This is a genomic window from Rubrivivax gelatinosus, from assembly GCF_004340905.1.
GTDB lineage: Bacteria > Pseudomonadota > Gammaproteobacteria > Burkholderiales > Burkholderiaceae_C > Rubrivivax > Rubrivivax gelatinosus.
Map to the genome: position 1 here is coordinate 280,412 of NZ_SLXD01000004.1, position 55,590 is coordinate 336,001.

Here is a 55,590-nt window from a genome sequence, read left to right on the forward strand (position 1 = left end):
CATGGGCAAGGAGGGCTGACGCGATGAGCAGCCTCTACACCCAGGCGGCGGCGAACGCCGCGTCCAGCGGCTCGTCGAACTCGATCTCGTCCAACGGCACGTCCTCGGACATGTTCACCTCGCTGCTGGTGGCGCAGATCCAGTACCAGAACCCGCTGGAGCCCACCGACGCGAGCGAGTTCGTCACCCAGCTGACGCAGCTCAGCCAGATGGAGTCGCTGCAGACGCTGAGCACCCAGGCCAGCGCCACCGCCGGGCTGATCACCGGGCTGCAGGCGCTGGGCTTCGGCGGCCTGGTCGGCAGCCAGGTCGGCGTCAGCACCGACAGCCTCACGCTGGACGGCCAGAGCACGGTGTCCGGCCGCTTCACGCTGGACGCCACCAGCACCGGCACGAAGCTGGTGCTGACCAACGACGCCGGCAAGCAGTACACGGTCGACCTCGGCAAGCGTGCCGCCGGCGAAGTCGAGTTCACGCTCGACCCGGCCGCCGCCGGCCTGCCGGCGGGCCACTACACGGTCGCCGTGACCGCCAGCACCGGCGAGAAGCCGACGCTGGAGGTCGACGGCACGCTGAACTCGGTGCGCCTGTCTGCCAGCGGCTCGCTGCTGCTGGACGTCGAGGGTGTCGGCGAGGTCGACCCCGATGCCGTCACCACCTTCACCGGCCGCAACGCCGCCACCGCCATCTGAAACCCGGGAGAACACCATGAGCTTCACGATCGCCCTGTCCGGCATCTCTGCCGTCACCTCCGGCCTCGACGTCATCAGCAACAACATCGCCAACGCCGGCACCGTGGGCTACAAGTCCTCGCGCGCCAACTACAGCTCGATCTACGCCGGCAGCCAGGCCGTCGGCGCGACGATGAGCTCGACGACGCAGAGCATCTGGAACGGCGGCAGCGCCACCGCCACCGGCGGCGCGATGGACGTCGCCCTGTCGGGCCGCGGCTTCTTCACCTCCAAGGACGCCAGCGGCGAGCTGGTCTTCAGCCGCGTGGGCATGTTCAGCGTCGACAAGCAGGGCTACGTGCTCGACAGCGTCGGCCGCCGCGCGCAGGGTTTCGCCGCCACCGACGACGGCACGCTGGGCGCGATGGGCGACCTGAAGGTGCCCAACGGCCAGATCGCCGCCGCCGCGACGAGCAAGCTGTCCTACGTCGGCAACATGTCGGCCGACTGGACGACGCCGACCGTCACGCCTTTCGACGCCAGCGACTCGCTGAGCTTCAACGGCTCCAACGTGACCATCGTGCACGACTCGCTGGGCACCGAGCACACGCTGACCCAGTACTTCGTGCAGGGCAGCGGCTCGAGCGTCGAGGTGCACTACGCGCTCGACGGCACGACGCTGGGCACGACGCAGACCCTGTCCTTCGACTCCAAGGGCCAGCTCACCGCGCCGACCGGCACCGTGGCGCTGAACCTGGGCACGCCCACCGGCGCCGACGCGCTGAGCGTGGCCGTCGACTACGCCGGCACCACGCGTTTCGCCGGCGACGCGACGACGACCTACAACAACGCCGACGGCTACGCCTCGGGCACGCTGGTGGGCACCTCGATCGACGCCAGCGGCGCCGTCCTCGCCAAGTACAGCAACGGCCAGTCCCAGATGGTCGGCACGCTGGCCATCGCGACCCTGCCCAACGAGCAGGCGCTGACGGCCATCAGCGACACCAGCTGGACCGCCAACGACGGCACCGGCGCGCCGCTGTTCTTCGCCGCCGGCGTCGGCATGGCCGGCACGCTGACCACCGGCATGGTCGAGCAGTCCAACGTCGACATGACCGGCGAGCTGGTCTCGCTGATGTCCTCGCAGCGCAACTACCAGGCCAACAGCAAGGTCCTCTCGGCCGAGAACGAGATGATGCAGTCGCTGATGCAGGCGCTGTGACGGCGGCGGGCACGACGACATGGATGCGCTGATCTACACGCTGATGAGCGGCGCCGAACGTGCGCTGCGCTCGCAGCAGATCCACGCCAACAACCTGGCCAACGCCGCCACCGACGGCTTTCGCGCCGACCTCGAGGCCGCCGAGGCGCAGACCGTGCAGGGCTACGGCTACGACGCGCGCCTGGTGACCGAGCTCGGCGACACCGTCGTGTCCTCGCGTTCGGGCCCGCTGCGCGAGACCGGCCGCGACCTGGACGTGGCGGTGCAGGGCGGCTACCTCGCGGTGCGCGCCGGCGACGGCGAGGCCTACACGCGCGCCGGCGCGCTGCAGCTCGGCGCCGACCGCACGCTGCAGTTGAACGGCCGCGCCGTGCTCGGCGACGGCGGCCCGATCGTGCTGCCCGAGTACGAGCGCCTGGCCATCGGCGTCGACGGCAGCGTCATGGTGCAGGCCGCCGGCGAGACGGAGATGCAGGTCGTCGACCGGCTCAAGCTCGTCGCGCCCGACCCGGCGGCGGTGAAGAAGAACGCCGACGGCCTGATCGTCGCCCGCGACGGCCGCCCGCTCGAGGCCTCCGATGCCGCCAGCGTGCGCGCCGGCCACCTCGAGGGCAGCAACGTCTCGGCCGTCGAGGAGATGGTCGCGACGCTGTCGCTGAACCGCGACTTCGAGATCCAGATGAAGTTCTACAAGGCCGCCGACGACATGGTCCAGGCCGGCAACCGCCTCGTGCGCGAATGACCCACGAAAGGATGACCCGATGAACCCCGCGATGTGGATCAGCAAGACCGGCGTGCAGGCGCAGGACGCCAAGCTGCAGGCGATCGCCAACAACCTCGCCAACGTCAACACCGTCGGCTTCAAGCGCGACCGCGTGCTGTTCGAGGACCTGTTCTACCAGGTCGAGCAGACCCCGGGCGCGCAGCGCAGCGACGGCACGACCTCGCCCACCGGCACGCTGCTGGGCAACGGCACGCGCATCCTCGGCACGCAGAAGGTGTTCACGACCGGCAACCTGCAGACCACCAGCCAGGCGCTGGACCTGGCCATCGTCGGCAACGGCTTCCTGCAGGTCGAGATGCCCGACGGCAGCACCGGCTACACGCGCTCCGGCCAGCTGCAGCTCAACGCCGACGGCCGCCTCGTCACCGCCCAGGGCCTGGCCATCGTGCCCGAGATCACGGTGCCGGCCGGCGCCACCGAGATCACGATCAGCGAGAGCGGCCTGGTCTCGGCCACCGTCTCGGGCTCGACGACGCCGCAGGAGCTGGGCCAGCTGCAGACCGCCGGCTTCGTCAACCCGGCCGGGCTGCGCGCCACCGGCGAGAACCTGTTCACCGAGACCGCCGCCAGCGGCACGCCGACCGTCGGCAACCCCGGCAGCGACGGCCTGGGCAAGCTGCGCCAGGGCTCGCTGGAGGCCTCCAACGTCCAGGTGGTCGAGGAGATGGTCGAGCTGATCGCCGCGCAGCGCAGCTACGAGATGAACACCAAGGTGCTGTCGGCGGCCGACAACATGCTGCAGACCCTGGCGCAGGCGGCACGATGAGGGCCGCCGCCGCCGTCGTGTTCGCCGCCGCGCTGGCCGGCTGCGCCGCGATCTCGCCGCCGCAGGCGCCGCTGGTGCCGGCCGGCGACCCGATGCCCGCGCCGGTGCGCGCGCGCGGCCAGGCCGGCGGCCTGTTCGTCGCCGACGCCGCCTGGACGCTGCACAGCGACACGCGTGCCTTCCGTGTCGGCGACGTGCTGACTGTCGCGCTGGACGAGACGACGCAGGCGAGCAAGAAGTCCGACACCCAGTTCGCCAAGGACAGCAGCGTGTCGCTGTCGCCGCTGGTCATCGGCGGCAAGGCGCAGAAGACCGGCGTCGATCTCGACGCCCAGCGTTCGTTCCAGGGCGGCGCCACCAGCACCCAGCAGAACGCGCTGTCGGGCTCGATCACCGTCGTCGTGCACGAGGTGCTGCCCAACGGCCTGCTGCGCGTGTCGGGCGAGAAGTCGCTGTACCTGAACCAGGGCGAGGAGTTCGTGCGCCTGGCCGGCTACGTGCGCGCCGGCGACATCGACGCCGACAACCGCGTGTCCTCGCAGCGCGTGGCCAACGCGCGCATCGTCTATTCGGGCCGCGGCACGCTGGCCGACGCCGGCAGCGCCGGCTGGCTGACGCGTTTCTTCAACAGCCCCTGGATGCCTTTCTGACCATGAAACAACGCCTTCTCGCCGCCGTGCTGCTGGCCGCCGCCACCGTCGCCGGCGCCGCGCCGCGTGCGCCCCAGGCCGCGCCGGCGCCGGTCACCCGCCCGCTGCAGGGCCTGGTGCATGTCGAGGGCGTGCGCGAGAACCAGCTCGTCGGCTACGGCCTCGTCGTCGGCCTCAACGGCTCGGGCGACAGCACCCAGGTCAAGGCCGCCGGGCAGTCGGTGAGCAACGTGCTCAAGCAGTTCGGCGTCAAGCTGCCCGAACGCACCGAGAGCAAGTCCAAGAACGTCGCCACGGTGATGGTCAGCGCGGTCTTCCCGCCGGGCTACCGCAAGGGCCAGCCGATCGACGTCACCGTGTCCTCGCTGGGCGACGCCAAGAGCCTGCGCGGCGGCACGCTGCTGCTGACGCCGCTGCGCGGCGCCGACGGCGAGGTCTACGCACTGGCCCAGGGCAACCTGGTCGTCGGCGGCGTCAGTGCCGCCGGCGCCAGCGGCTCCAGCGTCACCATCAACACGCCGACCTCGGGCCGTGTGCCCAACGGCGCCACCGTCGAGCGCGAGATCGAGACCGACTTCGACGCCCGTCCCGAGGTCCGGCTGAGCCTGAAGCGGCCCAACTTCGAGACCGCGACGCACATCGTCGAGGCCATCCGCCAGCGCTGGGGCCCGATCGCCACCACGCGCGACGGCACCAGCGTCGAGGTCGCGGCGCCGGCCGACCCGACCGAACGCGTGGCCTTCGTCGCCGCGCTCGGCCGCCTGCCGGTCGAGGTGGGTGGCGACGCGCCCAAGGTCGTCTTCAACTCGCGCACCGGCACCGTCGTCATCGCCGAGGGCGTGCGCGTGCGGCCGGCGGCGGTGTCGCACGGCGCGCTGCGCGTGGTCATCTCCGAGATGCCGCAGGTCAGCCAGCCCGAGCCCTTCTCCCGCCGCGGCGACACCGCCGTCGTGCCGCGCAGCGACGTGCAGGTCGAACAGCAGGGCGCCGGGCGCATGTTCCGCTGGCCGCCGTCGACCAGCCTGCAGACCATCGTCGACGTCATCAACGCCACCGGCGCCACGCCCGACGACGTGATGGCCATCCTGCAGGCGCTGGACGAGGCCGGCGCCATCGACGGCGAGCTCGTCGTCATCTGAAGGGGACGCGTTTGACACCGATCGCCGCACCGAACACCGTCGCCGCGTCGCGCGACGCCAGCTCCAGCGAGCCCGCGCCCGCGCCGGCCCTGGACGAGGCCACGCGTGCACGCGCCGAGAAGGCCGCCGTGCAGTTCGAGGGCTACATGATCGCGGAGATGCTCAAGCAGGCGCGCAGCGGCCTGCGCGAGCTCTCCGACGACGAGGGCCGCAGCCGCACGCACGACGAGATGCAGGACGTCGCCGACCGCGCGGTGGCCGACGCGCTGGCCGCCAGCCGCGCCTTCGGCATCGCCGACGCGGTGCTGCGCCAGGTGCTGCCGCCCGCAGCGCCCGCGGCGCTTAAGCCGGCGGCCGCCGCCGTCGCCCAGGGTGCAGGAGAGGGCGCGCCGTCGCGCGGCCCGCAACGAGACATCCGATGAGCATCATCAGCATCGCGCTCACCGGCGCCCAGGCGGCGCAGGTCGCGCTGTCCACCGTCAGCCAGAACGTCGCCAACGCCGCGACCGACGGCTACACGCGCCAGAGCACGCTGCTCGCCTCGCTGGGCTCGTCGCGCAGCGGCGTGTCCGCCGGGGAGGGCGTCAAGGTCAGCTCGCTGCAGCGCTTCAGCGACGGCTACAAGAACCTGCAGCTGTGGCAGGCGGCGTCCGAACTGGGCCGGCGCGAGTCGGCCCAGCCCTATCTGACGCAGCTCGAACGCATCGTCGGCGACGACGACAGCGGCATCGGCGCCGGCCTGGACGAGCTGTTCGCCGCCTTCAACGCCGCCAGCGTCGAGCCGACCTCGACGCCGCTGCGCCAGCAGGTCATCAGCGCCGCCGACGCGCTGTCGCAGCGCTTCGTCAGCCTGCAGCAGTCGCTGGCCAACCAGCGCTCGGCGATCATGCAGCAGCGCGACGCCCTGGCCACCGAGGCCACGACGCTGGCCACCGCGGTGGCCGACCTGAACCGCCAGATCACCGCCGCCCAGGCCACCGGCGGCAGTGCCTCGACGCTGCTCGACGAGCGCGACCGCAAGATCGACGCGCTGGCCTCGATCGCCTCGATCCAGGTCGTCGAGCAGAACGACGGTTCGCTCAACGTCACGCTGCGCAACGGCATGCCGCTGGTCGTCGGCACGCGCGCCGCGACGCTGACCATGAACCCCGGCACGACGCCGACGCTGCAGGTCGACTTCGCCAGCCAGTCCTACAGCGTCGCCAGCGGCGTGCTCGGCGGCGAGCTCGGCGGCCTGGGCAGCTACCTGGAGGAGGTGCTCGAGCCGATGAGCGCCAGCGTCGCCGAACTCGCCTCCAGCGTCGCGACCTCGGTCAACGGCCTGCTGGCCGGCGGCTACGACCTCGACGGCAACGCCGGCGCGCCGCTGTTCGTCTTCGACAGCGCGACCAACCGGCTGTCGGTCAACGGCGCGCTGAGCGCGCGCCAGCTCGCCTTCTCGTCGGACGCGGCCAAGCCCGGCAACAGCGACGTGCTGCAGCAGCTGATCGCGCTGCCCACGCAGAGCGTCACGCTGCCGCTGCTGGGTTCGGTGCAGCTCAGCGACGCCTGGTCGCAGCTGGTCGGCGACCTGGGCAGCCGCAGCGCGCAGAACCAGGCGGCGCTGAAGACCGCCGAGACCGTGCGCGACCAGGCCGAGCAGAACTGGAAGTCCACCGCCGGCGTCAACCAGGACGAGGAGGCCGCCAGCCTCATCCAGTTCCAGCAGATGTACCAGGCCAACATGAAGGTCATCGCGGTGGCCAACGAGCTGTTCGACAGCACCCTGCAGATGTTCGGCTGAGCACACGAGGAACGACGATGCGCATCTCCAGCACCCAGTACCACGGCACGATGACGCGTGCGCTGCAGCACGCCAACTCGCAGGTCGGCGACCTGCTGTCGCGCATCGCCAGCGGCAATCGCCTGGCCGTGCCCTCCGACGACCCGGTGGCCGCGGTGCGGCTGTCGCGCCTGTCGCGCGAGCAGGCGGCGATCGAGCAGTACAGCGACAACATCGGCGCGCTGCGCTCGCGGCTGCAGCAGAACGAGGCCCTGCTCGACTCGATGAGCGAGGACCTGCTGAACGCGCGCGACCTGCTGGTCTGGGCGGCCGACGGCACCAACACGCCCGACGACGTCGAGTCGATGGCCAGCTCGCTGGCCTCGCTGCGCGACAGCCTGCTCTACAGCGCCAACAGCCGCGACCAGGAAGGGCGCTATCTGTTCTCGGGCACGCTGAGCAGCACCGCGCCGGTGGCCTACGACGCCAGCCAGCCCGCCGGCAGCCGCTACAGCTGGGCCGGCAATGACGAGACGCAGTGGGTCGTCGTCGGCAACGGCGTGCGCCAGCCGGCCAACGTCTCGCTGACGACGATGGCCACCCTGCTCAACCAGCTGGACCTGGCGGCGGAGACGGCCGCCGGCGCGCCCACGGTCAGCGACCCGGCGGTGCGTGCGGTGTTCGCCGACGCGCTGGACGCCGTCGACGTCGAGCTGGCCGACGTCGGCCAGCTGATCGCGCGCCAGGGCGGCGTGCAGAACCTGCTGACGACGCTGGAAGGCAACCACGACAGCGTCAGCCTGGCCAACGACGAGGCCGCGCTGACCTACGGCGCGCTGGACTACAGCGACGCCGCGGTGCGCCTGGAGTCGTACAAGACCGCGCTGGAGGCGACGCAGAAGTCCTATGCCAAGGTGGCGGGGCTGTCGCTGTTCGACGTGATCTGACGGCCGGGACAGCGCGCCCGTGCAGGTCGGCAACCCCATTCCCGGCGTCCAGGCCACGCGCGGCGCCCGCCGCGACGAGGCTTCGGGCAGCGCGGCGGCGCCCGGCGCGGCCGCGTCCGCCGCCGAGCAGGCCAGGCGCACCGAGGCATCGTCGGCCAGCGAGCGCCAGGCGGCCCCGCTGCGCGCCGCCCGCCAGCGCGAACAGGGCCTGTCCAACACCACCGTGGCGGGCGCCCAGCGCACGCTGAACTACCTCGACGAGCTGCAGCAGCGCCTGAAGTCGCTGCAGGAGCGGCTCGCGCGTCGTGTCGCCGACGGCCAGTCCCAGGCCGGCGCGGCCGGCGGCGACGACGAGGGCCTGCTGGAATCGCTGCGCGCCTCGCTCGAGACCTGGCAGGCGCGGCGCGAGGCGACCTCGGGTTATCTCGACGACACGCTGCGTTTCGACGCCGATGGCCAGTCGCGCGTGCGTTTTCGCATGCGCGGCATGAGCAGCGCCTCGCTCGACGGCGGGCGTACCGAGACGCTGTCGTTCCAGGCCCGTGGCTCGCGCCGCACGATGAGCGTCGTGCTGCCCGAAGGCGGTGGCGCCGAGGCGGCCGTGCGCCAGCTCGACCGCACGCTGGCGCCGGCCGGCGTGCGTGCTTCGCTGGACGCGGCCGGCGAGCCGGTCTTCAGCGTCGCCGAGAACCGCTGGGCCGGCCTGCAGAGTTCGCTGAGCGTGGCCGGCGGCGGCATCCGCTTCCCCGCGGGCCAGGCGCAGCCGGTGCGGCTGCAGCGCCAGGAGGCGCTGGACCCGGCGCAATGGGGTGTCGGCGAGGCCGACCAGGCACGGCGCACGCTGCGCGAGGTGAGCCAGGCGCTCGAACGCGTGCAGCGTGTGGCCGAGTCGCTGCGCCGGCTGCTGGCCAGCGAAGCCTCGGCCGGTGCTCAGGACGCCGACTGGGCGGCAGGCTTCGTGGGTGACCTCAGCCTCACGCTCAACAGCGCGAGCTACGAGACCTATGTCGCCATCGCCCCGGCGCTGGGCGGCATCAGCCGCAGCCGGGTCGTCGAACTGTTGAGTCTGGGTTGATCGGCGAGGTTTTTAATACTCTGTGGTTATAAGCAGAGTCTGATTGATTCGTTGTGCGTCTGCGCGGCTTGGGCGAGCATCACGCTCCCGAAGAAGCCGGACACCGGCTCCACGAGCTGAGGACGACACGACGATGAGCGAACAGAACCCGCGCGCCCACTGGCGCTTCGAGACCCTGTCGGTGCACGGCGGCTACAGCCCCGACCCGACGACCAAGGCGGTCGCGGTGCCGATCTACCAGACGGTGGCCTACGCCTTCGACAGCGCGCAGCACGGTGCCGACCTGTTCGACCTGAAGGTGCCGGGCAACATCTACACCCGCATCATGAATCCGACGACCGACGTGCTCGAGCAGCGCGTCGCGGCGCTCGAAGGCGGCATCGCCGCGCTCGCGCTGGCGTCGGGGCAGGCGGCGGTCACCTACGCGATCCAGACCATCACCGAGGCCGGCGACAACATCGTCGCCTCGAGCGCGCTCTACGGCGGCACCTACAACCTGCTGGCGCACACGCTGCCGCAGTTCGGCGTCACGACCCGTTTTGCCGACGCCAGCGACCCGGCCAGCTTCGAACCGCTGATCGACGCCAGGACCAAGGCGATCTTCGTCGAGTCGATCGGCAACCCGGCCGGCAACGTCACCGACGTCGCCGCGATCGCCGCGATCGCGCACCGCCACGGCGTGCCGCTGATCGTCGACAACACGGTGCCCAGCCCCTATCTGTTCCGCCCGATCGAACACGGCGCGGACATCGTCGTGCAGTCGCTCACCAAGTACCTGGGCGGCCACGGCACCAGCCTGGGCGGCGCGATCATCGACTCGGGCAAGTTCCCCTGGGCCGAGCACAAGGAACGGTTCCCGCGCCTGAACACGCCCGACGTCAGCTACCACGGCGTCGTCTACACCGAGGCGCTGGGCGCGGCGGCCTACATCGGCCGCGCGCGCGTCGTGCCGCTGCGCAACACCGGCGCCGCGATCTCGCCGTTCAACGCCTTCCAGATCCTCACCGGCATCGAGACGCTGGCGCTGCGCATGGAGCGCATCAGCGACAACGCGCTGGCGGTGGCCCGGCACCTGAAGCAGCACCCCAAGGTGGCCTGGGTCAACTACGCCGGCCTCGAAGGCCACCCCAGCCACGCGCTGATCCGCAAGCACTACGGCGGCCGCGCTTCTGGCCTGCTGACCTTCGGCCTGAAGGGCGAGCCCGGCCAGGGGCGCGAGAACGGCGCCCGTTTCCTCGATGCGCTGCAGCTGTTCACGCGCCTCGTCAACATCGGCGACGTGCGCTCGCTGGCCACGCACCCGGCGTCGACGACGCACCGCCAGCTCGCGCCCGAGGAACTGGCCAAGGCCGGCGTCACCGAGGACACGGTGCGGCTGTCGGTCGGCATCGAACACATCGCCGACCTGCTGGCCGATCTGGACCAGGCGCTGGCCGCGGTCTGAGCGACGGGTGCCCGGGTCTTCACTCCCTCTCCCGCTTGCGGGAGAGGGTAGGGGTGAGGGCTTGCCGCGAACCACCACCTTCACCCCAGCCCTCTCCCGCACGTGGGAGAGGGGGCCAACGAGACAAACCGGGTTCCCGGGTCTTCACTCTCTCTCCCGCTCGCGGGAGAGAGAGCCAACGAGGCAAACATGACCCAGCGTCGCCAGATCCTCCAGTGGGCCGCCGCCGCCGCGCTGCCCGCGTTCGGCAGCACCCAGGCCCAGAACAGCGCCTTCCCGGCCAAGCCGGTGCGTTTTCTCGTCGGCAATACCGCCGGCAGCGGTGCCGACGTCGCCATCCGCATCGTCGCGCGCCAGCTGCAGGACGACTGGCGCCAGCCGGTGACGGTCGAGAACCGCACCGGCGCCGGCGGCCTGGTCGCCGCCGAAGCCACGGCGCGCTCGGACGCCGACGGCCACACGCTGTCGCTGTCGCAGGAAGGCGCGATCACGATCGCCCCGGCGCTGCAGGGCAAGCTCTCTTTCGACCCGCTGAAGGAGCTGGCGCCGGTGGTGCACCTGGCCGACAGCGACTACGTGCTCGTCGTCAACGCCGCCACCGGCTGGCGCACGATAGCCGAGATGGTCGCCGCAGCGAAGAAACGCCCCGGCGCCTACAGCTACGCCTCGGCCGGCGTCGGCTCGCTGCACCACCTGGCCTTCGAGCTGCTGAAGATCGAACGCGACTTCTTCTTCGTGCACATCCCCTACCGCGGCGGCTCGCAGGCGGTGGCCGATGTCGCCTCGGGCCAGGCGCAGGCGATGTGGGTCTCGGTGACCGCGGCGCTGCCGCACATCCAGTCGGGCCGGCTGCACGCGCTGGCGATCGGCGGCGCGCAGCGCAGCCCGCTGCTGCCGGCGGTGCCCACCGCCCAGGAGTCGATCCCGGGCTTCCGCGTCACGAGCTGGTTCGCGCTGTTCGCGCCGGTGCGCACGCCGGCGCCGGTGGTCGAGCGCATCGCCCGCGACGCCAGCGCCACGCTGCGCCAGCCGGCGGTGCTGGAAGCGCTGCGCAAGCAGGGCATCACGCCGGTCGGCGGCACGCCGGCCCAGCTGGCGCAACTGGTGCGGCGCGACTACGAGCGTTACGCCCGGCTGTCCGACCGCGTGAAGCTGGCCAGCGACTGAAGCCGGCCCGCTGCGGCCGGCGCGCTCGGCCACCAGACGGTGGCCGTGAGCGCGAGCACCGCGAGCGCGGCACGGCGGATGTCGGCGTCGATCACCGGCGCCAGCTCGCCGCCGGCCGCACGCGCGCAGCCGATTGCCGGCCTCACGAGGCGGGTGCAGGGCGGATGGCGGGGCTGGAGGGCGGCAAACGGCATGGTGTCACCTGTGGGGCGTATGCCGCCACGATAGGGCGCAGGGCCGGGTGCCGCCACGAATCAAAGCTCGCTTGCATATGCGGCCGCCGCAGGCTGCCGGCCGGAGCCGGCAGCCGATGTCAGCCCTGCCGCCCGGCCACCGGCCGCGCCGCGGCCAGGCGATGCAGCACCGTGACCAGCAGGTCGATCTCCTCGCAGGTGTTGTAGAAGGCCAGCGAGGGCCGCACCGTGGTTTCCAGCCCGAAGCGGCGCAGGATCGGCTGGGCGCAGTGGTGGCCGGTGCGCACCGCGATGCCTTCACGGTTGAGTGCCTGGCCGACCTCGTCGGTCGAGTAGCCCGCAAGCACGAAGGACAGCACGCTGGCCTTGTCGCGCGCGGTGCCGATCGGCCGCAGCCCCGGCACCTCGGCCAGACGGCCGGTGGCGTACTCGAGCAGCCCGTGTTCGTACTGCGCGATGTTCTCGATGCCGATGCGCTCGACGTACTCCAGCGCCGCGCCCAGGCCCACCGCGTCGGCGATGTTGCCGGTGCCGGCTTCGAAACGCGCCGGCGGCGGCTGGTAGACGACACGCTGGAAGCTGACGTCGGCGATCATGTTGCCGCCGCCCTGCCACGGCGCCAGATCCTCCAGCACTTCGCGCCGGCCATGGAGCACGCCGATGCCGGTGGGCCCGAAGACCTTGTGGCCGGAGAAGACGAAGAAGTCGGCGCCGAGCGCCTGCACGTCGACCTTCAGGTGCGAGACCGACTGCGCGCCGTCGACCAGCGTGCGGATGCCCGCGCGGCGCGCGATGGCCACGATCTCGGCCACGGGCACGACGGTGCCCAGTGCGTTGGAGACCTGGGTGACGGCGACGATCCTCGTGCGCTCGTTGAGCAGGCGCTGGTACTCGTCGAGCCGGACCTGGCCGCTGTCGTCGACCGGGATCACGCGCAGCGTGGCGCCGCGTTCGTCGGCCAGGCGCTTCCAGGGCACGATGTTGGCGTGGTGCTCCAGGTGCGAGACGACGATCTCGTCGCCAGCGCCCACGTGGCGGCAGCCCCAGGCCGCGGCGACCAGGTTGATGGCCTCGGTGGCGCCGCGCACGAAGACGATCTCCCCGGTCGACGCGGCGCCGATGAAGCGGCGCACCGTCTCGCGCGCGTGTTCGTAGGCGTCGGTGGCGCGTGCCGCCAGCGTGTGCGCGGCGCGGTGGATGTTCGAGTTCTCATGGGTGTAGAAGTGCGCGAGGCGGTCGATGACGGCCTGCGGCTTCTGCGTCGTCGCGGCGTTGTCCAGCCAGACCAGCGGCCGGCCGCTGACACGTTCGGCCAGCAGCGGGAAGTCGCGCCGCACGGCATGCACGTCCAGCGGCGGGGCGGCCTCGGCGAAGGGCGGGCGACGCTCGGCGGCGGCCTCGGGAACGAAGTAGAAGCGCGGTGTCGCCGCCGCCGCCGCCACCACCGCCGCGGGCGGCGGCGGGGCGGCGTGCGGCACGCCCAGCGCCTGCGCTTCGGCGAACAGGAAGGGCGAGGCCTGCGGCACGGCCAGCAGATGGCTGCCGAGGCGGCCGTCGCAGGCCGGCGCGGTGGCGAACAAGGTCTCCGGCACGCCGTTGCCGGCCGGCGCATGCGGCACGCGGGCCGGCCACGAAGCGCCGAGATTGGCCGCGCTCTGCGGCGACGTCGGCAGCAGGTGGGCGCCGGGCGGCGGGCCGCCGGGAATGGCCGCCGGCGTCGACGGGCCGAAGCTGCCGGGCGGCAGCGTCAGCCCGGCCGGGTGCAGCTTCTCGGGCAACGGCACGCCGCCGGTGGCCGGCCGGTGGCTGAAGAACTCGTTGGCCAGGCGCGCCAGCTGCGCCGGGTCGGGCAGGCCGGGCGGCAGCGCGGCGGCCGGGATTTCGGGGGTCGTCATCGGCGCCGGCTCAGCGGTAGTTCACCGGGTAGTCGTGGTACCTGCCGACCTCGACGTCATCCAGCACCGCCAGCGCGTCCTCGGTCTGCACTGCCAGCGAGCAGTACAGCGAGACCAGGTAGGACGCGATCGCGTTGCGGCTGATGCCCATGAAGCGCACCGACAGACCCGGGCTCTGTTCACCCGGCAGCCCCGGCTGGTACAGGCCGACGACGCCCTGGCGCTTGTCGCCGACACGCAGCAGCAGCACCTTGGTCTTGCCGTCGGCCACCGGCAGCTTGTCGCTGGGCACCAGCGGGATGCCGCGCCAGGTGAGGAACTGGCTGCCGAACAGGCTGACGGTCGGCGGCGGCACGCCGCGGCGCGTGCATTCGCGCCCGAAGGCGGCGATCGCCAGCGGGTGCGTCAGGAAGAAGGCGGGCTCCTTCCAGACCTTGGCCAGCAGCTCGTCGAAGTCGTCGGGCGTCGGTGCGCCGGCGAGCGGGACCACCACCTGGTCGGGGTGCACGCTGGCGAGCAGGCCGTAGTCGGGATTGTTGATGAGCTCGCTTTCCTGCTTCTCCTTGATCGTCTCGATCGTCAGGCGCAGCTGTTCCTTGATCTGGTCGTGCGGGCTGCTGTAGAGGTCGGAGACCCGGGTGTGCACGTCCAGCACGGTGCTGACGGCGTTCAGGAAGTACTCGCGCGGCTGGGTCTCGTAGTCGACGAAGGTGGTCGGCAGCTCGGACTCGTCGCGCCGGGCGCACAGCACCTGCACGTCCTGCGGGTTGCGCACCTGGTTCAGGCGGTAGATGCCGGCTTCGACCGGCACCCACTGCAGCAGCTGGGTCAGCCAGCGCGGGCTGATGGTCGCCAGGGTCGGCGCGGTCTTGGTGGCGTTGGCAAGCTGGCGGGCGGCGCTGTCGCCGAGAGCCAGTTGCACGGGCGCGGTATCGGCCATGGAAAACGTGTCCTTGTCGGGTTGGATCGCCGCCGCAGTCTCGGCAAGCGCGCCGCGGGGCGGCAACCGGCCATAGGCGGCGATCGCCTCGCGCCACGAGCCAGCGCAAGGCGCAGCCCGGCAGAATCGCCACATGAACCGACGCTCGTTGCACGCCTGGGCCGCGCTCGCGCTGGCCGTCGCCGGCTGCCCGGCTGCCGCACTCGACGCCGGCGACGCCGACGCCTTCGGCGCGATCGAACGTTCGGTCGCCGGGCGGCTGGGCGTCTGGGCCTACGACCTGGAGACCGGCCGCAGCCTGGGCCACCGCCAGGACGAACGTTTCCCGATGTGCAGCAGCTTCAAGTGGCTGCTGGCCGCGGCAGTGCTGGCCCGTGTGGACCGCGGCCAGGAGCGGCTGGAGCGCCGCATCGTCTTCGGCCGCGAGGCCTTGCTGGAGTACGCCCCGGCCACCTCGCACCGCGCCGGCGGTGCCGGCATGACGCTGGCCGAGCTCTGCGAGGCCGCGGTGACGCTGAGCGACAACACCGCGGCCAACCTGCTGCTCGACACGCTGGGCGGCCCGGCCGGGCTGACGGCCTGGGTGCGCACGCTGGGCGACCGCAGGACACGCCTGGACCGCCGCGAACCCGATCTCAACGAAGCCCGCCCCGGCGACGAGCGCGACACGACGACGCCGGCGGCGATGGTGCTGGCGCTGCGCCAGACGCTGTTCGGCGGCGGCCTGTCGCGCCGCGGCGCCGACCTGCTGCTGCAGTGGATGACGGCCTCGACCACCGGCCTGAAGCGTCTGCGCGCCGGCTTCCCGGCCGACTGGCGCGTCGCCGACAAGACCGGCACCGGCGGCGAGGGCACGACCAACGACGTCGCCGTCGTCTGGGCTCCGGGCCGGGCGCCGCTGCTGCTGGCGGCCTATCTGACCGAGAGCCCGGCGGCGATCGAGGCGCGCGAGGCGGCGCTGGCGCGCGTGGCGGCGAGGGTGAAGCTGGGGCTGCTGGGCTGAGGGCCCGGCCCCTCGCGCCGCAGCTGCCTAGGGCCGGTTGAGGATCTGCGCGCCCGGCCCCTTGGCGCCGAGCGCGTCGCCGGGGTTGCGCAGCGGGCAATCCTCCAGCGACAGGCAGCCGCAGCCGATGCACTGGTCCAGTTCGTCGCGCAGCCGGGTCAGCTTCTGGATGCGCTGGTCCAGATCGACGCGCCATTCCGAGGCCAGCGTCTTCCACTGGCCTGCCGTCAGCTTGCTGCCCGGCGGGTAGCGGCGCAGCGCCTCGCGGATCTCCTCCAGCGGGATGCCGGTGCGCTGCGCCACCTTGATGATCGCGATGTAGCGCAGCAGCACCGGCGCGTAGCGGCGCTGGTTGCCTTCGGTGCGCACGCTGCTGATCAGCCCCTTGGACTCGTAGAAGTGGATCGTCGAGACCGCCACGCCGCTGCGCCTGGCGATGACGCCGACCGACAACAGCGCGGTCGAACCTTCCGCAATCTCCTGCGTCATGCCTCTTGACCTCAAGTTAAGTTGAGGTTTTAGAGTCTATCGCGTCCGGTCCGGTTTCAAAACAGCAGTCTCGGTTTGGGTCCCGGCAAGGCAAATCCTCATGTCTTCGGGAGCCAGCATGGACGCCCCGTCCACCCCCGTCGCGCCGCGTGCGCGTCCCTCTTGGCGGTCGCTCGCCATCGCCGCCGTCCTCGTCGCCGCCGTCGCCGCCGCGCTCTGGGCCTGGCGCGGCAGCCGTGCCTCCGGCGGCGGCTACCAGCCGCCGGCGGCGATCGACGTCGTCGCGCTGCCGCTGCGCCCGGAGCCCGCCGCGGACCAGCTGCAGGCGCTGGGCGAGCTGCGCGCCGTGCGCCAGGTGAGCCTGGCCAGCGAAGCCGCCGGCCGCGTCGTCGCCATCGGCTTCGTCGCCGGCCAGTCGGTGCGTGCCGGCGCGGCGCTGCTCGACCTCGACGACAGCAGCGAGCAGGCCGACCTGCTCGCCGCCCAGGCCGCCGCGCAGTTCGCGCGCCAGCAGTGGCAGCGTGCCGCCGAACTGGCGTCGACCGGCGCCGTGGCGCGCGAGCTGCTGGAGCAGCGCCGCGCCGAGTTCGACCAGGCCGCCGCGCAGGTGCAGCAGCTGCAGGCGCGCATCCGCAAGCTGCACCTGCGCGCACCTTTCGCCGGCGTGCTCGGCCTGCGCCAGGTGGACCCGGGCCAGTACCTCCAGGCCGGCGAGCGCATCGTCACGCTGACCGACCTGGACGCGCTGTACGTCAACTTCGACCTGCCGCAGCAGGCGCTGCCGCGGCTGCGCATCGGCCAGCGTGTCCAGGTGCGCGGCGACGCGCCCGGCGCCGCACCGGTGCTGGCGCGCATCAGCGCGATCGAGCCGCAGGTCGGGCGCGACACGCGCAACGCCAGCGTCCAGGCCGAGCTCGCCAATCCGGGGCGGGCTTTGCGGCCGGGCATGTCGGTCGCGGTCGTGGTCGAGCTGCCGCCCCAGCCCGACGCGCTGCTGGTCCCGGCGACGGCGGTGCTGACATCGGCGACGGGCGACGCCGCGGTCGTCGTGCGCGCGCTCGACGCCCAGGCCCTGGGCACGGCGGAGATCGTGCCGATCCGGCTCGGGCGGCGCGTCGGCGAGCGTGTGCTGGTCGAGCACGGCCTGCGCGCCGGCGACCTCGTCGTCAGCGAAGGCCAGCTGCGCATCCGGCCCGGCGCGCGTGTGCACGTCGTGCCGGCGGCTGGGGCGTCCGCGCCCGCCGGGAGCGCACGATGAGCTTCACCGACCTCTTCATCCGCCGGCCCATCCTGTCGCTGACGCTGAGCCTGCTGATCCTGCTGTGCGGCACGGCCGCGCTGTTCGCGCTGCCGATGCGCCAGTACCCGAAGATGGAGAGCGCCACCATCGTCGTCGAGACGCGCTACCCCGGCGCGACGCAGGAGGTGATGCAGGGCTTCGTGACGACGCCGATCGCCCAGGCCATCGCCACCGCCAACGGCATCGAGTACCTCAGCTCCACCTCGACCACCGGCAGCAGCCAGATCAAGGCCAAGCTGGTGCTGAACGCGAACGCCGACCGCGCGATGACCGAGATCCTGGCCAAGGTGCAGCAGGTGAAGTACCGGCTGCCCGAGGGCGCGTTCGACCCGGTCATCGAGAAGATCACCGACGGCGTCTCCGCGGTCCAGTACCTGGCTTTCGTCGGCGACCAGCAGAGCATCGCCCAGATCACCGACTTCGTCGCCCGCGTCGCGCAGCCGCTGATCAACGCCGTGCCCGGCGTCGCCTCGACCGAGCTGCACGGCGGCCGGACCTACGCGATGCGGCTGTGGGTCGACCCGCTCAGGCTCGCCGCGCGCGGCCTGAGCGCCAGCGAGCTCGTTGCCGCGCTGCGCGCCAACAACGTGCAGGCCGCGCCCGGCGCGCTGCGCGGCGAGCAGACGCTGATGCCGATCACCGCCGCCACCGACCTGCGCAGCGTGCAGGCCTTCCGCGAGATGGTGCTCAAGCGCGGCGAGCACGGCGTCGTGCACCTGGCCGACGTCGCCACGGTCGAGCTCGGCGGCGACAACGAAGACAGCAGCTTCCTGAACGACGGCCGGCAGGCGGTCTCGCTGTCGGTGTCGCCGACGCCCGACGGCAACCCGCTGACCATCGTCGCCGGCGTCAACGCGCTGCTGCCCGAGCTGCAGCGCGCGGCACCGCCGGGGCTGGAGGTCGTCAACTCCTTCGACACCGCGCGTTTCGTGCACGCCTCCATCGACGAGGTCGTGCGCACGCTGGTCGAGGCCATCGTCATCGTCGTGCTCGCGATCTTCCTGTTCCTGGGCTCGCTGCGCGCCGTCGTCATCCCGATCGTCACGATCCCGCTGTCGCTGGTGGGCACGGCGGCGCTGATGCTGGTCTGCGGCTTCTCGCTGAACCTGCTGACGCTGCTGGCGATGGTGCTGGCCATCGGGCTCGTGGTCGACGACGCCATCGTCGTCGTCGAGAACATCCACCGCCATATCGAGGAAGGGCTGTCGCCGGCGCGCGCGGCGCTGGTCGGCGCGCGCGAGATCGTCACGCCGGTGATCGCGATGACGATCACGCTGGCCGCCGTCTACGCACCGATCGGCCTGATGGGCGGGCTCACCGGCGCGCTGTTCCGCGAGTTCGCGTTCACGCTCGCCGGCTCGGTGCTCGTCTCCGGCCACGTCGCGCTGACGCTGTCGCCGATGATGAGCAGCTACCTGCTGGGCGCGCGCGTGGCCGACGGGCGCCTGGCGCGGCGCGTCGAGCAGACGATGCAGGGCCTGGCGCGGCGCTACGGCCGCCTGCTCGAGCACACGCTGCGGGCGCGCGCCGCGGTGCTGCTGGTCTGCGTCGCGGTGCTGGTGGGCATCGCCGTGCTCTTTGCCGGCGTCAAGCGCGAGCTGGCGCCGCGCGAGGACCAGGGCTACGTTTTCGTCCAGACCAAGGCGCCGCAGTACGCCAACCTCGCCTACACCGAACGTTTCGCGCGCCAGGTCCAGGGTTTCTTCGGCGCGCTGCCCGACTACGCCGGCAGCTTCCTCGTCAACGGTGCCGGCAGCCAGAACATCGGCTTCGGCGGCGTCGTGCTGACGCCCTGGGACGCGCGCCGGCAGAGCGCCGACCAGGTGCAGAACACGCTCAACGCGCATGCCCCGGGCATCACCGGCGTCTCGCTGACGGCTTTCCAGCCGGCGCCGCTGCCGGCCGGCAGCGGCGGGCTGCCGGTGCAGATGGTGCTGCGCTCGCCCGACGACTTCGGCGCGCTCTACCGCACGATGGAGGAGATCAAGGACGCGGCCCGCGCCAGCGGCCTGTTCGCCTTCGTCGAGAGCGACCTCGCGTTCGACAGCCCGCAGCTGCGGCTGTCGGTCGACGCCGCCAAGGCCGGCGAGATGGGGGTGTCGATGAGCGCCATCGCCGACACGCTGGCGACGCTGGTCGGCGAGAGCACGGTCAACCGCTTCAACTGGTTCGACCGCTCCTACGACGTCATCGCCCAGGTGCCGCGCGCGCAGCGCAGCGCGCCCGACGACCTGGGCGGCTACTACCTGCGCGCGCAGTCGGGGGCGCTGGTGCCGCTGGCCACGCTGGTCCAGGCGCACGCCGCGCCGGCACCGAACCGGCTGCCGCAGTTCAACCAGATGAACGCCGCGACGCTGTCGGGCGTGCTGCTGCCGGGCGTGACGATGGGTCAGGCCGTCGAGTACCTGCAGCAGCTGCCGCTGCCCGCCGGCGCGCGTGTCGACTGGCTCTCCGACAGCCGCCAGTACGTCAACGAAGGCCATCGCCTGACGGTCTCGTTCGCCGCCGCGCTGGTGGTGATCTTCCTCGTGCTGGCGGCGCAGTTCGAGAGCCTGCGCGACCCGCTGGTGATCCTGGTGACGGTGCCGCTGGCGGTCTGCGGCGCGCTGGCGCCGCTGTGGCTGGGTTACGCCACCTTGAACATCTACACCCAGATCGGGCTTGTGACGCTGATCGGGCTGATCTCCAAACACGGCATCCTGATGGTCTCGTTCGCCAACGACATCCAGCGCCGCGAGGGTCTGCCGCCGGCGCAGGCCATCCAGCGTGCGGCCGAGATCCGCATGCGGCCGGTGCTGATGACGACGGCGGCGATGGTCGTCGGCCTGGTGCCGCTGCTGTTCGCCAGCGGCGCCGGTGCCGGCAGCCGCTTCGCCATCGGCATCGTCGTCGTCTGCGGCATGACGATCGGCACGCTGTTCACGCTGTTCGTGCTGCCCACCGTCTACAGCCTGCTGGCGCGTGACCACCACGCCGAGGCCGGCGGTGCGCGCTCGCGCGAACTGGCGCAGGAGGCCGGTCATGCGTGAGGCCCGCCTGCTGCCGGCCGTGCTGGCACCTGTGCTGCTGGCCGCCTGTGCCGCCGGCCCGCAGCACCTGGCGCCGCCGTGGCCGGCCGGCGCCACCGGCACTTTCGCTGCGGCAGGGGCGACGGCCAGCGCCGAGCCGCTGCCCGATCGCTGGTGGCGGCTGTACCAGGACCCGGTGCTCGACGCGCTGGTGCAGCAAGCCTTCGCCGCCAACACCGACCTGCGCGTGGCCGCTGCCCGTCTGGAGCGCGAGCGTGCGGTGCTCGCCGAGGCGCAGACCGCGCGCCTGCCGGCGACGCGGCTGGAGGCCGCACGCACCGACGGCGACAGCAGCTCGTCCACCGGCAGCGGCTCCGCCCTGGCGCAGCGCCAATGGACGACGACGGCCGTCGTGGCGCTCAGCTGGGAGCTCGATCTGGGCGGCCGCGTGCGCCGTCTGGTCGAAGCCGCGAACGCCGATGCCCAGGCTCTGGCGGCGGCGCGCGACGGCGTGCGGGTCGCCGTCGCCGCCGACGTCACGCGCCAGTACGTGCTCGCCTGCACGCTGGCCGAGTCGCTGGTGGCGGCGCAGGCCGCCGTCGACGTCGCCCGCCAGGCCCTGGAGCTGAGCGCCCGGCGCGAACGTGCCGGCGCCGCGTCGCGGCTGGAACTCGAACGTGCCGGCGCGCTCCTCGCCAACGCCGAGGCCGCACTGCCGCCGCTGCAGGCGCGCCGGCACAACACGCTGGCCGCGCTGGCGGTGCTGCTGGGCGCAGCGCCGACCGAGGTACCGCCGGCCGCGGCGGCCTGCGAGCGTGCGCCCGCGCTGGCGGCGCCGATCCCGGCCGCCGACGGTGCCGCCTTGCTGCGGCGGCGGCCTGACGTGCACGAGGCCGAACGCCGGCTGGCGGCGGACACGGCCCGCATCGGCGTCGCCACGGCCGAGCTCTATCCGCGCATCGAGTTCGGCGCCGCCGGCAGCCATCTGCAGACGGCGGGTTCGAACGGCGACGGCTGGAGCGTCGGCGTCGGCCCGCTGCTGTCCTGGAGCTTTCCGCAGCTGGGCGCGGCGCGCGCGCGCGTCAGGCAGTCCGAGGCGCAGGCCCGGGCCTCGCTGGCCGCCTTCGACGGCAGCGTGCTGAACGCGCTGCGCGAAACCGAGCAGGCGCTGGCCAGCCTGGCCGCCGAGCAGCAGCACCAGGACCGGCTGGCCGAAGCCGAGCGGCGCTCGGCCGCGGCCTACGAGCTGGCGCGCAGCCGCTACCGCGCCGGCAGCGTCTCGCAGCTGGAGCTGCTCGACGCCAGCCGCGAGCGCATCGCCGCGCAAAGCCTGCGGCTGGACTCGCTGCTCGCGCTGGCCTCTGCCCGCGTGGACGTCTTCCGCGCGCTCGGCGGCGGCTGGGACGTCGGCCCTTGAGCTGAGTCCTGTCGAGTCGACTGGCCGCTGCTGCCCGCCGTCGTGGTGGGCGCACGCGGCGCCACGCCCGCATCCATCCCATCCCATCCATCCCATCGGAGCCTGAACCCACCGTGCCGACATCCATCTCCCGCCTCTTCGCGACCCTGCGCCACACGCTGCTGCGGCCTTCCGTTCGTTATTCGCTGCTGACGCTGGTCGGCGCCGGCTTCGTCGCCGGCCTCGCTTTCGTCGGTGCCACGCATGTCGCCTTCGAGCTCACGAGTTCGCCGGACTTCTGCGCCAGCGCCTGCCACGAGATGAAGCAGGTCGCCGACGAGTACCGGCAGACGCCGCACCACGACAGCCGCTCGGGCGTGCGCGCGCAATGCGCCGACTGCCACATCCCCAAACCGCTGGGCGCCAAGCTGGTGAAGAAGGTCGAGTCGGCCGGCGAGCTGTGGGCCAAGCTGAACGGCAGCATCGACACGCCGGAGAAGTTCGCCGCCCGGCGGCTCGAACTCGCGCAGCGCGAATGGGCGCGCCTGAAGGCCAACGACTCACGCGAATGCCGCAGCTGCCACCACGCCGACGGCATGGCGGCCGACAAGCAGACGCCGCGTGCCCAGGCGATGCACGCGCTGATCGGCGCCGAGGGCCGCACTTGCATCGATTGCCACAAAGGCATCGCCCACCGGCTGCCCGACGACATGCCCGAGGGCACCTGAGTCCGTGTGCCGGGCGCCGTCGCCCTGTCTCCCCATTTCTTCAACCGGCTTGTTTCATGAAAGGAATCCCATGCCGCCCTTGATCCGTTTCGCGTTCGCCCTGCCGTGGGCCGTCGGCGCCGCCGCCGCCCTGGCCGCGCCCGACTGGAGCCGCATCCCGGCACGCGAGATCACGGTCTTCCACCCCGGTGCCACCTCCGTCGAGTGGCTGGCCAGCGGCCACCCCGGTGCCAGCGTGCTCAAGTCCGGCCAGCCCTGCATCGTCTGCCACGAAACGAAGACGGGGCTGGACTACAACGCCAAACGCCTCGCGCCGCGCGAGCCGGACGTGCAGGCGATGCCGCGCACCGTCAGCTTCCCGGTCAGCGTGCAGGCCGCGCTCGACAAGCGAACGCTCAGCGTGCGCCTGGCGTTCAAGCCGCCGGCCGACGCGCCGCGGGGCCGCGACGCGGCCCACGAGCTGAAGGCGGCGCTCATGCTGCTCGACGACCAGGTGCCGCAGGCGGCGCAGGCGGGCTGCTGGGCCACCTGCCACCAGGACCTGCGCGGCATGCCCGGCGGTGACCCGAAGAAGGGCAAGTACGTCGCCGCCGGCCGCTTCGAGCTGCTGCAATGGACCAGCGGCAAACCCGCCGCGCAGCCGGCCGGCGTCAAGGTGGCGAGCACGCAGGAGGGCGGCAGGACCGTCGTCACCTTCTCGCGCCAGCTGGGTGGCGCCGCCGTCGCCGGGCGCAGCGTGCCGTTCGGCATCGCGATCCACGCCAACCATGCCGCCGGGCGCCTGCATTACGTCTCGCTCGGCTACCGGCTGGCCCTGGGCGACGGGGTTGCCGGCGAGGTGCAGGCGCTGGGCCGATGAACCGCTGCCGGGGGGCGCCGGAGCCGGCCATCGCCGTCCTCGCGCGGCTGTAGCTGCGCACCGGTGGCGGCGCCGGTTTCCACCTGCTGTCTGGTGGCGCGGCCGGGCTGCGAGTCGTCGTCGCCGAACGGGACCCCGGCCGCGCCCAGGCGCTGAGCCGCCGCTCAGCGGCCGGCGGCGGGCATCAGCTCCGCCTCGTCCCCGGTCGGGTGCGGCGTGCCGTTGCGGTCCATGCGCACGACGCTGCGCCGCAGCGAGCGCACGCCGTCGCGGCCGATCTCCATGCGCAGCACCCAGCCGGTGTTGTTCTCGGGCTTGTCGAAGCCGTCGAAGACGAAGTTGCCCAGGCTGTAGACGATGGGCTTGCCGCGGTGGAACTCGACGTCCTGGACGACGTGCGGATGGGTGCCGACGACGGCGTCGGCGCCAGCGTCGATCATCAGCCGCGCCAGCGCGCGCTGGCGGTCGTTGGCCGTGGGCCGGCCTTCCTCGCCCCAGTGCATGAACGGGATCACCAGGTCGGCCATCGCCCGCGCGCGGCGGATGTCGAGCACGACCTGCTCGTCCTCGCTCCAGGCGACGCCGGGGTGGTCGTGGCCGGCTTCGAAATAACGCGGAAAGTACTCGTCGTAACCCAGCAGCGCGATGCGCAGCCCGCGGCGCTCGACGATCAGCGGCCGGTGCGCCTCGGCCAGATCGTGGCCGCCGCCGAAGTACGGCAGGCCGTTCGTGCGCAGCGCGCCCAGCATCTCGGCAAAAGCCTCGCGGCCGAAGTCGCCCGAGTGGTTGTTGGCCAGCGAGACGACGTCGACGCGGCGGCGCAGCAGCGCCAGCACACGCGGGTCGGCGCGGAAGGTCCAGGGTTTGTCGTCGGCCTTGCCGCCGCGGGCGACGACGCATTCCAGGTTGGCGATGCGCAGGTCGGCGCCGGCCAGCAGCCGCGCCGTCGGCGCGAACGGGTCGCCGCCGCGGCGCAGCAATCGCCCAGGGCCGTCGGCCAGCATCACGTCGCCGACGAAGACCAGGCTGACGCTGGGTTCCGATTGCGCACGCGCGGCCCCGGCCGCGGCCCAGGCGCCGGCCAGCAGCGCGGCGGTGGCGTCGCGGCGCTTCATCGGGCGGCCTCCGTGCCCAGCGCGCAGCCGTAGACCAGTTCGCGCCCCAGGCGCGAGGAGTAGACGTGGTTCCAGCCGGTCAGGCCGGGGATCGTGCTCGTCGCGGGGAAGGGCGGCCGCAAGACCACCTCGTGCACCAGCACCGGCGCGTTCTCCACCGCCATGTCGTAGGTGTAGAGCGAGACCGAGTCGACGCGCTCGGGCGTGCCCAGCACCACGGCCTTGAAGCGGAAACGCGTGCCGACGTCCTGCGCCGCCACCGTGTACGGGTCGGCGACCGGGCGGGCCTCGATCCGCATCGTCGTGCTGACATAGCGCAGTTCGCAGCGCAGCAGCGGCGCTTTGGCGGCCGACGGTGTCTGCGCCGCGGCACCTGCGAGGCCGGTGGCCGCCGCGATGCCGCACACCAGGCGTGCGATGGGGACGGCGTGGGCCGCGGGCGAGGGCGGGAACATCTGCATGCCGGCGACTGTAAGGCGCGGCGCCGCCGCGGCGAAGCGCCCGCCGGCCCGGCCTGACCCTGCCGAAACGAGGGTTCTCCCGCTCCCGGGCAGCCTGTTCCGGCCACCGGCGCCACACTGGCCGCCTCGCCGCCGCCACCTGCCCATGTTCGGATTGACCGCCCTTGAACTGGCCCGCATCCAGTTCGGTTTCACCGTCTCCTTCCACATCGTCTTCCCGGCCATCACGATCGGCCTGGCCAGCTACCTGGCCGTGCTGGAAGGGCTGTGGCTGTGGAAGAAGGACGTGGTCTACCGCGACCTGTACCACTTCTGGTCGAAGATCTTCGCCGTCAACTTCGCGATGGGCGTCGTCTCGGGGCTGGTGATGGCCTACCAGTTCGGCACCAACTGGAGCTACTTCTCGTCCTTCGCCGGCTCGGTCACCGGGCCGCTGCTGGCCTACGAGGTGCTCACCGCCTTCTTCCTCGAAGCCGGTTTCCTCGGCGTCATGCTGTTCGGCTGGAACCGTGTCGGCCCCGGGCTGCACTTCGTGTCGACGATCATGGTCGCGCTGGGCACGCTGATCTCGGCGACCTGGATCCTGGCCTCCAACAGCTGGATGCAGACGCCGCAGGGCCACGAGATCATCGACGGCGTGGTGGTGCCGGTGGACTGGCTGGCGGTGATCTTCAACCCCTCGTTCCCGTACCGGCTGGCGCACATGACGGTGGCCGCGTTCCTGGCCACGGCGCTGTTCGTCGGCGCGTCGGCCGCCTGGCACCTGCGCCGCGGCCACGACAACGCCCGCGTGCGCACGATGTTCTCGATGGCGATGGGCATGCTGATGTTCGTCGCGCCGCTGCAGATCGCTGTCGGCGACCTGCACGGCCTGAACACGCTGGAGCACCAGCCGGCCAAGGTCGCGGCGATGGAAGGCCACTGGCGCAACGGCCCGCCTGGCGAAGGCGTGCCGCTGGTGCTGTTCGGCTGGCCCGACATGCAGGCCGAGGAGACGCTGTACCGCGTCGAGATCCCGCGCCTGGGCAGCCTGATCCTGACCCACAGCCTGGATGGCCAGTACCCCGGCCTGGCCGAGTTCGCGCCCGAGGACCGGCCCAACGCGACGATCGTCTTCTGGTCCTTCCGCGTGATGGTGGGGCTGGGCCTGCTGATGCTGCTGCTCGGCGCCTGGGCCGCCTGGCGGCGCTGGCGCGGCCGGCTCTACGAAGGCGGCGCCTTCCTGCGTTTCGCGACCTGGATGGGGCCGGCCGGCGTGATCGCCATCCTCGCCGGCTGGTTCACCACCGAGATCGGCCGCCAGCCCTGGATCGTCTACGGCGTGATGCGCACCGCCGACGCGGTGTCGCACCACTCGGCGCAGGTGATGGGCACGACGCTGGCGGTGTTCGTCGTCATGTACTTCGCCGTCTTCGGCATCGGCCTGCGCTACATGCTCAAGCTGGTCGCCAAGGGGCCGCAGCCCGGCGAGGACGAGAACCCGCCGCAGGACCCGGGCCAGGCGCCGCGCCCGGCGCGGCCCTTGTCCGCCGGCCCCGACCACGTCGACCCCGTCTGAGGAGCGCGCCATGGACATCGACCTGCCGCTGCTGTGGTTCGGGGTCATCGGCTTCGGGCTGATGATGTACGTCGTGATGGACGGGTTCGACCTGGGCATCGGCATCCTCTTCCCGTTCGTGCGGGACCGCGAGGAACGCGACGTGATGGTCAACAGCGTCGCCCCGGTCTGGGACGGCAACGAGACCTGGCTGGTGCTCGGCGGCGCCGGGCTGATGGCCGCGTTCCCGCTGGCCTACGGCGTGGTGCTGAGCGCGCTGTACCTGCCGCTGATGGCGATGCTGGCCGGGCTGATCTGGCGCGGCGTGGCTTTCGAGTTCCGCTTCAAGGCCGACGACGCGCACAAGCCCTTCTGGGACCACGCCTTCGCCTGGGGCTCCTACGTCGCGACCTTCTCGCAGGGCGTGGCGCTGGGCGCCTTCATCGGCGGTTTCGAGGTGAAGGACGGCGGCTACGCCGGCGGCGTCTTCGACTGGCTGACGCCGTTCAGCCTGTTCACCGGCGCGGCGCTGCTGGCGGCCTACGCGCTGCTGGCCGTCGGCTGGCTGGTGATGAAGACCGAGGGCGCGCTGCTGCAGCGCATGCGCGATCTGGGCCGGCCGGTGACCTGGGCGGTGCTGGCCGCGCTGGCGGTGGTCAGCCTGTGGACGCCGCTGGCGCACCCGGCGATCGCCGAACGCTGGTTCTCGCTGCCCGACCTGCTGTTCTTCCTGCCGGTGCCGGTGCTGGTGCTGCTGGTCACCTGGCAGTTGCTGCGTGCGCTGCGCCGCAGCCATTCGGCGCTGCCCTTCCTGCTGTCGCTGGCGATGCTGTTCCTGGGCTACAGCGGCCTGCTGATCAGCCTGTGGCCGAACATCATCCCGCCCGGCATCTCGATCTGGCAGGCGGCGGCGCCGCCGCAGAGCCTGGGCTTCGCGCTCGTCGGCGCGCTGGCGATCATCCCCTTCATCCTCGGCTACACCGCCTGGTCCTACTACGTGTTCCGCGGCAAGGTGAAGCTCGGCGAGGGCTACCACTGATGGCCGCACCGGCAGGCCCGCGCCACCTCTGGCTGCGCCGGCTGGGCTGGCTGCTGCTGATCTGGGCCGCCAGCGTCGCCGCGCTGGGCGCGGTGGCGCTGGGCCTGCGCTGGGTGATGGGGCTGGCGGGCATGACGGCTTGAGGAGCCTCGCGCCGGCAGGCAACGCCTGCGTGTTATGTTTCCCGGAGAACAAGCAGCGTCCGGGGAGGACACGATGATTCGCCGCGCCATGCTCGCCGCCTGCGTTGCCACGATCGCCGGTTGTGCCAGCGCACCCACGCCCAAGAGCGCCGTTCCCGAACCCGTCGACCCGGCGACCGCTGTCACCCTGCACCTTTACCGGGCCGACACCGGTTACATCGGGGCGGCCGTCGATCAGTACGTGTATGTCGACGGCTTCCGTGTCGGGCGGCTGAACCGCCTGGAGTCCTTCGAGTTGAAGGTCGCCCCGGGAGAGCGCGAGGTCGTGATCCAGCCGCACACGCTGGGCATTCCCGACGGCAAGCAGGTCAAGCTCACCCTAAGGCCTCAGGCGAGGCAGGATGTGTACCTGCGTTATGCGCTCGGCGTTGCCGGCGTCTTCGCCATCGGCAAGACCGCCGCCGTGAGCTTCGACGTGGCGCTTCAGGAGGTTTCCGAGGCCGACTGGGCCGCTCGCCGCTGAGCACCGGCGCCTGCACGGCGCGATCGTCGTTCCTGTCAGCCGCCGCGGTCGTCGGCCGGCCTTTGCGCCATTCCCTGGGTCTTCAGCATCCGGTCGACCGCGGCCTGCAGGCGGGCCGCAAGGTCGAAGTCGCGCCGTTCCAGCGCGCCGTCGATGCCGCCGCGCGCCTTGGCGACGAAGTCGATGCGCTCGCCGTCGCTGGCCATGTCCACCGGCTCGCCGGTGGCCACCGAGATCTTCATCGTCATGCCGAGGAAGGGCGTGCTCTCGTCGAGGGACATCTTGCCGCCGCGGATCTGCTGGTTCATCCAGTCGAACAGATCCTGCCGCGTCATGCTCGTGAAGTCGGGGCGGTCCTCGTCGGCCGTTTGCGCGGCGGCCGGCGTCGTGGCCTGGGCGCCTGCCGCCGCGGCCAGCATCGAGGCGAACGAGGACGCCCCGCCGGCATTCGCCGCCGTGCTGCCGGTCGGCTGGGGGTGGGGCGGCGGCACGTTGTGGGCTGCGGGGATCTTCATCGGAGCGCTCTCTGACCGGATGCACGCGAGTATGGACGCACCGGCGGGGTGTCCGGCGCGTGGGTCACGTGCCGCCGGCCCTCAGGCGGCCATGATCGTCACCGCCCGCGTGTTCAGGTAGGCCTCGACCGCCTCGGGCCCGCCTTCGGAGCCGTAGCCCGAGTCCTTGACGCCGCCGAAGGGCATTTCCGGCGTCGGCGTGGCCGGCTGGTTGACCCACAGCATGCCGGCCTCGATGCGCTGCGCCAGGCGGTGCGCGTTGCGGATCGAGCGTGTGTAGGCGTAGGCCGCCAGGCCGTAGGGCAGGCGGTTGGCTTCGGCGATCGCTTCGTCCAGCGTGTCGTAACCGCGCACCGCGGCCACCGGCCCGAAGGGCTCGTCGTTGAACACCGAGGCGTCCAGCGGCACGTCGGCCAGCACCGTCGGGGCGAAGAAGAAGCCTTCGCTGCCGACGCGCGTGCCGCCGGTGGCCACGCGTGCGCCGCGGGCGCGGGCGTCCTCCACGACCTGGGTCATCGCCTGCACGCGCCGGGCGTTGGCCAGCGGGCCCAGCGTGGTGGCGGCGTCCAGGCCGTTGCCCAGCTTCAGGCCCTGGGCGTGTGCGACCAGCGCGTCGACAAAACGCGACTTGATGCTGTGGTGCACCAGGAAACGCGTCGGCGAGATGCAGACCTGGCCGGCATTGCGGAACTTGGCGGCACCGGCGGCCTTGACGGCCAGTTCGAGGTCGGCGTCTTCGGCGACGATCACCGGCGCGTGGCCGCCCAGCTCCATCGTCGCGCGCTTCATGTGCTGCCCGGCGAGCGCGGCGAGCTGCTTGCCGACCGGCGTCGAGCCGGTGAAGGTGATCTTGCGGATCACCGGATGCGCGATCAGGTAGCTCGAGATCTCGGCCGGGTCGCCGTACACCAGGCCGACCACGCCCGGCGGGACGCCGGCGTCGACGAAGGCCTTGATCAGTGCCGCCGGCGAGGCCGGCGTCTCCTCGGCCGCCTTGACGAGGAAGGAGCAGCCGGCGGCCAGCGCCGCGCCGAGCTTGCGCACGACCTGGTTGATCGGGAAGTTCCAGGGCGTGAAGGCGGCGACCGGACCGACCGGGTCCTTGAGCACCAGCGACTGCGCGTCCAGGTTGCGCGACGGCACGATGCGGCCGTAGACGCGGCGTCCTTCGTCGGCGAACCACTCCAGGATGTCGGCCGCGGCCAGGGTCTCGATGCGGGCCTCGGCCAGCGGCTTGCCCTGCTCCTGCGTCAGCAGCGGGGCGATCTCGTCGGCGCGTTCGCGCACCAGGGCGGCGGCCTTGCGCATCAGCGCGGCGCGTTCGTGCGCGGGCGTGAAGCGCCAGGTCTCGAAGCCTTCGCGCGCGGCCGCCAGCGCACGGTCCAGGTCTTCGATGCCGGCGTGCGCCACGCGCCCGATCACCTGGCCGGTGGCGGGGTTGAGCACGTCGCGGGTCTTGCCGCCGGCGGCGTCCACCCAGGTGTTGGCGATCAGGAGTCGGGTGTCGGGATAGGACATGGTTCAGCTCAGGTTGACGAGAAAGCGGCGTGCGGCCCGCAGGTCGGGCTCGACGCCGAGGCCGGCAGTGTCGTCCAGCCGGACGGCGCCTGCTTCGAGCACGAACGGCGGCTGCGCGAGCAGCTCGCGCAAGGGGTTGGGGTTGGCGTCGACCTCGACCATGCCGGAGCCGCCGACGGCCGCCTTCAGATGCAGCGAAGCCGCGAGCCCGATGCCCGCGCCCAGCCAGTGAGGGCAGAAACACTTGCCGTGGCGCTGCGCCAGCCGCGCCACCTGCAGGCAGGCGCTCAAACCGCCCCACTTGCCGACGTCGGGCTGGATGACCGACACGCCGTCGGCAGCGGCGAAGTCCTCGAAGCGGTCCAGCCCGGCCAGGTTCTCGCCACCGGCCAGCCGCAGCGGCTGGTCCTGCGCCAGCCGGCTCCAGTGCGCCAGCGGCGCGTCGGCGCGGATCGGCTCTTCCAGCCAGGCCAGCTCGTGGCCTGCCATGCGGTGGCCGGCGGCGACGGCTTGGTCCAGGCTCCAGGCCTGGTTGGCGTCGACCATCAGCAGGGCCTGCGGGCCGATGGCGGCACGCACCGCGGCTAGGTTGGCGTCGTCGCGTGCGGCACCGAAACCGACCTTCAGCTTGAAGGCGCGGTAGCCCTCGGCCTGGCGCTGCGCCGCCAGCCGCTGCGGGTCCGTGGGGTTCAGGCCCGAGGCGTAGACCGCCACCGGGCCGGGCCTTTGCAGCTCGGGCGCCAGCAGCTTGCACAGTGGCACGCCGCGCCGTCGCGCCAGCAGGTCCCAAATCGCGATGTCCAGGCCGGCGACGATCTGGGCCAGTGGGCCGGGCTCGCCGCACTGCAGCGCCAGCACCTCCAGCCGCCGGCTCACTTCGTCGAAGCAGGCCTGCGGCTGCGACCAGTGCCGGCCGCAGGCCAGCGCCGGCAGATAGGCCCGCGCCAGGCGCGCACGGTGCTCGGCACCGCCGCTGGGGAAGTTGCACCAGACCTCGCCCCAGCCGCTGGCCCCGTCGTCGCCGATGGCGCGGATCAGCAGCGCCGGCCGCTCGTGCATGACGCCGAACGAGGTCTGCACCGGCGGGTCGGCGGGCGCGCGAAAGAGCAGGACTTCGATCCGTTCCAGCCGCAGCGGCTCGCCGGGCGGCATGGCCATCGCGGGGCTGGTCGCGGCGCGGGCCTCGGCATCTGAGGGCATGGGACTGGCTTTTTTCATGGTCGATCCAGCGCGTGCAGCACCAGCGCCGCGCCGGTGCCCGACAGCAGCAGGGCGACGCCCAGGCGCAGCGCCGGTGCCGGCAGATGCGGCTGCAGGCGCAGCGCCAGCCGCGTCGTCAGCGGCACCAGCGGCAGCGCCAGCGCCGACAGCATCAGCGCCCGCAGCGAAAAGCCGCCGGCCGGCACGTTGAGCGCGAGCCGGACCACGGCATTGACGGCGAACATCAGCAGCAGCGCGCGGCGCACCAGCTCGGCCGGCAGCGGCTGGCGGTAGAGGTGGTAGACGATGGGCGGCCCGGAGGTGCCGAACAGCCCGCCCATCAGGCCCGACAGCAGTCCGGCGAACACGAACTGGCGCGGCGCTGCCGTTTCGCCGCGCGTGCCGGCGCGCACCAGCAGCAGCAGCGCGCAGAGCACGATGACGCTGCCCAGCAGCAGCTCCAGCGCCTGCGTGGCGGCCGTGCTCAGCAGGTGCAGCAGCGCGAGGCCGGCGCCGACGCCGACGCAGCCGCCCAGCAGGGCGGGCTTCATCAGCCCCCAGGGCAGCGGCTGCCGGTGCGCGCGGAAGTAGGCGAACGCGTTGCAGAGCGTCAGCACCGTGGCCACGTTGGCGGCGTCCTGCACCGTGGCCAGATCCAGCGCCGCGGCCAGGCTGAGGAACACCAGGCCGAACGCGAACCCGGTCAGCGTCTGCGCCAGCGTGGCCACGACGACGCAGCCCAGCAGCAAGGCGACGGCGGCAGGCGCGCCCAGGCTGGCCCCGAGAGAGTCGAGTGCGGGCATGCGAGGGCGCGCGCGGATCAGTCCTTGTCCGCGAGCCCGAGCCGGCGGATCAGCTGGCCGTAGGACTGGAACTGGCTGGCGGCGAACGCGGCGAAAGCCTTGGCGTCGAGGTAGGCCGGCGGTGTCTCCAGCCGCTCGGCCTCGGCCTTGTAGGCCGGGCTGTCGAGCGCCGTGCGGCAGGCCTTCTCGAGCCTGGCGAGCACCGGCGCCGGCAGGCCCTTGGGCGCGATCAGGCCGCCCCAGATCGTCGCCTGGACCGGCCAGCCGGCTTCGGCGACCGTGGGCACGCCGGGATAGGCGGCCAGCCGCTTGTCGGCGAACACCGCCAGCGGACGCAGCTCGTAGCGCCGGGCGATCGTCGGCGTCTCGTTGAACAGCATGACCTGCTTGCCCAGCAGCGCGGTGACCATGTCGCCCGAGCTCTTGAACGGGACGTGCAGGCCGCTGGTCGAGGCGCGGTCGAGCAGCATCTCCATAGCCAGGTGCAGCAGCGTGCCGCGCCCCGAGGAGCCGTAGACCAGTTCGCCGGGGCGCTGGCGCGCGAAGTTCACGACGTCGGCCAGGCTTTTGAACGGCGAGTCCTGCGGCACCATCATCATCAGCGGCACCGCGTAGGTGCCGCAGACGTGGTCGAAGTCCTGGTGGCTGTAGCCGGTCTTGCGGATCGCCGGCTGCAGCACCTCGGGGCCGATCACCGACAGCCCGACGGTGTAGCCGTCGGGCCGGGCGCGCATCAGCTGGCTCATGCCGATGGCGCCGCCGGCGCCGGCGCGGTTGTCGACGACCAGGCTCTGGCCCAGCGCCGTGCTCATGGAGCGCTCGAGGATGCGCGCCATGATGTCCGAGGTGCCGCCGGGGCCGAAGGGCACGACCAGCGTGATCGGTTTGTCGGGGTAGCTGCTCTGGGCCGCCGCGGGCAAGGCGGCCGTCAGCAGCGCGCACAGCAGCAGCCGGCGCCGCCAGGTCTGGCGAACAGTCATCGTTTGTCTCCTTTTTATGGTGCCGGCGGGGCCGGCGGGCGCTCAGTAGGTGCCGCCGTCGTAACCCGCGGCCAGCGACGGCCGGATCGCCTCGATGTAGGCCGAGGCCTGGCGCATCAGCATTCCCATGTCCGACGCCACGGCGACGAAGGCGTAGCCCAGTTCGACGAAGCGCGTGACCATCTCCGGCGTCGGCCCGACGATGCCGCAGGGTTTGCCGATGTCGCGGCAGCGGCGCGCGACCTCGGCGATCGCGGCCTGCACCTGCGGGTGGGCGATGTCGCCGATGTGGCCCATGTTCGCGGCCAGGTCGCCCGGGCCGAGGAAGAGCGCGTCGACGCCGGGCACCGCGGCGATGTCCTCGAGCGCCTGCAGCGCCGCCGGCGTCTCGAGCTGGATGATGGTGAAGACCGAGTCGTTGGCGCGCCGCGCGTAGTCGCGCGCCGTGCCGTAGCCCGAGGCGCGGTGCACGGCGGCGAAGCCGCGCACGCCCTGCGGCGGGTACTTGGCGTACGAGACCGCGCGTGCCGCCGCGTCGGCGCTGTCGACGAAGGGCACCATCACCGTCTGCGCGCCCATGTCCAGCGCGCGCTTGAACAGCGTCGGCTCGTTGGCGGCCAGGCGCACGACCGCGCAGGCGTCGGTGCCGGCGATCGCCTGGAGCACGCCGAGCGTGTCCTTCTCGTCCATCGGCACGTGTTCGAGATCGACCAGCAGCCAGTCGAAGCCGGCGCGGCCCAGCGCCTCGGCGGTGCTGCTGGTGCCGGACATCAGCCAGCTGCCGAGCGGGGCGGCGGGCTGCGAGAGGCGGCGGCGGAAGGGGTTGTCGAGCAGATCGGGGTAGGCAGGCATGGCGCGGCGCCGCGAGGCGCGGGGTCAGAAGATGGGAGGCTCGGGCGTCGCGGCGTTGCCGGCGAGCACGTCGAAGTCGCAGCCGAGGTGGGCCTGCGTCACCTCGCGCTGGAACAGGCGGGTGTAGCCGCGGGCGTAGGACGGCGGCGGCGGTGTCCAGGCGCGCCGGCGTTCGGCCAGTTCGGCCTCGGGCACCAGCAGGTCCAGGCGGCGTGCCGGCACGTCGATGCGGATCAGGTCGCCGCTTTGCACCAGCGCCAGCGGCCCGCCGATGGCGGCTTCGGGCGAGATGTGCAGCACGCAGCTGCCGTAGTGGGTGCCGCTCATGCGTGCGTCCGACAGGCGCAGCATGTCGCGCACGCCGCGCTGCAGCAGCTTCTTGGGCAGCGGCAGGTTGCCCCACTCGGGCATGCCGGGGCCGCCGACCGGGCCGCCGTTGCGCAGCACGAGCACGCTGTTCTCGTCGACCTCGAGCGCCGGGTCGTTGATCGCGGCCAGCATCTCGGCGTTGGAGTCGAACACCAGGGCCGGGCCGGTGTGGCGCATCAGCGCGGGAGTCGCCGCCGAAGGTTTGATGACCGCGCCGTCGGGCGCCAGGTTGCCGCGCAGCACGGCCAGCGCCTGGCCGGCTTCGGGCAGATCGGGGCTGGCGGCGACCACCGGCCGCTCCAGCGGGCGGATCACCTCGTCGTCCAGGCTGTGGCAGCCGGCGATCTCGGCGCCCAGCGTGCGCCCGGTGCAGGTGGCGGCGTCCAGGTCCAGGTGGGCGGCGATGCGCTGCAGCAGTGCCGGCAGGCCCCCGGCGTAGTGGAAGTCTTCCATCAGCCGGTCGCCGGCCGGGAACAGGTTGGCCAGCACCGGGATGCGGCGCGCCATCGTGTCGAAGTCGTCCAGCCCGAGCCTGATGCCGGCACGCCCGGCCATGGCCGGCAGGTGCACCGCGGCGTTGGTCGAGCCGCCCAGCGCCATCCAGGCGGCGACGCCGTTGAGGAAGGACGAGCGCGTGAGCAGGCGCGACGGGCGCAGGTCTTCCCACACCATCTCGACGATGCGCCGGCCGCAGGCCCAGGCCATGCGGGAGTGGCCCGCGTCCATCGCCGGGATGCTGGTCGAGCCGGGCAGCGCCAGCCCCATCGCCTCGACGATGGCGGTCATGGTGCTGGCCGTGCCCATGGTGTTGCAGGTGCCCGGGGTGCGCGTCATGCGCTCTTCCAGCTGCGTCCATTCGGCGCGGTCGATGGCGCCGACGGTGTACTGCTCCCAGTACTTCTTGGTGTGCGTGCCGGCGCCCACGGTCTGGCCGCGGTGGCGGTCGTTGAGCATCGGCCCGGCGGGGCAGAACAGCGCCGGCACGTCCATCGACAGCGCGCCCATCACGAGGCCGGGGGTGGTCTTGTCGCAGCCGCCCAGCAGCACCACGCCGTCCAGCGGCAGGCTGCGGATCAGCTCCTCGGCCTCCATGGCCAGCAGGTTGCGGTAGAGCATGGTGGTCGGTTTGACCATGACCTCGCCCAGGCTCAGCGCCGGCAGCTCCAGCGCCACGCCGCCGGCCTGCAGCACGCCGCGGCGGATGGCCTGCGCGCGTTCGCGCAGGTGGGCGTGGCAGGGCGAGAGATCGCTCCAGGTGTTCAGGATGCCGATCACCGGCCGGCCCATGAACTCTTCGCGCGCCAGGCCCTGCTGCTGCATGCGCTGGCGGTGGGCGAAGCCGCGGATGTCGTCGCTGGCGAACCAGCGCTGGCTGCGGAGTTGATCGAGGCTGCGGCGCATGGCGGGTCAGTCCATCTGCAGGCCGGCGTCCTTGGCCAGCTTGACCATCGCCGCGCTGTCCTTGCGGATCAGCGCCTCGAACTCCGCCGGCGTCGACGACAGGACTTCGTAGCCCTGGGCCTCCAGCGGCTTGCGGAAGCCGGGCTGCTGGAGCACCGCCACCATCTCGCGGTTCAGGCGCTGCACGACCTCGGCCGGCGTGCCGCGGCGCACCAGGATGCCGTTCCACACCGTCGAGACCACGCCCGGCACGCCGGCTTCGGCGAAGGTCGGCACGTCGGGCATCACCGCCGAGCGTTTGCTGTCGGCCACCGCCAGCACACGCAGCTTGCCGGCCTGCCGGTGGCCCAGCACCGCCGGCAGGTTGTTGAACATCATCGGGATCTGGCCGCCGAGCAGGTCGGTCAGCGCCGGCGGGCCACCCTTGTAGGGCACGTGCACGAGCCGGGTGCCGCTCTGCTTCTCGAACAGCACGCCCGTCAGGTGCATGGTGTTGCCGTTGCCGGCGGAGCCGTAGGTCAGGCTGTCGGGCTTGGCTTTGGCGGCGGCCACGACGTCGGCGACGCTGCGGTACGGCGTCTGCGCGCCCACCACCAGCACGTTGGGAATCTGGTGCGTCAGCGTGAGCGGCTGAAGATCCTTCAGCGGCTCGTAGCCCATGTTGGTGTAGAGCTGCGGATTGATCGCCAGCGTGCTGAGCGTGCCCAGCAGCAGCGTGTAGCCGTCGGCGTCCTGGCCACGCGCGACGTAGGCCGAGCCCAGGTTGCCGTTGGCGCCGGCGCGGTTGGAGATGATCACCGTCTGGCCCAGGCGGTCGCCGAGTTCCTTGGCGAAGCTGCGCGCGAACTGGTCGGCGACGCCGCCGGCGGGGTAGGGCACGACCAGCGTCAGCGGGCGATCGGGAAAGCTGCCCTGCGCCTGCACGGGCAGCGCCAGCGCTGCCGCGATGCACAGCGGGGCGCTCGCGAGGCAGTGCAGCAGGTGTCGTCGGGTGCTCATGTCGGTCTCCTCGGTTCTGGTGGTCATCGGTTCGCGGCGTGCCGGCGGCATCGCGCCGGGCCGTGCCGCCCGAATCTGTGGGTAGCGGTAACTGTTACCGATAACATGATGCTAGTCTAGAGACCTGTTCCCAGCCCAGACACTGGTGCTAACCATGAACCGCCCGGTCCATTCACGAGCGCCCCGCCGCAAGGCGTCCACGCACACGGTCCACGACATCGCCGCTCTGGCAGGGGTCTCGGCCATCACGGTGTCGCGCTACTTCAACTCGCCGGAGAAGGTGTCCGAGGCTTTGCGTGAGCGACTCAAGGAGATCGTCGACCGGCTGGGCTACGTGCCCAGCCAGGTCGCCGGCGGGCTGGCCTCCGGCCGCGGCCGTGTGGTGTGTGCGGTGATGCAGAACATCGCCAGCGCGACCTTCGCCGACCTCGTGCAGGGCATGACCGACGAACTGCAGGCCTCGGGGCTGCAGCTGCTGCTGGCCAACGCCCAGTACTCGCGCGATCTGGAAGAAGCGGCGATCCGCACCTTCGCCGGCTGGCATCCGAGCGCGCTGATCCTGACCCGCGACGACCACACGCCGGCGGCCGAGGCGATGCTGGCCGCGCTCGGCATCCCGATCGTCGAAGCCTGGGGGCTGGTGCCGGGCCGCCCCTACCACCAGGTCGGCTTCCCGCACGCCGAGGCCGGCGTGCTGCTGGCCGAACACTTCCTGCGCCAGGGCGTCAGCCGCCTGCGTTTCGTCCTGCCCCGCACCGAGGTCGACTTCCGCGCGCGCCAGCGCGGCGCGGGTTACGCCGACGCGATGCGCGCCGCGGGGCGGCTGCCGGACATCGCCGTGGCCGCGGTCGACGACGACTTCGAGGCCGGCGCGCGCGAGATCCAGGCCCTCGCGGCGACACCGCGGGCCCAGCGCCCGCGTGCGGTGGTCTTCGCCAACGACAACATGGCCGCCGGCGCGATCCTGCACGCGCCCGGGCTCGGCCTGCGCCTGCCGGCCGACTGCGCCGTCGCCGGCTTCGGCGACGCGCCGGTCTCGCGCCACCTGCAGCCCGCGCTGACGACGCTGCGCCCGCCGCGCTACCAGATCGGCCAGCAGGCGGCCCGGACGGTGTTGCGGCTGCTGGGCGAGCGCGACGGTTCCGCCGCCTCACCGACCCAGACCCTGCTCGCCTGCGAGCTGATCGAACGCGAAAGCAGCGTCGTGCGCGACTGAGCGCCGGATCAGATCGCCGCCAGGGCGCGCGCCAGGTCGGCGCGCAGGTCTTCGACGTCCTCGATGCCGACCGACAGCCGCACCAGGCTGTCGCCGATCCCGAGCGCCGCGCGCGTCTCGGGCGGGATCGTCGCGTGGGTCATGATCGCCGGGTGCTCGATCAGGCTCTCGACGCCGCCCAGGCTCTCGGCGAGCGCGAAGATCCGCACCGTCTCGAGGAAACGCCGCGCGCCGGCGAGATCGGTTGCCAGGTTCAGCGAGATCATCCCGCCGAAGCCCGACATCTGGCGCCGCGCCAGCGCGTGCTGCGGGTGCGACTCCAGCCCAGGGTAGTGCACACGCGCCACCTGCGGCCGGGCCTCCAGCCAGCGCGCCAGATCCAGCGCGTTGGCGTTGTGGCGTTCGACACGCAGCGCCAGCGTCTTCACGCCGCGCAGCGCCAGGAAGCTGTCGAAAGGCCCGGCGATCGCGCCGACGGCGTTCTGCAGGAAACCCAGGCGCTCGCGCACCGGCGCCAGGCGCTCGTCGCGGCCGACGACGGCGACGCCGCCGATGACGTCGCTGTGGCCGTTGAGGTACTTGGTCGCCGAGTGCACGACGAGGTCGAAGCCCAGCTCCAGCGGCCGCTGGTTGAACGGGCTGGCGAAGGTGTTGTCGGCAGCGGCGAGCAGGCCGTGTTCGTGGGCGACGGCGGCCACGGCGCGCAGGTCGGCGAGTTTGAGCAGCGGGTTGGTCGGCGTCTCGGCCCAGACCAGGCGTGTGTTCGGGCGGATCGCGCGGCGCAGCGCCTCGGGGTCGGCGAGGTCGACGTAGCTGAACTCCAGCCCCGCGCTTTGGCGCCGCACCTTGTCGAAGAGGCGGAAGCTGCCGCCGTAGAGGTCGTCGCCGCTGACGACGTGCGAGCCCGCCGGCAGCAGCTCCAGCACGGTGGCGATGGCCGCCAGCCCGCTGGCGAAGGCGAAGGCCTGGGCGCCGCCTTCGAGGTCGGCGACGGCGCGTTCCCAGGCCCAGCGCGTCGGGTTGTGCGAGCGGCCGTAGTCCAGGCCCTGGTGCACGCCGGGGCTGCTCTGCACGTAGGTCGAGGTGGCGTAGATCGGCTGCATGATCGCGCCGGTCGACGGGTCGGGGTGCTGGCCGCCGTGGATCGTGCGCGTGGCGAAGGCGAGCGGGCGGTCGGCGTCGGGGGCGGTGGTGTGGCTCATGCGGCGGCGGTGGACGCCAGCAGCTGCCGGCGCAGGTGGTTGAGCAGGTCGAAACGCGTGACCAGGCCGTGGAAGCCGGCTTCGTCGGCGACGATGGCCACCAGCCCGCGGTCGAGCACGGCGCGCAGCTCGGCGATCGAGGCGCCGGCCGGCAGCGTCTGCGGCGCGGCGGTCATCGCGTCGTGCACCGGGCGCTGCAGCGCCTGCGGCCCGGTCTGGGCGGCCACGAGCAGGTCCGATTCGTCGAGCACGCCGACCAGCCGGCCCTCGGCCAGCACCGGCAGCTGCGAGACCTCGGCCAGGCGCATGCGCTGGAAGGCGACGAGCAGCGTGTCCTCGGGCGCGACGGCGACGACGCCGCCGTCTTCGTAGCGGCGCGAGATCAGGTCGCGCAGGTCGCCGAAACGCGGCCGCGCGAGCAGGCCCTGGTCGATCAGCCACTGGTCGTTGTAGACCTTGGACAGATAGCGCGTGCCGGTGTCGCAGACCAGCGTCAGCACGCGTTTGGGCGTCGTCTGCTCGCGGCACCAGCGCAGCGCCGCGGCCAGCAGCGTGCCGGTGGACGAACCTCCGGGGATGCCTTCGCGTGCCAGCAGCTCGCGTGCGGCGCCGAAGCTCTCGGCGTCGGGGATCGAATAGGCGCTCTTCACCGAGCCGAAGTCGGCGATCGCCGGCACGAAGTCTTCGCCGATGCCTTCGACGGCCCAGGAGCCGGCCTGGCCGATGTGGCCGCTCTTCACGTAGTCGGCGAGGATCGAGCCCACCGGGTCGGCGAGCACGAACTCGAGCTCGGGCTGCACCTTGCGGAAGTAGCGCGACAGCCCGGTCAGCGTGCCCGAGGAGCCGACGCCGACGACGATGGCGTCCAGGTCGTGCCCGGTCTGGGCCCAGATCTCCGGGCCGGTGGCGGTTTCGTGGGCCAGCGGGTTGGCCGGGTTGTTGAACTGGTCGGCGAAGAACGAGCCCGGGATGCCGGCGGCGATGCGCGCGGCCAGGTCCTGGTAGTACTCAGGGTGGCCCTTGACTACGTCCGAGCGCGTGACGTGCACCGTCGCGCCCAGGGCCTTCAGGTGCAGCACCTTCTCGGTGGCCATCTTGTCGGGCACGACGAGCACCACCTTGTAGCCCTTGGCGCGCGCCACCAGCGCCAGCCCCAGGCCGGTGTTGCCGGCGGTCGCCTCGACGACGGTGCCGCCGGGCTGCAGCCGGCCGTCGCGTTCGGCGGCTTCGATCATCGCGACGCCGATGCGGTCCTTGATCGAGCCGCCGGGATTCTGCGACTCGAGCTTCAGGAACAGCGTGCAGCAGCCGGTGTCCAGGCGCGTGACGCGCACCAGCGGCGTGTTGCCGATCAGGTCGAGCACCGCGGGGCGCGTGGCGCTGTCGCGCGCGGCGCGGGGGAGGTCGGGGGAACGGGACATCGGGCGTGCCGGAGCGGCCAAAAGCTGGGCAGTCTGGCCGGCAAGCCGCGTGCCGCCAAACGCGTTCGGCGCATGAGAAAAGCCGCTGCCCGCGGATGGCGCGCTTGCTCGTTCGGCGCATATCGAGCGGCGTATCCATTCGTTGGGCGCTGGCTCGGGCCTGCCTACGCTGGCATCCGCCGTCTATCGCCGTCATCGCCCCGGGCGGGGCCGCGGCCGGCGGCCGAAGGAGAACCGATGAACGCCCTTGCCGAACTGCCTGCGTCCGTGGACGCCCACCCCGTGCTGCAGCGTGCGCGCCAGGACGCGCGCGCCGAAGGTCTGCCCCATGCCGGCGTCGTGCCGCCGCAGGACGCCTGGGCGCTGGTGCAGGCCGGCCTGGCCTTGCTGGTGGACGTGCGCAGCGCCGAGGAGCGCAAGTTCGTCGGCCAGGTGCCCGGCAGCCTGCACGTCGCCTGGGCCAGCGGCACCGCGCTGACGCGCAACCCGCGTTTCGTGCGTGAACTCGAAGCCCGCCTGGGCGGCAAGGACACGGTGGCGCTGCTGCTGTGCCGCAGCGGCAAACGCTCGGCTGCGGCCGCCGAAGCCGCCGCGGCCGCCGGCTTCACGAACGTGTTCAACGTCGGTGAAGGCTTCGAAGGAGAACTCGACGCCGCGCAGCAGCGTGGCCATCTGGACGGCTGGCGTCGGCGCGGCCTGCCCTGGACGCAGGACTGATCGCGCCGCCAGCCACCCGATCCGAACGACCGTCAGAGGAACACTTGCGATGACCCGCATCTACGACGACAACTCGCTGTCCATCGGCCGCACGCCGCTCGTGCGCCTGAACCGCATCACCGATGGCGCCGGCGCCACGGTGCTGGCCAAGATCGAGGGCCGCAACCCGGCGTATTCGGTCAAGTGCCGCATCGGCGCGGCGCTGATCCGGGATGCCGAGCAGCGTGGCCTGCTCGGCCCGGGCAAGGAGCTGGTCGAACCCACCAGCGGCAACACCGGCATCGCGCTGGCCTTCGTCGCCGCGGCACGCGGCATCCCGCTGACGCTGACGATGCCCGAGACGATGAGCCTGGAGCGCCGCAAGCTGCTGCTGGCCTACGGCGCCAGGCTGGTGCTGACCGAAGGCGCCAAGGGCATGAAGGGCGCCGTCGCCAAGGCCGAGGAGATCGCCGCCCGCGACCCGAAGGTCGTGCTGCTGCAGCAGTTCCGCAACCCGGCCAACCCGGCGATCCACGAGGCCACGACCGGCCCCGAGATCTGGGAGGACACCGAGGGCGCGGTCGACGTCGTCGTCTCGGGTGTCGGCACCGGCGGCACGATCACCGGCGTCTCGCGCTTCATCAAGAAGACGAAGGGCAAGGCCATCACCTCGGTGGCCGTCGAGCCCGCGGCCAGCCCGGTGCTGAGCCAGGTGCGCGCCGGCGAGGAGCCGAAGCCCGGCCCGCACAAGATCCAGGGCATCGGCGCCGGCTTCGTGCCCGAGGTGCTGGACCTGTCGCTCATCGACGCCGTCGAGCAGGTGACGAACGAGGAGGCGATCCACTTCGCGCGCCGGCTCACGCGCGAGGAAGGCATCCTCTCGGGCATCTCCGGCGGCGCCGCCGCGGCGGTGGCGGTGCGCCTGGCGCAGCGCCCCGAAAACGCCGGCAAGACCCTCGTCGTCGTGCTGCCCGACTCGGGCGAGCGTTACCTCAGCTCGGTGCTGTTCGAAGGCGTGTTCGACGCCAGCGGCCTGCCGCCGGCCGAAGCCAAGGCAGCCTGAGCATGGCGGCTCCCCACGACGACGCGGTCGCCGAACGGCCGGCCGCGGTGGCGGCGCACGCCCCGCCGCCGCGTGCGGTGGCGGTCGAAGACGCTTCGCTGGACCTGGCCGGCATCGTCGCCGGGCTGCGTGCCGCACGCACGCGCTGGCGCAGCGCGCAGCAGCGGCCCGAGGAACACGGCCACCGCGAGCTGCCGTCGCGCGAGGCGCTGGCCGCGATCGTCGACGGCCTGCGCGGTGCGCTGTTCCCGCTGCGCCTGGGCCCGCAGGACCTGCGCCAGGAGAGCGAGGACTACTACGTCGGCCAGACGCTGGACCGCGTGCTGGGTGCGCTGCTGCAGCAGGCGCGGCTGGAGCTGCGCTACCAGGCGCGCCTGGGCCGCGGCGACGAGGACGTCGACGCGCGTGCGCTGGCCCTCGTGCGCGCCTTCGGCGCCGCGCTGCCGCGGCTGCGCGCGCTGCTGGACACCGACGTGCTCGCCGCCTTCCGCGGCGACCCGGCGGCGCGCAGCGTCGACGAGGTGTTGCTGTGCTATCCCGGCGTGCAGGCGATGATCCACCACCGCATCGCGCACGCGCTCTACGGTCACGGGCTGACGCTGCTGGCGCGGCTGGTGGCCGAACGTGCGCACGCCGAGACCGGCATCGACATCCACCCCGGCGCGACGATCGGCGAAGGTTTCTTCATCGACCACGGCACCGGCGTCGTCATCGGCGAGACGGCGCAGATCGGCCGCCAGGTGCGGCTGTACCAGGCGGTGACGCTGGGCGCCAAGCGCTTCGCCACCGAGGCCGACGGCAGCCTGCAGCGCGGCGGCGCACGCCATCCGATCGTCGAGGACGAGGTCGTCGTCTACGCCGGAGCGACCATCCTCGGCCGCATCACCGTCGGCCGCGGCTCGGTCATCGGCGGCAATGTCTGGATCACGCGCGACGTGCCGGCGGGCAGCCGGATCACGCAGGCGCTCACACGAGAGGCAGGAAGCGATGACGGCATCGACGGCGCCGGTATTTGAAGCGCGGCACGTGCCGCACGAAGGCGTGGCCGAGCGTTTCGGTCGCGCCGTGCGCCGGCTGCGCCAGGCGCGCGGCTGGTCGCAGGAGCTGCTCGCCGCACGCGCCGAGCTCAACCGCACCTACATGGGCGAGATCGAACGCGCCAGCGCGATGCCTTCGCTGCAGACCGCGGCCAAGCTGGCGCAGGCGCTGGAGGTGCCGCTGGCCGAGCTGATCCAGCGCTGCGAGCCGTGGCCGCGCTGAGGCCGGCAGATCGCGCGCCGAGGGTCGTGCGATCTGCCGCGCCTCGTGGTGCCTGGCCGTCATCCTCTTCGTCCGGTATCGGTCTACAGTGCGCCCAGGGGGGGGCGCAATGCGCGGGTGGAGATCGTGGGCCGGCTGGGCCCTGGCCGCATCGCTGGTGCTGTGCACGGCACTCGGGCCGGCACGTGCGTCCGCGGCCGGCGACGCCGTCCAGGCCGGCGACGTCGTCACCGTCGGCCTGCTCGAGCGCTTCCCGCCTTTCCACGAATGGCGCGCAGGACAGTCCGAGCCGACCGGCATGGACGTCGAGCTGCTCGCCGAGCTGTCGCGCCAGACCGGCCTGCGCTTTCGCTACGAGCGTTTCGTCGAGTACCCGGCGCTGCTGAAGGCGCTGGCCGACGGCCGCATCCGGCTGGCCACCGCGATCGCCCAGACGCCCGGACGTGCGCTGACGCTGCGTTTCACACGGCCCTACGCGTCGGTGCAGCAGGCTTTCGTCGGCCCGGCGGCCATCACCTCGGTGCCGGCGACGCCCGACCTGTCCGGGCGGCGCCTGGCCGTCACGCGCGGCTACGTCGCCGAGAGCATCGCCGCCGAGCGTTTCCCGGCCGCGGCCCGGCCGGCCTACGCCACGGTGCAGGACGCCCTGGCCGCGGTGCAGCGCGGTGACGCCGACTTCGTCTTCGAAGCGCTGCCGACGCTGCGCACGCTGCTGGCCGAGCGCCCCGACGCCGGCCTGGCCGTGCTGCGCAGCTACGGTTTCCCCGAAGGCCACCTGCGCCTGGCCGCCGACCTGCACGACGCGGCGCTGGTGCGCCAGCTCGACGCCACGATCGCCGCGCTGGACCCGGCCTTCATCAAGGCGCTGCGCGACAAGTGGCTGCCGGCGACGGCGCCGCCGGTGCCCGCGCCCGCCGACGCGCTGGCGGTGGCGCCGCTGCGGGTGGGTTACCTGCCGGGCGACCTGCCGTTCAGCGCCGAGGTGCGCCCCGGTGTCGCCGACGGCCTGGGCATCCGCATGATGAACGAGGTCGCACGCCGTGCCGGCGTGCCGGTCGCGTCCTTCACGCCGATGGACCTGGCCAGCGGCCTGCAGGCGCTGGCCGACGGCCGGCTGGACGTGATGCTGGGCCTGACCGACGTCGCCGAGCGCCGGGCGCGCATGAGCTTCGTCGGCCCCTACCGTGCCAACCCGCTGGTGCTCATCAGCCGGCGCCAGTTCTCGGTCTGGGACCTGCAGCAGCTGTCGGGCCAGCGCCTGGCGATGATCCGCGGCTACTTCGGCACGCCCTACATCCGCGCCGCCTACCCGACGGTGGACGTCGTCGAGTGCACGAACTTCGACGAATGCCTGTTGATGGTGGAGCAGGGCCGCGCCGAAGCCTCGCTGTACGGGCTGCAGGGCGCCTACGCGCGCCTCGGGCCGCGCGCCGGCAGCACGCTGCACATCACCGGCACCGTGGCCGGGCTGTACGACGAACACAACCTGGGCGTGTCGCTGGCGCGTGCGACGCTGGCGCCGCGGCTGCGCGACGCGCTCAACGCCGTGCTTGCCGAGGACATGCCGCGCATCGAACGCGAGTGGGCCGAGGCCGAGCAGCAGGACCGCGTCGACTGGGCGCGCGTGCGCCTGTCGGCCTACGCCGCGGCGGCCGCGCTGGCCGCGCTGGCGCTGGCCTGGTGGTGGCACAGCCGCACGCTGCGCCGCGAGATCGAGCGCACGCGGCGCGCACGCCAGGAGAGCGAGCAGTACCTGGCCTTCCTGGCGCACGAGGTGCGCAACTCGCTGCAGTCGGTGAGCGGCGCCGTCGCGCTGCTGCGCGGCTCCTCGCCCGGGCCGGCCGAGCAGCCGCTGCTGGACGTGCTGGGGCGCTCCTCGCGCGCCACGCTGGGCCTGCTGAACGCGCTGCTGGACCGCCATCGCCTGCACGAGGGCCAGCTCGCGCTGGAGCTGCGCCCCGAGTCGCTGGAGCGCTGCCTGCGCGAAGCCGCCGACGAGGCGCGGCCGATGGCCCAGGCCAAGGGCCTGGCGCTGGCCTTCGTGCGTGTCACGCCGCTGGACGGCTGGTGGCGGCTGGACGCGCTGCGCCTGCAGCAGGTGCTGCGCAACCTGCTCGTCAACGCCGTCAAGCACACCGGGGCCGGGCAGGTGCGGCTGTCGGCCGCGCTGGAGCCCAGCGAGCGTGGCGAACGCTGGCGCCGGCTGGTCGTCGCCGTCGCCGACACCGGCAGCGGGCTGGACGGGGCGGCGCGTGAACACGTCTTCGAGCGTTTCCACACCGCCGGCGGCGACCGCCCGGGCAGCGGGCTGGGGCTGGCGCTCAGCCGCGATCTGGTGCGCGCCTTCGGCGGCACGATCGAGCTGCACAGCGGCGCCGGCGGGGGCGCGACCTTCACGCTGGCCTTCGACATCGAGGCCGCCGACGCGCCGGCGCCGGTGCAGCCGGGCCAGCTCGAACGCGTGCTGATCGTCGAGGACTCGCAGGTCTACGGCCTGCTGCTGCACCAGGCCTTCGAGAACCGCGGCGTGGCCGTGGTGCTGGTGGAGACGCTGGAGGCCGCACGTGCCGCGCTCGTGGCCTCGGTGGCCGGTGCCGGCGAGACGACACCGGCGCTGGACCTGGTGCTGTGCGACCGCTTCGTCGGCGACGGCGACGCCGGCGAGCTGCTGCGTTTCATGCGCGAAGCCGTGCGCCCGGGCGTGCGCCTGCCGCCGGTGATCTGCATGTCGGCCGAGGTCGAACCCGGCACGCGCGAGCGCCTGCTGGCCGAGGGCGCCTGCGAGGTACTGCTCAAGGAAAGCGACGTCAAGGCCTTCGTGCAGCGGGTGACGGCGCGCGTGGCCGCGCCGCCCGTCGCCTGAGCGCGTCAGCTCCACCTGCCGGGCGGGAATGAGCCCCGGCAAGTCCTGAGGGCTCATGCCGTCGGTCAGCCGTGTGCTGGCGGCCAGCGACGGCGCCGACGACCTGAAGACCGTGCCCGGCTTCAGCGCCCTGCGCAACGGCGGCACCCACGCCGACCCGGTGCTGCGCGCCATGTTCGGCTCGCGCCTGAACGTGCTGATCAACGACGGCGCCAGGCCCGGCGCCTGCCCGGGCCGCATGGACAACCCGCTGTCCTGCGTCTCGCCCGAGACCTACGACAAGCTGGTGCACGCCACCGGCAGCGTTCTGGCCGCGCCTTCGGCCGCGCCGGCGCGGTGCTCGACGCCACCGCCGGCTTCTCGCAGGGCTACGCGCGCCTGCCAGCAGCGGCGAGGCGATGCCGCAGAGGCCGCCGCTGGAAGCGCGTTTCAGCCTGCGCGGGGAGGAGGGCCGCTGGAGCCTGGGCACGCTGCTGCGCGCCGTGGCGGCGCAGCGCCGCGGCGCACTCGACCAGGGCAACGTCGTCGGCCGCGACCGGGGTGCCAGCGGCGGCTTCGCGACGCTGGCGCTCAACGGCGGCTACCGCTTCGACGAGCGCCTGCAGCTCACGGCGGGCGTCGACAACCTGTTCGACCGGAGCTGCAGCGAGCACCTGAACCGGGCCGGCAGCGCCGACTTCGGCTACCCGGCCGACCCGGTGCGCATCCACGAGACCGGGCGCAACGTCTGGCTGAAGCTGAACCACGCGTACTGACGGGCGAGCGCCGGGCCTGGCCGCGCGCGGGCCTGGCGCGCTAGTCTTGCGCGATGAAGATCGATTTCGACGGCGTGCAGGCCTTCGTCGTCGTCGCCGAGCTGGGCGGCTTCAACAAGGCGGCGCGTGAACTGCACGTCACGCAGACCGCGCTGACGCGGCGCGTGCAGAAGCTTGAGGCCTACCTGGGCCTGAAGCTGCTGGACCGCACGACGCGCCGTGTCGACCTGACGGCCGTCGGCCGCGAGTTCCTGCCGCAGGCGCGTGCCATCGTCCAGGAGATGACCGCCGCGGTGGAACAGCTGAAGGACATGTCGCGGCGCTCGACCGGGCACTTCACGCTGGCCTGCATCCCGTCGATGAGCTCGCACCTGCTGCCGCGCGTGATGCGGCGCTACGCCGAGCTGTACCCGGGCAACCGCATCCGGCTGCTCGACGGCAGCTCGCACGAGGTGCGCAACGCGGTGCTGGGTGGCCAGGCTGAACTCGGCATCGCGGTGCACGGCGAGAAGCATCCCGACCTCGCCGAGACGGTGCTGTTTGCCGACGCGCTGGTGCTGCTGTGCCGCAGCCCGCATGCGCTGGAAGCGCGCGAGGCGGTGACCTGGAGCGACCTGCGCGACACCGAGCTGATCGGCATCAGCAGCTTCACCGCGACGCGGGTCTTCATGGACTACCAGCTCGCCAAGCAGGGCATCCGGCTGCAAGGCAACTACGAAGTCCAGCACCACGCCACGGCGATCAACCTCGTCGCCGCCGGCGTCGGCTGCGCCATCCTGCCGTCGTCGGCCTTCGAGGAAGGCGACCGGCCGGGCGTGCGCAAGATCGCGCTGACCCAGCCGACGGTCAAACGCAAGGTGTCGCTGCTGCGCACGCGCCACGGCGGGCTGTCGCCGGCGGCGCAGGCGTTTCACGATCTGTTGCGGGAGACGCCGCTGGGGTAGGGCGGGGGGCGACCGGGCCTGGCGAGCGTGTCGGGGCGCGGGGGCGAGCGGGCTGGGCCGGCGCTACGGGGATTGGGCGGTGCGCTGTGGGGCGGCGCTGCGCGTGGGCGCGGAGCGGGTGCAGCGGTTGCAGCCGCTTCACCGACAGCGGTGGCGGCGGAGCTTCTCCGGACGGCAGGACAAGCCGCGCTGATCCGCGGGTGCGCGTCGATGGGATGGTCGGCGGTGGCCGCGGTGCCTTATCTTGATCATCCCTGCCGAGCCCTGAATCCCATGCGTCTATCCCTGCGTACCGGGCACATCACCACTGCGCTGGCGTTGCTGACGATGCAGCCCGGCGTCGCGCATGCGTCCGACGATCCTCAATACTTGCGCGCCTTCGGCAAGCTCTACGCCACGGCACGGCTCGGGGGCCTGGTGAAGGAGTGGTGCGACCTGCGCGCTCCGCTCACGCGCGAGGCGACGGACACGGCACTGGCCGCCTGGAAGTCGGCGCATCAGCTCGACGACATCGAGGCGCGCGCTGCCTCGGTGCTCGGCGCGCAGCTGCCCTCGATCGTCGCGGCCGTTCAGGCCGGTCGCGAGTCGGTGTTCCGCGCGCTGGACCAGGACAGCAAGAACGCCGATGCCGAATGCCGGCAGATGCTCAGCTACCTCAACCGGTCTGCCGATCCGCAGCGTGTGAGTCCCGCCGAGTTCCGACTCGTCATGGGTCAGAGTGGCCGACTGGCGTCCGCAGCGGGGGCGCCAATCACGACGCCTGCCACGACGCCGGCGCCGGGCGCAAAGCGCACCGCTGTGCAGCGCGACGAGATCCGTACGCCGCCCCATCGTGGCGTGATGATGGCGGACATCGACGGTGTCTATCAACCGGCGAAGCTGCGTTACAACCCGCTCACGCTGGGTTTCGAGCCGGACGAGACCACCTATCTTGTGCTGAAGGACGGCTGGCTGTACGACAACCTGCAGGTCAGCCCGCACGACCTGAACGTGGCCGAGTCACGGCGGCTCGAACCGCAGCACTGGCATCGGTGGAGACGCCGCGGCGGTGAGATCGAAATGCAGGCCTACGATGAGCACGGGCGCACCGACGGCAAGTGGTCGGTCCTGAAGGTGGTGGCGCGGCCTCCCGTAGGCGCGCGCCGTCTGAACGGCGTGTTCTCCGCGACCCGTTCGGCAACCGCCGGCCTCCTCGGCGGCGGCGGTGCGACGAGCATCGGCAAGAGCTCGTACACATTCCGTCCGGACGGCACCTTTTCGTGGGCGAACTTGACCCAGGGTTTTGCCTCCAGTGACTCCGGCACGGGGCCCGGCGGCGCCAGCATCGTGGTCGGCGGGGCGAGCGTGGGACCCGGCGGCACTTCCATCAGCACCGTGGGCGGCAGCGACGAGGCGGGGTCCTACGTGACGGACGGGTTCACCCTTGAATTGCGGGTCCGCAGCGGCAAGGTGCACCGCTTCCTGATTTTTTCCTGGGACGATGGCAGGTACCGCGATTTCCTCGTCATCAACGGAACAACGTACTCGCCGCTGAAGTAGCGCTGGCCGTCGGCTTCGCAGGATCCCAGGCGCAGCGCGTGATCCTCAGCATCCGCGCGGATCGCTGCGACGTGGCCGACAACTCAGTCTGAGGCACAGAGCGCAGGTTCGGCCGCTGTGATGAGCGGCCCCTGCATGCGCGGCAAGCCCCCCTGCGTCTGCGCTTGCGCGCAGCGACGGTCACCTGCGCCAACGGCCGCGCCGGTGACCGCAGGCTGACCGTCCGGGCACGGCTGACGGCTCAAACGGCCGCCTGCTCGGCGACGGTCGCCAACGCGTCGGGCCAGTCCTGCTCGGGCCGCGGCACCGGCGCGCCGGCGTCGAGCAAGAGGCGCAACACGGATGGGTAGTCGCCATTTGGCACCGGTTCGTTGACGCCGGCGTGCAGGCAACTGCCGAGCGCGTTGCCGCCGTAGCCGTTGCGCTCGTTCCAGCGCGCGCCGTGCTGGAGCAGCAGCGCCACCATCTCGGCATCACCGCGAAAGGCGGCCTGGTTGAGTGCGCTCGCGTCCCACGGCCCTGGCACCGACACCGGCCAGCCGAGCGCGAGCATCAGCCGCACCGACGCAATGTGTCCGCGTTGCGCCTGCTCGGGCAGCAGGCGCAGGTCCATCGGGTCGAGTTGCCGCAGCAGCCCGGGCTGCTCCACGAGCGCGGCGCGCGCCCTGGGTTCATCGGCCGCCGCGCAGGCGGCGAGGAAGCGCGACCGCAGGTCGTGCGCTGGCGCCGCATGGCCGATCGCTGCGAGCCAGGCGACGACATCGGTACGGCCCACACGCTCGGCGTGCCAAGCCACCGTCAGGCCTTGGCCGTCGCGCGCGGCCGGGTCGGCACCTGCGGACACGAGCGCCTGCACGAACGTCAGGCCGCGACCGCGCATCAGCGCGTGGTGCAGAGGCCGCGTGCCGGTGGTGGTGGAAAGCTCGTTCGCATCGGCAGCGAGCGCCAGCGCCTGCTGCAGACCCGGCAGGTCGTCGTGGTCGAGCTGGCGGAACAGCGCGTTGGTGCCGTGCCAGCGCGCACCGGCCTGCACCAGCGCGTCGACGATCGAACGGTCAGCCTGCTCGGTGGCGTGGTAGAGCGACTCGTTGTCGTTGGGGTCGGCGCCTGCGGCCAGCAGCGCGCGCACGATCTCGCCGTCACCGGCATGCGCCGTGGCGCCATAGAGCACCGGCAGGGGGTGGTCAACGCCTGGCACGGTCAGTTTGGCGTTTGCATCTGCCCCGTGCGCGAGCAGCCAGCGCACCGTGGCGCGCAGCCCCTCGCGGCACGCGGCGATGCGCCCCAGGCCCGAGAACGCGGCGATCGCGATCGGTGGCGCGGCCAGCGGCGGCAGCGGTTTGTGCACCTGCGGCGGCGGCAGCAGGCGTTGCACGGTGGCGAGGTCACCACAGGCGAGCGCGAGTACGAGCGCCGCGTCGCGCTGTGCCAGCGCACGCGTGTGTGCCAGCGCCCATGCACGCTCGGGCTGCGGCCGGCGGTAGCCCTGGCCGATCGCCCACGTCAGCCAGACGGCGACGAAGCCGGCCTCGTCGGCGGCGCGGGCGCGGCGCAGCTCGACCTCCTCGGCCAACAGCGGCCAGCTCGCGAACCCATGCTCGCGCGCAAGCACCAGTTGCGCCTGCGCGAGCGAGGCCCCGACATCGACACGGTACGGTGCCGCGCGCTGCAGCGCCGCGGCGTCGCCCCGCTTCAACGCACGATGGAGGTCCCGCGCCTGGCGGCGCAGATGCTCGAGGTGGGGGTGGTCGGGCAGAACGCCCGGGCGGCGGTCCGACGGCGCGGCCGCAGAGGAAGTGGAGTCAGGCATGAGGCCTCCCAGTCACAGGGCCTGCGATCCGCGCGGTTCAGGCCGACTGAGGGCATCGAGAGCGCCCCGCAGGGCATCTCAGCTCAGGTGGGTTCAACCCTGCCCGCGGATCCGGGGGCGCCCTGAACGCGCCGTGCGCGGATCTTACTGCGCGTCGTGGCAGCCGGGGCGCAGCAGAGGCAGCACGGTCGGGCGTTGAGCCACCTTGCGGTCGCTGCAGGGCGTGATCGCGAGATGGCTGTTGGCAGCGTGGCCAATGGCCTTCACGGTCTCGTAGGCGCGCATGGCGTCTTCCACCGTCCTGGGCCTGATCCAGCGGGAGGTCGGCCTGACCGTCCGACGCGCACGGGCGTCTTCGGCATGGTGTCCCGGTGCGCAGTGGCCCAGCCCCGAAGCCGCAAGGCCGAGTTATGCGCAAGTCGCAATAATCGCTGCGCGATATTCATTTCCCAGAACAATCGCCGGCTCCAAGAATCCGCCGTCCTCGTTCCCGGCGGTATTTTCTTGATGAGTCCCGACGTGCTGGTCATCGGCGGCGGCAACGCCGCCTTGTGCGCCGCCCTGATGGCGGCCGAAGCGGGCGCCAGCGTGCTGATGCTGGAAGCCGCGCCGCGCGCCTGGCGCGGCGGCAACTCGGCGCACACGCGCAACCTGCGCTGCATGCACGACGCGCCGCAGGACGTGCTGGTCGAGGCCTACCCCGAAGAGGAGTTCTGGCAGGACCTGCTGAAGGTCACCGGCGGCCTCACCGACGAGCCCCTGGCGCGGCTGACGATCCGCGCTTCGGCCACCTGCCGCGACTGGATGCGCCGCCACGGCGTGCACTTCCAGCCGCCGCTGTCGGGCGCGCTGCACGTCGCACGCACCAACGCCTTCTTCATGGGCGGCGGCAAGGCGCTGGTGAACGCCTACTACCGCAGCGCCGAGCGGCTGGGCGTGCGCGTGCGCTACGAGGCGCCCGTCGATCGCCTGGAGATCGTGGACGGCCGCTTCGTCGCCGCGCACGTCGGCGGCGAACGCATCGAGGCCGGCGCCTGCGTGCTGGCGGCCGGCGGCTTCGAGTCCAACCGCGAGTGGCTGCGCGAGGCCTGGGGCGAGAACGGGCGCGGCGAATGGCCGGCCGACAACTTCATCATCCGCGGCACGCGCTTCAACCGCGGGGTGCTGCTGCGCCACCTGCTCGAAGACCACGGTGCCGAACGCATCGGCGACCCGACCCAGGCGCACATGGTGGCCATCGACGCACGCGCGCCGCTGTACGACGGCGGCATCTGCACCCGCATCGACTGCGTCTCGCTGGGCGTGGTCGTCAACCGGCAGGCGCAGCGCTTCTACGACGAAGGCGAGGACTTCTGGCCCAAGCGCTACGCGATCTGGGGCCGCCTGGTCGCCCAGCAGCCGCAGCAGATCGCCTACTCGGTGATCGACGCCAAGGCCGTCGGCCGCTTCATGCCGCCGGTCTTTCCCGGCACACGCGCCGACACGCTGCCCGGGCTCGCCCGGGCGCTGGGGCTGGACGTCGAGGCCTTCATGCAGACGATGACGAGCTACAACGCGGCCTGCCGCCCGGGCCATTTCGACCACACGCGGCTGGACGACTGCCGCACCGAGGGCCTGGCGCCGCCCAAGACGCACTGGGCGCGACCGATCGACACGCCGCCGTTCCACGCCTACGCGGTGCGTCCCGGCGTCACCTTCACCTACCTGGGGCTGCGCACCGACGAGACGGCTGCGGTGCGCTTCGGAGGCCAGCCCAGCGATAACCTGTTCGTGGCCGGCGAGATGATGGCCGGCAACGTGCTCGGCAAGGGCTACACCGCCGGTGTCGGCATGTCGATCGGCACCGCCTTCGGCCGCATCGCCGGCCACAACGCGGCCCGCGCCGCCCAGCGCACGGGAGGCCGCCATGCGCACGCTTGAGGCGCTGACACGCGACGCCCGTGCGCTGGCCGAAGGCGAAGCCGTCGTGATCGCCGACGAAGCCGAAGTCGCCCGGCAGATGACGATCTGCAACGGCTGCCGCTACTGCGAAGGCTTCTGCGCCGTCTTCCCGGCGATGACGCGGCGCCTGACCTTCGGCAAGGCCGAGCTGCATTACCTGGCCAACCTCTGCCACAACTGCGGCGCCTGCCTGCACGCCTGCCAGTACGCGCCGCCGCACGAGTTCGCCATCAACGTGCCGCAGGCGATGGCCCGCGTGCGCGGCCAGACCTACGGCGACTACGCCTGGCCGCCGGCGCTGGGCGCGCTGTACCGGCGCAACGGCGCGACGCTGGCCGTGGCGCTGACGCTGGCGATCGCCGGCTTCCTGGCCGCGGCCGTGGCCTCGAACGGCCCGCTGTGGGCCGCCCAACCGGGCGGCAACTTCTACGCCGTGTTCCCGCACCACCTGCTGGTCAGCCTGTTCGCGCCGGTGTTCCTGTTCGCCATGCTCGCGCTCGGCCTGGGCGTGCGCCGCTTCTGGCGCGACCTGCTGCCGGTGACCAGCGGCCAGCCGACGAGTGCGCCGGCCGCGGCCGAAGCCGTGCACGACGTGCTGCGGCTGAAGTACCTGGACGGCGGCCACGGCCAGGGCTGCCCCAACGAGGACGACGCCTGCACGCTGGCGCGCCGGCGCTGCCACCACCTGACCTTCTACGGCTTCGCCGCCTGCCTGGCGGCCACCGCGCTGGGCACGCTCTACCACTACGCGTTCGATCTGCCGGCGCCCTACGACCTGCCCTCGCTGCCCAAGCTGCTGGGCGCGGCCGGCGGCCTGAGCCTGCTCGTCGGCACCGCGGGGCTGTGGCGGCTCAACCTTCGCCGTCACCCGCTGCATGGCGACGCGGCGCAGAAACCGATGGACCTGGGCTTCATCGCGCTGCTGTTCCTGACCAGCGCCAGCGGCCTGGCGCTGTGGCTGGCACGCGGCACGCCGGCGATGGCGCTGCTGCTGTGCCTGCACCTGGGTGCGGTGATGGCGCTGTTCGCCACGCTGCCCTACGGCAAGTTCGCCCATGGCGTGTTCCGCAGCGCGGCGCTGCTGCGCCACGCGGTGGAGAAACGCCAGCCCAACCCGGTCGGCCTGGGCGCCGACTGACACCACAAGAACGGAGACAAGCATGCACAAGAGACGACTGCTGCAAGGCGCCGCCGCGGCCCTGGCCCTGCTCGCGCCGGCCTGGGCCGCGGCCCAGGCCTTCCCGCCCAAGCCCACGGTGACCATCGTCGTCGGTTTCGCTGCCGGCGGTGCCGCCGACGCCGCGGCCCGCGTCATCGGCAAGAAGCTGGGCGACAACCTGGGCATCACCGTCGTCATCGACAACAAGCCCGGTGCCGGCGGCAACATCGCCCACCAGTTCGTCGCCAAGGGGCCGACCGACGGCGCGACACTGCTCTTCGGCTCGGTCGGGCCGCTGACGGTGGCGCCGCACCTGATGAAGCTGGGCTACGACCCGGTGAAGGACCTGGCGCCGATCACGATGGGCGTGAACTTCCCCAACGTGCTGGTCGTGCACGCCGGGCTGAAGATCCGCACGCTGGCCGAGTTCATCGATTACGCGAAGAAGAACCCGGGCAAGCTGGACTACGCTTCGACCGGCCCCGGCTCGGCCTCGCACCTGGCGGGCGAGATGCTGGACCACATGGCGAAGATCGAGACCGTGCACATCCCGTACAAGGGCGGCGCCCCGGCGATGCAGGACCTGCTGGCCGGCCGTGTGGCCGCGTACTACTCCACCTATTCCACCGCCCAGCCGCACATCGACAGCGGCGCGCTCGTGCCGCTGGCCAGCACCGGCCCGAAGCGCCTGGCGGCGCTGCCCAAGGTGCCGACGATCGCCGAATCGGGCTTCCCCGGCTACAGCGCCACCAACTGGTACGCCTTCCTGGCCTCGTCCAAGGTGCCGGCGGCCATCCTTGACCGCTGGAACGTCGAGCTGGTGAAGG

At 72.3% G+C, this 55,590-nt stretch carries 52 protein-coding genes and 2 pseudogenes (2 of these 54 only partly in view); 36 read left to right on the plus strand and 18 right to left on the minus strand.

Annotation, left to right across the window (positions count from 1 at the left end; translation table 11 throughout):
* The 13 genes from flgC to EV684_RS08650 form a co-directional block, all read left to right on the plus strand.
* A protein-coding gene (flgC, locus tag EV684_RS08590; RefSeq protein WP_132646171.1) for a flagellar basal body rod protein FlgC crosses the window boundary here: on the plus strand, positions 1–19 show its 3' end. Its footprint begins 398 nt before the window's first position; the window shows 19 of its 417 coding nt (coding positions 399–417); the start codon falls outside the window, past its left edge; it ends in the stop codon at positions 17–19.
* Between the two features lie 4 nt (positions 20–23).
* Positions 24–692, plus strand: a complete 669-nt coding sequence (locus tag EV684_RS08595) for a flagellar hook capping FlgD N-terminal domain-containing protein (RefSeq protein ID WP_132646173.1) — start codon at positions 24–26, stop codon at positions 690–692.
* Between the two features lie 16 nt (positions 693–708).
* Entirely contained in the window at positions 709–1,893 is a 1,185-nt protein-coding gene (locus EV684_RS08600) for a flagellar hook protein FlgE (RefSeq protein ID WP_132646175.1), read from the plus strand.
* Positions 1,894–1,912: 19 nt separating this feature from the next.
* A complete protein-coding gene (locus tag EV684_RS08605) occupies positions 1,913–2,635 on the plus strand; it encodes a flagellar basal body rod protein FlgF (protein WP_132646177.1) in 723 nt (240 codons plus the stop codon).
* A 19-nt stretch (positions 2,636–2,654) separates the two neighbouring features.
* Positions 2,655–3,443 carry a flagellar basal-body rod protein FlgG gene (gene flgG, locus EV684_RS08610; protein WP_200222410.1) on the plus strand — a complete coding sequence of 263 codons (789 nt, stop codon included), beginning with the start codon at positions 2,655–2,657 and terminating at the stop codon, positions 3,441–3,443.
* Positions 3,440–4,093 (plus strand): flagellar basal body L-ring protein FlgH, encoded by a 654-nt coding sequence (flgH, locus tag EV684_RS08615; protein WP_132646179.1) that lies wholly within the window; start codon positions 3,440–3,442, stop codon positions 4,091–4,093. The genes flgG and flgH overlap by 4 nt, the downstream gene beginning before the upstream one ends.
* A gap of 2 nt (positions 4,094–4,095) precedes the next feature.
* Positions 4,096–5,232, plus strand: coding sequence for a flagellar basal body P-ring protein FlgI (locus EV684_RS08620; protein WP_132646181.1), 1,137 nt, complete (start codon positions 4,096–4,098; stop codon positions 5,230–5,232).
* 11 nt (positions 5,233–5,243) lie between these two features.
* The gene (locus EV684_RS08625) at positions 5,244–5,654 is read left to right on the plus strand and encodes a flagellar biosynthesis protein FlgJ (protein WP_132646183.1); all 411 of its coding nucleotides are present in this window, start codon (positions 5,244–5,246) and stop codon (positions 5,652–5,654) included.
* Complete coding sequence (gene flgK, locus EV684_RS08630) at positions 5,651–7,015, plus strand: flagellar hook-associated protein FlgK (RefSeq protein ID WP_132646185.1); 1,365 nt, start codon at positions 5,651–5,653, stop codon at positions 7,013–7,015. The genes EV684_RS08625 and flgK overlap by 4 nt, the downstream gene beginning before the upstream one ends.
* 17 nt (positions 7,016–7,032) lie before the next feature.
* Complete coding sequence (gene flgL / locus EV684_RS08635) at positions 7,033–7,941, plus strand: flagellar hook-associated protein FlgL (RefSeq protein ID WP_132646187.1); 909 nt, start codon at positions 7,033–7,035, stop codon at positions 7,939–7,941.
* A 19-nt stretch (positions 7,942–7,960) separates the two neighbouring features.
* The gene (locus tag EV684_RS08640) at positions 7,961–9,016 is read left to right on the plus strand and encodes a hypothetical protein (protein WP_132646189.1); all 1,056 of its coding nucleotides are present in this window, start codon (positions 7,961–7,963) and stop codon (positions 9,014–9,016) included.
* A gap of 133 nt (positions 9,017–9,149) precedes the next feature.
* A complete protein-coding gene (locus tag EV684_RS08645) occupies positions 9,150–10,460 on the plus strand; it encodes an O-acetylhomoserine aminocarboxypropyltransferase/cysteine synthase family protein (RefSeq protein ID WP_132646191.1) in 1,311 nt (436 codons plus the stop codon).
* Positions 10,461–10,649: 189 nt separating this feature from the next.
* Positions 10,650–11,627: a Bug family tripartite tricarboxylate transporter substrate binding protein gene (locus EV684_RS08650; protein ID WP_132646193.1), complete on the plus strand. Its 978-nt coding sequence runs from the start codon at positions 10,650–10,652 to the stop codon at positions 11,625–11,627.
* Here EV684_RS08650 and EV684_RS08655 read toward each other — a convergent pair.
* The 3 genes from EV684_RS08655 to EV684_RS08665 form a co-directional block, all read right to left on the minus strand.
* On the minus strand, positions 11,585–11,821 hold the full coding sequence (locus tag EV684_RS08655) for a hypothetical protein (RefSeq protein ID WP_132646195.1): 237 nt from the start codon (positions 11,819–11,821) through the stop codon (positions 11,585–11,587). The two genes, EV684_RS08650 and EV684_RS08655, sit on opposite strands and share 43 nt — an antisense overlap.
* Positions 11,822–11,940: 119 nt before the next feature.
* Positions 11,941–13,716 carry a family 2A encapsulin nanocompartment cargo protein cysteine desulfurase gene (locus EV684_RS08660; RefSeq protein WP_132646197.1) on the minus strand — a complete coding sequence of 592 codons (1,776 nt, stop codon included), beginning with the start codon at positions 13,714–13,716 and terminating at the stop codon, positions 11,941–11,943.
* 10 nt (positions 13,717–13,726) lie between these two features.
* Complete coding sequence (locus tag EV684_RS08665) at positions 13,727–14,656, minus strand: family 2A encapsulin nanocompartment shell protein (RefSeq protein WP_132646199.1); 930 nt, start codon at positions 14,654–14,656, stop codon at positions 13,727–13,729.
* 133 nt (positions 14,657–14,789) lie between these two features.
* On the opposite strand from EV684_RS08665, the gene bla reads away from it, so the two are divergent.
* Complete coding sequence (gene bla, locus EV684_RS08670; protein ID WP_132646201.1) at positions 14,790–15,659, plus strand: class A beta-lactamase; 870 nt, start codon at positions 14,790–14,792, stop codon at positions 15,657–15,659.
* Between the two features lie 27 nt (positions 15,660–15,686).
* Here the strand turns inward: bla and soxR are convergent, their stop codons facing one another.
* On the minus strand, positions 15,687–16,148 hold the full coding sequence (gene soxR / locus EV684_RS08675) for a redox-sensitive transcriptional activator SoxR (protein WP_132646203.1): 462 nt from the start codon (positions 16,146–16,148) through the stop codon (positions 15,687–15,689).
* A gap of 118 nt (positions 16,149–16,266) precedes the next feature.
* Here soxR and EV684_RS08680 point away from each other — a divergent pair, with 118 nt between their 5' ends.
* From EV684_RS08680 to EV684_RS08700, 5 genes are all read left to right on the plus strand, one after another.
* Entirely contained in the window at positions 16,267–17,406 is a 1,140-nt protein-coding gene (locus EV684_RS08680; RefSeq protein ID WP_132646205.1) for an efflux RND transporter periplasmic adaptor subunit, read from the plus strand.
* Positions 17,403–20,477 carry an efflux RND transporter permease subunit gene (locus EV684_RS08685; RefSeq protein WP_132646207.1) on the plus strand — a complete coding sequence of 1,025 codons (3,075 nt, stop codon included), beginning with the start codon at positions 17,403–17,405 and terminating at the stop codon, positions 20,475–20,477. Before EV684_RS08680 ends, EV684_RS08685 begins: the two co-directional genes overlap by 4 nt.
* A complete protein-coding gene (locus EV684_RS08690) occupies positions 20,470–21,873 on the plus strand; it encodes an efflux transporter outer membrane subunit (protein ID WP_132646209.1) in 1,404 nt (467 codons plus the stop codon). Before EV684_RS08685 ends, EV684_RS08690 begins: the two co-directional genes overlap by 8 nt.
* 113 nt (positions 21,874–21,986) lie before the next feature.
* Complete coding sequence (locus EV684_RS08695; protein ID WP_243651111.1) at positions 21,987–22,580, plus strand: NapC/NirT family cytochrome c; 594 nt, start codon at positions 21,987–21,989, stop codon at positions 22,578–22,580.
* Positions 22,581–22,650: 70 nt separating this feature from the next.
* Positions 22,651–23,439, plus strand: a complete 789-nt coding sequence (locus tag EV684_RS08700) for an ethylbenzene dehydrogenase-related protein (RefSeq protein ID WP_132646211.1) — start codon at positions 22,651–22,653, stop codon at positions 23,437–23,439.
* 164 nt (positions 23,440–23,603) lie between these two features.
* On the opposite strand, the gene EV684_RS08705 is transcribed toward EV684_RS08700, so the two are convergent.
* Both EV684_RS08705 and EV684_RS08710 read right to left on the minus strand, forming a co-directional pair.
* Positions 23,604–24,554 (minus strand): CapA family protein, encoded by a 951-nt coding sequence (locus tag EV684_RS08705; RefSeq protein ID WP_132646213.1) that lies wholly within the window; start codon positions 24,552–24,554, stop codon positions 23,604–23,606.
* A complete protein-coding gene (locus EV684_RS08710) occupies positions 24,551–25,015 on the minus strand; it encodes a hypothetical protein (RefSeq protein WP_242478647.1) in 465 nt (154 codons plus the stop codon). Before EV684_RS08710 ends, EV684_RS08705 begins: the two co-directional genes overlap by 4 nt.
* A 145-nt stretch (positions 25,016–25,160) precedes the next feature.
* Here EV684_RS08710 and EV684_RS08715 point away from each other — a divergent pair, with 145 nt between their 5' ends.
* The 4 genes from EV684_RS08715 to EV684_RS08730 all read left to right on the plus strand — a co-directional run bounded on the left by EV684_RS08715 (position 25,161) and on the right by EV684_RS08730 (position 28,257).
* Positions 25,161–26,573, plus strand: a complete 1,413-nt coding sequence (locus EV684_RS08715) for a cytochrome ubiquinol oxidase subunit I (RefSeq protein ID WP_132646215.1) — start codon at positions 25,161–25,163, stop codon at positions 26,571–26,573.
* Positions 26,574–26,583: 10 nt separating this feature from the next.
* Positions 26,584–27,591 carry a cytochrome d ubiquinol oxidase subunit II gene (gene cydB / locus EV684_RS08720; protein ID WP_132646217.1) on the plus strand — a complete coding sequence of 336 codons (1,008 nt, stop codon included), beginning with the start codon at positions 26,584–26,586 and terminating at the stop codon, positions 27,589–27,591.
* Positions 27,591–27,734, plus strand: coding sequence for a DUF2474 family protein (locus tag EV684_RS08725; RefSeq protein WP_132646219.1), 144 nt, complete (start codon positions 27,591–27,593; stop codon positions 27,732–27,734). Before cydB ends, EV684_RS08725 begins: the two co-directional genes overlap by 1 nt.
* A 73-nt stretch (positions 27,735–27,807) precedes the next feature.
* The gene (locus tag EV684_RS08730; RefSeq protein ID WP_132646221.1) at positions 27,808–28,257 is read left to right on the plus strand and encodes a hypothetical protein; all 450 of its coding nucleotides are present in this window, start codon (positions 27,808–27,810) and stop codon (positions 28,255–28,257) included.
* A 35-nt stretch (positions 28,258–28,292) separates the two neighbouring features.
* On the opposite strand, the gene EV684_RS08735 is transcribed toward EV684_RS08730, so the two are convergent.
* From EV684_RS08735 to EV684_RS08770, 8 genes are all read right to left on the minus strand, one after another.
* Entirely contained in the window at positions 28,293–28,772 is a 480-nt protein-coding gene (locus tag EV684_RS08735; protein ID WP_242478646.1) for a hypothetical protein, read from the minus strand.
* Positions 28,773–28,853: 81 nt separating this feature from the next.
* Positions 28,854–30,290, minus strand: a complete 1,437-nt coding sequence (locus tag EV684_RS08740; RefSeq protein WP_132646223.1) for an NAD-dependent succinate-semialdehyde dehydrogenase — start codon at positions 30,288–30,290, stop codon at positions 28,854–28,856.
* 3 nt (positions 30,291–30,293) lie between these two features.
* Positions 30,294–31,508, minus strand: a complete 1,215-nt coding sequence (locus tag EV684_RS08745; protein WP_243651113.1) for a mandelate racemase/muconate lactonizing enzyme family protein — start codon at positions 31,506–31,508, stop codon at positions 30,294–30,296.
* The gene (locus tag EV684_RS08750; protein ID WP_132646225.1) at positions 31,505–32,293 is read right to left on the minus strand and encodes a TSUP family transporter; all 789 of its coding nucleotides are present in this window, start codon (positions 32,291–32,293) and stop codon (positions 31,505–31,507) included. The genes EV684_RS08745 and EV684_RS08750 overlap by 4 nt, the downstream gene beginning before the upstream one ends.
* Before the next feature lie 17 nt (positions 32,294–32,310).
* On the minus strand, positions 32,311–33,273 hold the full coding sequence (locus tag EV684_RS08755) for a tripartite tricarboxylate transporter substrate binding protein (RefSeq protein WP_132646227.1): 963 nt from the start codon (positions 33,271–33,273) through the stop codon (positions 32,311–32,313).
* 42 nt (positions 33,274–33,315) lie between these two features.
* On the minus strand, positions 33,316–34,125 hold the full coding sequence (locus EV684_RS08760) for an HpcH/HpaI aldolase family protein (RefSeq protein ID WP_132646229.1): 810 nt from the start codon (positions 34,123–34,125) through the stop codon (positions 33,316–33,318).
* Positions 34,126–34,149: 24 nt separating this feature from the next.
* Positions 34,150–35,895: an L-arabinonate dehydratase gene (gene araD, locus EV684_RS08765; protein WP_132646231.1), complete on the minus strand. Its 1,746-nt coding sequence runs from the start codon at positions 35,893–35,895 to the stop codon at positions 34,150–34,152.
* A 6-nt stretch (positions 35,896–35,901) separates the two neighbouring features.
* The gene (locus EV684_RS08770; protein ID WP_132646233.1) at positions 35,902–36,894 is read right to left on the minus strand and encodes a Bug family tripartite tricarboxylate transporter substrate binding protein; all 993 of its coding nucleotides are present in this window, start codon (positions 36,892–36,894) and stop codon (positions 35,902–35,904) included.
* A 154-nt stretch (positions 36,895–37,048) separates the two neighbouring features.
* On the opposite strand from EV684_RS08770, the gene EV684_RS08775 reads away from it, so the two are divergent.
* Positions 37,049–38,110 carry a LacI family DNA-binding transcriptional regulator gene (locus EV684_RS08775; protein WP_132646235.1) on the plus strand — a complete coding sequence of 354 codons (1,062 nt, stop codon included), beginning with the start codon at positions 37,049–37,051 and terminating at the stop codon, positions 38,108–38,110.
* 8 nt (positions 38,111–38,118) lie between these two features.
* Here EV684_RS08775 and EV684_RS08780 read toward each other — a convergent pair whose 3' ends face one another.
* On the minus strand, positions 38,119–39,312 hold the full coding sequence (locus EV684_RS08780) for a trans-sulfuration enzyme family protein (protein ID WP_132646237.1): 1,194 nt from the start codon (positions 39,310–39,312) through the stop codon (positions 38,119–38,121).
* Positions 39,309–40,733 (minus strand): pyridoxal-phosphate dependent enzyme, encoded by a 1,425-nt coding sequence (locus EV684_RS08785; protein WP_132646239.1) that lies wholly within the window; start codon positions 40,731–40,733, stop codon positions 39,309–39,311. The genes EV684_RS08780 and EV684_RS08785 overlap by 4 nt, the downstream gene beginning before the upstream one ends.
* 237 nt (positions 40,734–40,970) lie before the next feature.
* On the opposite strand from EV684_RS08785, the gene EV684_RS08790 reads away from it, so the two are divergent.
* The 9 genes and pseudogenes from EV684_RS08790 to EV684_RS08825 all read left to right on the plus strand — a co-directional run bounded on the left by EV684_RS08790 (position 40,971) and on the right by EV684_RS08825 (position 49,853).
* Complete coding sequence (locus EV684_RS08790; protein WP_132646241.1) at positions 40,971–41,450, plus strand: rhodanese-like domain-containing protein; 480 nt, start codon at positions 40,971–40,973, stop codon at positions 41,448–41,450.
* Between the two features lie 49 nt (positions 41,451–41,499).
* Entirely contained in the window at positions 41,500–42,492 is a 993-nt protein-coding gene (gene cysK / locus EV684_RS08795) for a cysteine synthase A (protein ID WP_132646243.1), read from the plus strand.
* Between the two features lie 2 nt (positions 42,493–42,494).
* Positions 42,495–43,508, plus strand: coding sequence for a serine O-acetyltransferase EpsC (gene epsC, locus EV684_RS08800; RefSeq protein ID WP_132646245.1), 1,014 nt, complete (start codon positions 42,495–42,497; stop codon positions 43,506–43,508).
* On the plus strand, positions 43,480–43,752 hold the full coding sequence (locus EV684_RS08805) for a helix-turn-helix domain-containing protein (RefSeq protein ID WP_132646247.1): 273 nt from the start codon (positions 43,480–43,482) through the stop codon (positions 43,750–43,752). Before epsC ends, EV684_RS08805 begins: the two co-directional genes overlap by 29 nt.
* A gap of 109 nt (positions 43,753–43,861) precedes the next feature.
* Positions 43,862–46,615, plus strand: a complete 2,754-nt coding sequence (locus EV684_RS08810) for a transporter substrate-binding domain-containing protein (RefSeq protein ID WP_242478644.1) — start codon at positions 43,862–43,864, stop codon at positions 46,613–46,615.
* A gap of 76 nt (positions 46,616–46,691) precedes the next feature.
* Positions 46,692–46,943 (plus strand): annotated as a pseudogene (locus tag EV684_RS24665) (TonB-dependent copper receptor); the annotation flags it as partial.
* A 58-nt stretch (positions 46,944–47,001) separates the two neighbouring features.
* A pseudogene (locus EV684_RS08815) lies at positions 47,002–47,370 on the plus strand (TonB-dependent receptor domain-containing protein); the annotation flags it as partial.
* A 53-nt stretch (positions 47,371–47,423) separates the two neighbouring features.
* Entirely contained in the window at positions 47,424–48,314 is an 891-nt protein-coding gene (locus EV684_RS08820; protein ID WP_132646251.1) for a LysR family transcriptional regulator, read from the plus strand.
* 273 nt (positions 48,315–48,587) lie between these two features.
* On the plus strand, positions 48,588–49,853 hold the full coding sequence (locus tag EV684_RS08825; RefSeq protein ID WP_132646253.1) for a hypothetical protein: 1,266 nt from the start codon (positions 48,588–48,590) through the stop codon (positions 49,851–49,853).
* Between the two features lie 241 nt (positions 49,854–50,094).
* On the opposite strand, the gene EV684_RS08830 is transcribed toward EV684_RS08825, so the two are convergent.
* Both EV684_RS08830 and EV684_RS23980 read right to left on the minus strand, forming a co-directional pair.
* A complete protein-coding gene (locus EV684_RS08830) occupies positions 50,095–51,663 on the minus strand; it encodes an ankyrin repeat domain-containing protein (protein ID WP_132646255.1) in 1,569 nt (522 codons plus the stop codon).
* A gap of 144 nt (positions 51,664–51,807) precedes the next feature.
* Entirely contained in the window at positions 51,808–51,948 is a 141-nt protein-coding gene (locus EV684_RS23980; protein WP_165908438.1) for a hypothetical protein, read from the minus strand.
* 222 nt (positions 51,949–52,170) lie between these two features.
* Here EV684_RS23980 and tcuA point away from each other — a divergent pair, with 222 nt between their 5' ends.
* The 3 genes in view from tcuA to EV684_RS08845 are tightly spaced (at most 22 nt apart) and all read left to right on the plus strand, a layout consistent with a single transcriptional unit that may run on beyond the window.
* Entirely contained in the window at positions 52,171–53,583 is a 1,413-nt protein-coding gene (tcuA, locus tag EV684_RS08835; RefSeq protein ID WP_132646257.1) for an FAD-dependent tricarballylate dehydrogenase TcuA, read from the plus strand.
* Positions 53,570–54,742 carry a tricarballylate utilization 4Fe-4S protein TcuB gene (tcuB, locus tag EV684_RS08840; RefSeq protein WP_132646259.1) on the plus strand — a complete coding sequence of 391 codons (1,173 nt, stop codon included), beginning with the start codon at positions 53,570–53,572 and terminating at the stop codon, positions 54,740–54,742. Before tcuA ends, tcuB begins: the two co-directional genes overlap by 14 nt.
* Before the next feature lie 22 nt (positions 54,743–54,764).
* Positions 54,765–55,590, plus strand: the 5' portion of a protein-coding gene (locus tag EV684_RS08845; protein WP_132646261.1) for a Bug family tripartite tricarboxylate transporter substrate binding protein. 149 nt of this gene lie beyond the right edge of the window; the window shows 826 of its 975 coding nt (coding positions 1–826); the start codon lies at positions 54,765–54,767; its stop codon lies beyond the right edge, outside the window.

Bases quoted from the DNA above. Each gene is read 5' to 3' on its own strand.
- epsC (WP_132646245.1), top strand. From the start codon at position 42,495: ATGGCGGCTCCCCACGACGACGCGGTCGCCGAACGGCCGGCCGCGGTG.
- EV684_RS08680 (WP_132646205.1), top strand. From the start codon at position 16,267: ATGGACGCCCCGTCCACCCCCGTCGCGCCGCGTGCGCGTCCCTCTTGG.
- EV684_RS08685 (WP_132646207.1), top strand. From the start codon at position 17,403: ATGAGCTTCACCGACCTCTTCATCCGCCGGCCCATCCTGTCGCTGACG.
- EV684_RS08830 (WP_132646255.1), bottom strand. From the start codon at position 51,663: ATGCCTGACTCCACTTCCTCTGCGGCCGCGCCGTCGGACCGCCGCCCG.
- EV684_RS08825 (WP_132646253.1), top strand. From the start codon at position 48,588: ATGCGTCTATCCCTGCGTACCGGGCACATCACCACTGCGCTGGCGTTG.
- soxR (WP_132646203.1), bottom strand. From the start codon at position 16,148: ATGACGCAGGAGATTGCGGAAGGTTCGACCGCGCTGTTGTCGGTCGGC.
- EV684_RS08770 (WP_132646233.1), bottom strand. From the start codon at position 36,894: ATGAGCACCCGACGACACCTGCTGCACTGCCTCGCGAGCGCCCCGCTG.
- cydB (WP_132646217.1), top strand. From the start codon at position 26,584: ATGGACATCGACCTGCCGCTGCTGTGGTTCGGGGTCATCGGCTTCGGG.
- EV684_RS08785 (WP_132646239.1), bottom strand. From the start codon at position 40,733: ATGTCCCGTTCCCCCGACCTCCCCCGCGCCGCGCGCGACAGCGCCACG.
- EV684_RS08650 (WP_132646193.1), top strand. From the start codon at position 10,650: ATGACCCAGCGTCGCCAGATCCTCCAGTGGGCCGCCGCCGCCGCGCTG.
- flgL (WP_132646187.1), top strand. From the start codon at position 7,033: ATGCGCATCTCCAGCACCCAGTACCACGGCACGATGACGCGTGCGCTG.
- EV684_RS08730 (WP_132646221.1), top strand. From the start codon at position 27,808: ATGATTCGCCGCGCCATGCTCGCCGCCTGCGTTGCCACGATCGCCGGT.
- EV684_RS08740 (WP_132646223.1), bottom strand. From the start codon at position 30,290: ATGTCCTATCCCGACACCCGACTCCTGATCGCCAACACCTGGGTGGAC.
- EV684_RS08780 (WP_132646237.1), bottom strand. From the start codon at position 39,312: ATGAGCCACACCACCGCCCCCGACGCCGACCGCCCGCTCGCCTTCGCC.
- EV684_RS08605 (WP_132646177.1), top strand. From the start codon at position 1,913: ATGGATGCGCTGATCTACACGCTGATGAGCGGCGCCGAACGTGCGCTG.
- flgG (WP_200222410.1), top strand. From the start codon at position 2,655: ATGAACCCCGCGATGTGGATCAGCAAGACCGGCGTGCAGGCGCAGGAC.
- EV684_RS08600 (WP_132646175.1), top strand. From the start codon at position 709: ATGAGCTTCACGATCGCCCTGTCCGGCATCTCTGCCGTCACCTCCGGC.
- EV684_RS08655 (WP_132646195.1), bottom strand. From the start codon at position 11,821: ATGCCGTTTGCCGCCCTCCAGCCCCGCCATCCGCCCTGCACCCGCCTC.
- EV684_RS23980 (WP_165908438.1), bottom strand. From the start codon at position 51,948: ATGCGCGCCTACGAGACCGTGAAGGCCATTGGCCACGCTGCCAACAGC.
- EV684_RS08755 (WP_132646227.1), bottom strand. From the start codon at position 33,273: ATGACTGTTCGCCAGACCTGGCGGCGCCGGCTGCTGCTGTGCGCGCTG.
- EV684_RS08595 (WP_132646173.1), top strand. From the start codon at position 24: ATGAGCAGCCTCTACACCCAGGCGGCGGCGAACGCCGCGTCCAGCGGC.
- cysK (WP_132646243.1), top strand. From the start codon at position 41,500: ATGACCCGCATCTACGACGACAACTCGCTGTCCATCGGCCGCACGCCG.
- EV684_RS08810 (WP_242478644.1), top strand. From the start codon at position 43,862: ATGCGCGGGTGGAGATCGTGGGCCGGCTGGGCCCTGGCCGCATCGCTG.
- EV684_RS08760 (WP_132646229.1), bottom strand. From the start codon at position 34,125: ATGCCTGCCTACCCCGATCTGCTCGACAACCCCTTCCGCCGCCGCCTC.
- tcuA (WP_132646257.1), top strand. From the start codon at position 52,171: ATGAGTCCCGACGTGCTGGTCATCGGCGGCGGCAACGCCGCCTTGTGC.
- EV684_RS08710 (WP_242478647.1), bottom strand. From the start codon at position 25,015: ATGCAGATGTTCCCGCCCTCGCCCGCGGCCCACGCCGTCCCCATCGCA.
- tcuB (WP_132646259.1), top strand. From the start codon at position 53,570: ATGCGCACGCTTGAGGCGCTGACACGCGACGCCCGTGCGCTGGCCGAA.
- EV684_RS08660 (WP_132646197.1), bottom strand. From the start codon at position 13,716: ATGACGACCCCCGAAATCCCGGCCGCCGCGCTGCCGCCCGGCCTGCCC.
- EV684_RS08820 (WP_132646251.1), top strand. From the start codon at position 47,424: ATGAAGATCGATTTCGACGGCGTGCAGGCCTTCGTCGTCGTCGCCGAG.
- EV684_RS08665 (WP_132646199.1), bottom strand. From the start codon at position 14,656: ATGGCCGATACCGCGCCCGTGCAACTGGCTCTCGGCGACAGCGCCGCC.
- EV684_RS08645 (WP_132646191.1), top strand. From the start codon at position 9,150: ATGAGCGAACAGAACCCGCGCGCCCACTGGCGCTTCGAGACCCTGTCG.
- EV684_RS08690 (WP_132646209.1), top strand. From the start codon at position 20,470: ATGCGTGAGGCCCGCCTGCTGCCGGCCGTGCTGGCACCTGTGCTGCTG.
- bla (WP_132646201.1), top strand. From the start codon at position 14,790: ATGAACCGACGCTCGTTGCACGCCTGGGCCGCGCTCGCGCTGGCCGTC.
- EV684_RS08790 (WP_132646241.1), top strand. From the start codon at position 40,971: ATGAACGCCCTTGCCGAACTGCCTGCGTCCGTGGACGCCCACCCCGTG.
- EV684_RS08725 (WP_132646219.1), top strand. From the start codon at position 27,591: ATGGCCGCACCGGCAGGCCCGCGCCACCTCTGGCTGCGCCGGCTGGGC.
- EV684_RS08700 (WP_132646211.1), top strand. From the start codon at position 22,651: ATGCCGCCCTTGATCCGTTTCGCGTTCGCCCTGCCGTGGGCCGTCGGC.
- EV684_RS08805 (WP_132646247.1), top strand. From the start codon at position 43,480: ATGACGGCATCGACGGCGCCGGTATTTGAAGCGCGGCACGTGCCGCAC.
- EV684_RS08620 (WP_132646181.1), top strand. From the start codon at position 4,096: ATGAAACAACGCCTTCTCGCCGCCGTGCTGCTGGCCGCCGCCACCGTC.
- flgK (WP_132646185.1), top strand. From the start codon at position 5,651: ATGAGCATCATCAGCATCGCGCTCACCGGCGCCCAGGCGGCGCAGGTC.
- EV684_RS08735 (WP_242478646.1), bottom strand. From the start codon at position 28,772: ATGAAGATCCCCGCAGCCCACAACGTGCCGCCGCCCCACCCCCAGCCG.
- EV684_RS08705 (WP_132646213.1), bottom strand. From the start codon at position 24,554: ATGAAGCGCCGCGACGCCACCGCCGCGCTGCTGGCCGGCGCCTGGGCC.
- EV684_RS08715 (WP_132646215.1), top strand. From the start codon at position 25,161: ATGTTCGGATTGACCGCCCTTGAACTGGCCCGCATCCAGTTCGGTTTC.
- flgH (WP_132646179.1), top strand. From the start codon at position 3,440: ATGAGGGCCGCCGCCGCCGTCGTGTTCGCCGCCGCGCTGGCCGGCTGC.
- EV684_RS08745 (WP_243651113.1), bottom strand. From the start codon at position 31,508: ATGAAAAAAGCCAGTCCCATGCCCTCAGATGCCGAGGCCCGCGCCGCG.
- araD (WP_132646231.1), bottom strand. From the start codon at position 35,895: ATGCGCCGCAGCCTCGATCAACTCCGCAGCCAGCGCTGGTTCGCCAGC.
- EV684_RS08750 (WP_132646225.1), bottom strand. From the start codon at position 32,293: ATGCCCGCACTCGACTCTCTCGGGGCCAGCCTGGGCGCGCCTGCCGCC.
- EV684_RS08775 (WP_132646235.1), top strand. From the start codon at position 37,049: ATGAACCGCCCGGTCCATTCACGAGCGCCCCGCCGCAAGGCGTCCACG.